This is a genomic window from Pseudomonas sp. RA_15y_Pfl2_54 (assembly GCF_963971015.1).
In the GTDB taxonomy this organism is placed as follows: domain Bacteria; phylum Pseudomonadota; class Gammaproteobacteria; order Pseudomonadales; family Pseudomonadaceae; genus Aquipseudomonas; species Aquipseudomonas baetica_A.
The window spans coordinates 1-56,970 of the sequence record NZ_CAXAPN010000009.1; the positions used below are offsets into that span (position 1 = coordinate 1).

The 56,970-nt window shown below is 59.9% G+C and carries 51 protein-coding genes and 2 pseudogenes (1 of these 53 only partly in view); 15 read left to right on the forward strand and 38 right to left on the reverse strand.

Annotation, left to right across the window (positions count from 1 at the left end; genetic code table 11):
* The 21 genes from AACY50_RS28725 to tssA all read right to left on the reverse strand — a co-directional run.
* Positions 1–142, reverse strand: a 142-nt coding sequence (locus tag AACY50_RS28725; protein ID WP_445261476.1) for a hypothetical protein, incomplete at its 3' end; no start/stop codon positions are given.
* A gap of 28 nt (positions 143–170) precedes the next feature.
* Positions 171–1,172: a serine/threonine-protein kinase gene (locus tag AACY50_RS08665; RefSeq protein WP_339431530.1), complete on the reverse strand. Its 1,002-nt coding sequence runs from the start codon at positions 1,170–1,172 to the stop codon at positions 171–173.
* Complete coding sequence (locus tag AACY50_RS08670; protein WP_339431529.1) at positions 1,169–1,897, reverse strand: PP2C family protein-serine/threonine phosphatase; 729 nt, start codon at positions 1,895–1,897, stop codon at positions 1,169–1,171. The genes AACY50_RS08665 and AACY50_RS08670 overlap by 4 nt, the downstream gene beginning before the upstream one ends.
* Positions 1,897–5,436, reverse strand: a complete 3,540-nt coding sequence (gene tssM / locus AACY50_RS08675; protein WP_339507802.1) for a type VI secretion system membrane subunit TssM — start codon at positions 5,434–5,436, stop codon at positions 1,897–1,899. The genes AACY50_RS08670 and tssM overlap by 1 nt, the downstream gene beginning before the upstream one ends.
* Positions 5,437–5,449: 13 nt before the next feature.
* Positions 5,450–6,325, reverse strand: coding sequence for a type IVB secretion system protein IcmH/DotU (gene icmH, locus AACY50_RS08680; RefSeq protein ID WP_221734220.1), 876 nt, complete (start codon positions 6,323–6,325; stop codon positions 5,450–5,452).
* Between the two features lie 5 nt (positions 6,326–6,330).
* On the reverse strand, positions 6,331–7,662 hold the full coding sequence (gene tssK, locus AACY50_RS08685; protein ID WP_221734221.1) for a type VI secretion system baseplate subunit TssK: 1,332 nt from the start codon (positions 7,660–7,662) through the stop codon (positions 6,331–6,333).
* Between the two features lie 2 nt (positions 7,663–7,664).
* Complete coding sequence (gene tssJ, locus AACY50_RS08690; RefSeq protein WP_221734222.1) at positions 7,665–8,165, reverse strand: type VI secretion system lipoprotein TssJ; 501 nt, start codon at positions 8,163–8,165, stop codon at positions 7,665–7,667.
* Positions 8,166–8,170: 5 nt separating this feature from the next.
* Positions 8,171–9,367 carry a type VI secretion system-associated FHA domain protein TagH gene (gene tagH / locus AACY50_RS08695; protein WP_221734223.1) on the reverse strand — a complete coding sequence of 399 codons (1,197 nt, stop codon included), beginning with the start codon at positions 9,365–9,367 and terminating at the stop codon, positions 8,171–8,173.
* An 18-nt stretch (positions 9,368–9,385) separates the two neighbouring features.
* On the reverse strand, positions 9,386–9,526 hold the full coding sequence (locus AACY50_RS08700) for a hypothetical protein (RefSeq protein WP_003229566.1): 141 nt from the start codon (positions 9,524–9,526) through the stop codon (positions 9,386–9,388).
* 93 nt (positions 9,527–9,619) lie between these two features.
* Positions 9,620–11,140: a sigma-54 interaction domain-containing protein gene (locus AACY50_RS08705; protein ID WP_339465179.1), complete on the reverse strand. Its 1,521-nt coding sequence runs from the start codon at positions 11,138–11,140 to the stop codon at positions 9,620–9,622.
* Between the two features lie 10 nt (positions 11,141–11,150).
* Positions 11,151–13,808, reverse strand: coding sequence for a type VI secretion system ATPase TssH (gene tssH, locus AACY50_RS08710; protein WP_339507800.1), 2,658 nt, complete (start codon positions 13,806–13,808; stop codon positions 11,151–11,153).
* Between the two features lie 11 nt (positions 13,809–13,819).
* Positions 13,820–14,827, reverse strand: coding sequence for a type VI secretion system baseplate subunit TssG (gene tssG, locus AACY50_RS08715; protein ID WP_221734226.1), 1,008 nt, complete (start codon positions 14,825–14,827; stop codon positions 13,820–13,822).
* On the reverse strand, positions 14,791–16,578 hold the full coding sequence (tssF, locus tag AACY50_RS08720) for a type VI secretion system baseplate subunit TssF (protein WP_339465177.1): 1,788 nt from the start codon (positions 16,576–16,578) through the stop codon (positions 14,791–14,793). Before tssF ends, tssG begins: the two co-directional genes overlap by 37 nt.
* 144 nt (positions 16,579–16,722) lie before the next feature.
* Complete coding sequence (locus tag AACY50_RS08725) at positions 16,723–17,100, reverse strand: hypothetical protein (protein ID WP_336347569.1); 378 nt, start codon at positions 17,098–17,100, stop codon at positions 16,723–16,725.
* Between the two features lie 100 nt (positions 17,101–17,200).
* Positions 17,201–17,578: a hypothetical protein gene (locus AACY50_RS08730; protein ID WP_336347657.1), complete on the reverse strand. Its 378-nt coding sequence runs from the start codon at positions 17,576–17,578 to the stop codon at positions 17,201–17,203.
* On the reverse strand, positions 17,575–18,426 hold the full coding sequence (locus AACY50_RS08735) for a hypothetical protein (protein WP_339465176.1): 852 nt from the start codon (positions 18,424–18,426) through the stop codon (positions 17,575–17,577). The genes AACY50_RS08730 and AACY50_RS08735 overlap by 4 nt, the downstream gene beginning before the upstream one ends.
* Before the next feature lie 4 nt (positions 18,427–18,430).
* The gene (locus tag AACY50_RS08740; protein WP_095137725.1) at positions 18,431–18,937 is read right to left on the reverse strand and encodes a PAAR domain-containing protein; all 507 of its coding nucleotides are present in this window, start codon (positions 18,935–18,937) and stop codon (positions 18,431–18,433) included.
* 11 nt (positions 18,938–18,948) lie between these two features.
* Complete coding sequence (gene tssE / locus AACY50_RS08745; protein ID WP_339431523.1) at positions 18,949–19,356, reverse strand: type VI secretion system baseplate subunit TssE; 408 nt, start codon at positions 19,354–19,356, stop codon at positions 18,949–18,951.
* Between the two features lie 9 nt (positions 19,357–19,365).
* The gene (gene tssC / locus AACY50_RS08750; RefSeq protein ID WP_025112673.1) at positions 19,366–20,841 is read right to left on the reverse strand and encodes a type VI secretion system contractile sheath large subunit; all 1,476 of its coding nucleotides are present in this window, start codon (positions 20,839–20,841) and stop codon (positions 19,366–19,368) included.
* 25 nt (positions 20,842–20,866) lie between these two features.
* Positions 20,867–21,370: a type VI secretion system contractile sheath small subunit gene (gene tssB / locus AACY50_RS08755; protein ID WP_003229587.1), complete on the reverse strand. Its 504-nt coding sequence runs from the start codon at positions 21,368–21,370 to the stop codon at positions 20,867–20,869.
* A 32-nt stretch (positions 21,371–21,402) separates the two neighbouring features.
* Positions 21,403–22,965, reverse strand: coding sequence for a type VI secretion system protein TssA (gene tssA / locus AACY50_RS08760; protein WP_339538450.1), 1,563 nt, complete (start codon positions 22,963–22,965; stop codon positions 21,403–21,405).
* Positions 22,966–23,678: 713 nt separating this feature from the next.
* Between tssA and tssI the strand changes: the two are divergent.
* From tssI to AACY50_RS08775, 3 genes and pseudogenes are all read left to right on the forward strand, one after another.
* Positions 23,679–24,421: pseudogene (gene tssI / locus AACY50_RS08765) on the forward strand (type VI secretion system tip protein TssI/VgrG); the annotation flags it as partial.
* Positions 24,412–24,777 (forward strand): annotated as a pseudogene (locus tag AACY50_RS08770) (DUF2931 family protein); the annotation flags it as partial. The pseudogenes tssI and AACY50_RS08770, both read left to right, overlap by 10 nt.
* 13 nt (positions 24,778–24,790) lie before the next feature.
* On the forward strand, positions 24,791–25,870 hold the full coding sequence (locus AACY50_RS08775) for a hypothetical protein (protein ID WP_339431521.1): 1,080 nt from the start codon (positions 24,791–24,793) through the stop codon (positions 25,868–25,870).
* A 94-nt stretch (positions 25,871–25,964) separates the two neighbouring features.
* Here AACY50_RS08775 and AACY50_RS08780 read toward each other — a convergent pair whose 3' ends face one another.
* The 3 genes from AACY50_RS08780 to AACY50_RS08790 form a co-directional block, all read right to left on the reverse strand.
* Positions 25,965–26,240 carry an HU family DNA-binding protein gene (locus AACY50_RS08780; protein WP_003213368.1) on the reverse strand — a complete coding sequence of 92 codons (276 nt, stop codon included), beginning with the start codon at positions 26,238–26,240 and terminating at the stop codon, positions 25,965–25,967.
* 189 nt (positions 26,241–26,429) lie between these two features.
* Entirely contained in the window at positions 26,430–27,578 is a 1,149-nt protein-coding gene (locus AACY50_RS08785) for an NAD(P)/FAD-dependent oxidoreductase (protein WP_339431520.1), read from the reverse strand.
* A gap of 21 nt (positions 27,579–27,599) precedes the next feature.
* A complete protein-coding gene (locus tag AACY50_RS08790; RefSeq protein WP_339431519.1) occupies positions 27,600–27,767 on the reverse strand; it encodes a rubredoxin in 168 nt (55 codons plus the stop codon).
* Positions 27,768–27,968: 201 nt separating this feature from the next.
* On the opposite strand from AACY50_RS08790, the gene AACY50_RS08795 reads away from it, so the two are divergent.
* Both AACY50_RS08795 and ubiA read left to right on the forward strand, forming a co-directional pair.
* Complete coding sequence (locus AACY50_RS08795) at positions 27,969–28,529, forward strand: chorismate--pyruvate lyase family protein (RefSeq protein ID WP_339431518.1); 561 nt, start codon at positions 27,969–27,971, stop codon at positions 28,527–28,529.
* Positions 28,529–29,419, forward strand: coding sequence for a 4-hydroxybenzoate octaprenyltransferase (gene ubiA / locus AACY50_RS08800; RefSeq protein ID WP_339431517.1), 891 nt, complete (start codon positions 28,529–28,531; stop codon positions 29,417–29,419). Before AACY50_RS08795 ends, ubiA begins: the two co-directional genes overlap by 1 nt.
* A gap of 49 nt (positions 29,420–29,468) precedes the next feature.
* Here the strand turns inward: ubiA and AACY50_RS08805 are convergent, their stop codons facing one another.
* Positions 29,469–29,855 carry a COG4315 family predicted lipoprotein gene (locus AACY50_RS08805; protein ID WP_339431516.1) on the reverse strand — a complete coding sequence of 129 codons (387 nt, stop codon included), beginning with the start codon at positions 29,853–29,855 and terminating at the stop codon, positions 29,469–29,471.
* A gap of 151 nt (positions 29,856–30,006) precedes the next feature.
* On the opposite strand from AACY50_RS08805, the gene phoB reads away from it, so the two are divergent.
* From phoB to AACY50_RS08820, 3 genes are all read left to right on the forward strand, one after another.
* On the forward strand, positions 30,007–30,696 hold the full coding sequence (gene phoB, locus AACY50_RS08810; RefSeq protein WP_007896474.1) for a phosphate regulon transcriptional regulator PhoB: 690 nt from the start codon (positions 30,007–30,009) through the stop codon (positions 30,694–30,696).
* A 74-nt stretch (positions 30,697–30,770) separates the two neighbouring features.
* Positions 30,771–32,057 (forward strand): phosphate regulon sensor histidine kinase PhoR, encoded by a 1,287-nt coding sequence (phoR, locus tag AACY50_RS08815; RefSeq protein ID WP_260455826.1) that lies wholly within the window; start codon positions 30,771–30,773, stop codon positions 32,055–32,057.
* Positions 32,058–32,168: 111 nt separating this feature from the next.
* Complete coding sequence (locus tag AACY50_RS08820) at positions 32,169–33,509, forward strand: hemolysin family protein (protein WP_339431515.1); 1,341 nt, start codon at positions 32,169–32,171, stop codon at positions 33,507–33,509.
* Between the two features lie 36 nt (positions 33,510–33,545).
* Here AACY50_RS08820 and AACY50_RS08825 read toward each other — a convergent pair whose 3' ends face one another.
* From AACY50_RS08825 to AACY50_RS08860, 8 genes are all read right to left on the reverse strand, one after another.
* Positions 33,546–34,442 (reverse strand): M23 family metallopeptidase, encoded by an 897-nt coding sequence (locus tag AACY50_RS08825; RefSeq protein ID WP_339431514.1) that lies wholly within the window; start codon positions 34,440–34,442, stop codon positions 33,546–33,548.
* 203 nt (positions 34,443–34,645) lie between these two features.
* On the reverse strand, positions 34,646–35,602 hold the full coding sequence (locus AACY50_RS08830; protein WP_339431513.1) for a response regulator: 957 nt from the start codon (positions 35,600–35,602) through the stop codon (positions 34,646–34,648).
* Positions 35,603–35,766: 164 nt separating this feature from the next.
* Positions 35,767–36,528: a phosphate signaling complex protein PhoU gene (phoU, locus tag AACY50_RS08835; RefSeq protein ID WP_221731907.1), complete on the reverse strand. Its 762-nt coding sequence runs from the start codon at positions 36,526–36,528 to the stop codon at positions 35,767–35,769.
* 120 nt (positions 36,529–36,648) lie between these two features.
* Positions 36,649–37,482 (reverse strand): phosphate ABC transporter ATP-binding protein PstB, encoded by an 834-nt coding sequence (gene pstB / locus AACY50_RS08840; protein ID WP_221731906.1) that lies wholly within the window; start codon positions 37,480–37,482, stop codon positions 36,649–36,651.
* A gap of 161 nt (positions 37,483–37,643) precedes the next feature.
* Positions 37,644–39,314, reverse strand: a complete 1,671-nt coding sequence (gene pstA / locus AACY50_RS08845) for a phosphate ABC transporter permease PstA (RefSeq protein ID WP_339431512.1) — start codon at positions 39,312–39,314, stop codon at positions 37,644–37,646.
* Positions 39,315–39,330: 16 nt separating this feature from the next.
* On the reverse strand, positions 39,331–41,616 hold the full coding sequence (locus AACY50_RS08850) for an ABC transporter permease subunit (protein ID WP_221731904.1): 2,286 nt from the start codon (positions 41,614–41,616) through the stop codon (positions 39,331–39,333).
* 174 nt (positions 41,617–41,790) lie between these two features.
* Positions 41,791–42,792: a phosphate ABC transporter substrate-binding protein PstS gene (locus tag AACY50_RS08855; RefSeq protein ID WP_221731903.1), complete on the reverse strand. Its 1,002-nt coding sequence runs from the start codon at positions 42,790–42,792 to the stop codon at positions 41,791–41,793.
* Between the two features lie 240 nt (positions 42,793–43,032).
* Complete coding sequence (locus AACY50_RS08860) at positions 43,033–44,331, reverse strand: MFS transporter (protein WP_339431511.1); 1,299 nt, start codon at positions 44,329–44,331, stop codon at positions 43,033–43,035.
* 378 nt (positions 44,332–44,709) lie between these two features.
* Between AACY50_RS08860 and AACY50_RS08865 the strand changes: the two genes are divergently transcribed.
* Positions 44,710–45,114 (forward strand): acyl-CoA thioesterase, encoded by a 405-nt coding sequence (locus AACY50_RS08865; RefSeq protein ID WP_003229628.1) that lies wholly within the window; start codon positions 44,710–44,712, stop codon positions 45,112–45,114.
* Positions 45,115–45,171: 57 nt separating this feature from the next.
* Positions 45,172–46,071 (forward strand): D-hexose-6-phosphate mutarotase, encoded by a 900-nt coding sequence (locus tag AACY50_RS08870; RefSeq protein WP_339431510.1) that lies wholly within the window; start codon positions 45,172–45,174, stop codon positions 46,069–46,071.
* 111 nt (positions 46,072–46,182) lie between these two features.
* Here the strand turns inward: AACY50_RS08870 and AACY50_RS08875 are convergent, their stop codons facing one another.
* The 5 genes from AACY50_RS08875 to AACY50_RS08895 all read right to left on the reverse strand — a co-directional run bounded on the left by AACY50_RS08875 (position 46,183) and on the right by AACY50_RS08895 (position 49,902).
* Positions 46,183–46,719, reverse strand: a complete 537-nt coding sequence (locus AACY50_RS08875; protein ID WP_221731900.1) for a DUF3299 domain-containing protein — start codon at positions 46,717–46,719, stop codon at positions 46,183–46,185.
* Positions 46,720–46,805: 86 nt separating this feature from the next.
* The gene (locus AACY50_RS08880) at positions 46,806–47,051 is read right to left on the reverse strand and encodes a GlsB/YeaQ/YmgE family stress response membrane protein (RefSeq protein ID WP_217829170.1); all 246 of its coding nucleotides are present in this window, start codon (positions 47,049–47,051) and stop codon (positions 46,806–46,808) included.
* A 109-nt stretch (positions 47,052–47,160) separates the two neighbouring features.
* Positions 47,161–48,243, reverse strand: a complete 1,083-nt coding sequence (locus AACY50_RS08885) for a 5-(carboxyamino)imidazole ribonucleotide synthase (protein WP_221731899.1) — start codon at positions 48,241–48,243, stop codon at positions 47,161–47,163.
* 10 nt (positions 48,244–48,253) lie between these two features.
* Positions 48,254–48,745, reverse strand: coding sequence for a 5-(carboxyamino)imidazole ribonucleotide mutase (gene purE, locus AACY50_RS08890; protein ID WP_007920220.1), 492 nt, complete (start codon positions 48,743–48,745; stop codon positions 48,254–48,256).
* Between the two features lie 248 nt (positions 48,746–48,993).
* Positions 48,994–49,902 (reverse strand): LysR substrate-binding domain-containing protein, encoded by a 909-nt coding sequence (locus AACY50_RS08895; RefSeq protein WP_305440537.1) that lies wholly within the window; start codon positions 49,900–49,902, stop codon positions 48,994–48,996.
* A 180-nt stretch (positions 49,903–50,082) separates the two neighbouring features.
* On the opposite strand from AACY50_RS08895, the gene aspA reads away from it, so the two are divergent.
* The 5 genes from aspA to AACY50_RS08920 all read left to right on the forward strand — a co-directional run.
* Positions 50,083–51,507 (forward strand): aspartate ammonia-lyase, encoded by a 1,425-nt coding sequence (gene aspA, locus AACY50_RS08900; RefSeq protein ID WP_221731897.1) that lies wholly within the window; start codon positions 50,083–50,085, stop codon positions 51,505–51,507.
* Positions 51,508–52,038: 531 nt separating this feature from the next.
* Positions 52,039–53,490, forward strand: coding sequence for an alanine/glycine:cation symporter family protein (locus tag AACY50_RS08905; RefSeq protein WP_339431509.1), 1,452 nt, complete (start codon positions 52,039–52,041; stop codon positions 53,488–53,490).
* A 90-nt stretch (positions 53,491–53,580) separates the two neighbouring features.
* Positions 53,581–54,585: an asparaginase gene (locus tag AACY50_RS08910; RefSeq protein WP_339431508.1), complete on the forward strand. Its 1,005-nt coding sequence runs from the start codon at positions 53,581–53,583 to the stop codon at positions 54,583–54,585.
* A 122-nt stretch (positions 54,586–54,707) separates the two neighbouring features.
* Positions 54,708–55,703, forward strand: coding sequence for an AraC family transcriptional regulator (locus tag AACY50_RS08915; RefSeq protein WP_339431507.1), 996 nt, complete (start codon positions 54,708–54,710; stop codon positions 55,701–55,703).
* A 328-nt stretch (positions 55,704–56,031) separates the two neighbouring features.
* Positions 56,032–56,970: the 5' portion of a histone deacetylase family protein gene (locus tag AACY50_RS08920; RefSeq protein WP_339431506.1), read on the forward strand. 87 nt of this gene lie beyond the right edge of the window; 939 of the gene's 1,026 nt are visible here — the first part of the coding sequence; it begins with the start codon at positions 56,032–56,034; its stop codon lies off the right edge, out of view.

Here is a 56,970-nt window from a genome sequence, read left to right on the forward strand (position 1 = left end):
CGGGGTTTTCGCTGACCAGTTCGAGGTCGAAACGATACGGCTGGCTGATGCCTTCGGTGCCGACAAACGACAGCACTTGCAGGTCGCCCACGTAGTCTTCGACCTTGAGACTGAAGTGGGTTTCGTTAGCTGAATTGAACATCGTGTGCTCCCTGTTCGAATGTCATCCGTTACGCCCGAAACCGCAGACGTTGTAGCCAGGACGAAGTGGCGCCCAAGGCGTCACGCAATTGGTCGGCAGTGATGGTGCGTGCTGCCGGGTCGAAGCTCAGCGCGGTTCGCAGCGCTGGCCAGCCGTGTTTGGGTAAATTCGCCGGCGCTTGCAGTTCGCGCTCCAGGTGCTCGTCGCGGGCCTGGGTCGAGGGCAAGCGGCGGAACGGGTGTTTGCCGCTCGCCAGTTCATAAATCACACAGGCCACGCCGTACACGTCTGCGCTGGCCGACAAGGGTTGGCCCTCAAGCAGTTCGGGGGCGGCGTAGCCCGGGGTCCAGGCGTTGAAGCGTTCGCGGCTCAGGTGCGGCAGGCCGGGCAAGGTGCCCTCTTCTGCCTGGCCCAAACCGAAGTCGAAGAGGCGCAAGCCGTCTTCGCTGAGCATGACGTTGCTCGGTTTCATGTCACCGTGCAGCACACCGCGACGGTGGGCGTAGGCCAGCGTGTCGAGCAGCGGCAGGACGATGTCGCGCAGTTCTTTCCACGGCAGGCCGAGGGGCCGCTCGCAGAGCAATTTGTCCAGGGTCAGGCCACGCATGTATTCCATGGTGATGAAGGCCCGCTGGCAATCGGTGTCGACTTCAAAGGTGTGTGCGCGCACAACGTTGTCGTGGCGCAGGCGTCGGGTCAGGGCGAACTCGCCGTAAAGCAAGGCACTGGCGTCCGGCGATTCGGCAAATTCTTCGCTGAGGATTTTCAGCGCGATGTAAGGGTCGGGATCGCCGAACTGTTCGTGCAGCAGATCTCGGGCCCGGTAAACAGCGCCCATGCCGCCCGCCCCGAGCAGACGCTCGAGGTGGTAGCGACCGGCGAGTATGTCTGGCAGTGCACCGATGCTGGCCTTGGTTGGCGCTGGCAAAGGTTCTGCTTTGTGTTCCTTGGCGAAGGCAAAGTAGGTCAGGTTGTTGGCCTGTTCTTCGCTCATCAGCACGTCATCGATGGGTGATTCGATGTTGGTCATTGGCGGATCACCACGGCTGTCAGGTTGTCGCGAGCGGAGCCCCGCAGGGCGCCGTCGAACAATCGTTCCAGCGCCACATGTGGCGCGCTGAGGCTGAGGGCGTTGCCGAGGGCATCGCTGCTCAGGCCTTGGTACAAACCATCGCTGCACAGCAAAAACGCATCGCCCGGATACACCTCAAGTTCCAGTACATCCAGGGTCAGTGTTTCGGCGGCGCCGACGGCTCGGGTCAATGCCTGAGCCGCCGGGTGCGCTGCCGCCTGTTCGACGCTCATTTGCTGTTCGTCGATCAGTTGCTGTTGCAGCGAATGGTCTTTGGACAGTTGATACAAACGCTGCCCGCGCCACAGATAACAACGGCTGTCGCCAGCCCAAATGCAGGCCGCGCGATTGCCGTCCATCAGCAGCGCCACGACGGTGCTGCCCATGATGCTGTCGTGACGTCCGGCGGTGACGGTCAACTCCTGCCCCAAACGCCGATTCAACCAGTGCAGGCACTGGCGAATGGCTTTGAGGCGCTCGTCGAAGTCATCGTGTTGCGGCAAATCAGCCAGGCTGGCGACGATCAACTGGCTGGCGATGTCGCCACCCTGATGACCGCCCATGCCGTCCGCGACCACCCACAGCCCCTGCTGCGGATTGTCGAGGAAGGCATCTTCGTTGCGCGCCCGCACCTTGCCCGGGTCGGTACGCGCCGCGCTGCGCCAGGGACTGGCCACCAGCATCAGAGCTGCACCGGCATACGGAAGGTGCGCAGTACGCCCATGTCGAACGGGTTCGGCGTGCGTTGGCTGGACAGCAGGTAGTTGGCACGCAGGCCACCCACATTGGCTTTGAGCACCAACACGTCACGACCGCTCAGGTACTCGGTCTGCATCAGGTCGAACAGACGGAACAGCGACCATGGGCCGGAGTTCTTCTCGATACCGATCGGGCGCCCCGCCATCTTGTCCATCACCAGGCTGGTGCGACCGTCTTCAGCATCGGTTGGCCATTTGAACGACATGGGCAGGATCGGGCCGTGACGGTATTCCATGGTCTGGTCGCCGAACTTGAATTCGGAACGGCTGACGGCAGGGTCTAGGGTGTACGGCTCCAGTTTGAACTGCACTTGCGGTTCGGCCGGGTTGATCGAGAAGAAGCTCTTGCGAATCGTCTGCGCAGCGGCCATCTGATCGAGGTAGACCTTGGACACCGGCAGGCTGTGGCCGTCGACGCTGCGCATCCGGTAGTTGCCCGGATCACCGCTGACAAACGGACGCATGTAGTTGTCGAAGAAGCGGTCAACAACGCCTTGCGCCTTGAAGAAATCGCGGAAGTCGCTGATCGCCACGTCGCTGGTGCTGCTGGCGCTGAACGGATAGCGCTTGCTGATGGTTTTGCCATACACGCTGTACAACTCGTTCTGATAACGGCCGTTCAGGTATTGGTAGGCATCGCTGAGCACCAGGCGCCAGGAGTCTTCGGCCAGCACGTTGAACCACACGCTGAGCGGACGCGGCAGACGACCGGAGGCATTGCGCAGGTTGGTCAGCGCATCACGCTGGCCGCCCATGCGGGTTTTCGCCAGTTCGAACGCGGCTTGTTCCGGCGTGCTGGAACGGGCCAGGCTGGCCAGTTGCAGTTGCAGGTCGTTGAGCGCGCTCAGTGCCGGGGTCAGATCAGCGGCCGGGCCGTTGTTGTCATCGAGCAAGCGATGCAGCGGTTCAAAGCGACGTTGCAGCGACTTCTTGGCAGTGTCCGGCAGGTTTTTCGCGACGTTCAGGGCCGAAGCCTTGTCGGCCACCGCCGACGCCAGTTTGCCGACTTTGCCCAGTTTGCCTTTCTGCCCAGCCAAGGCATCGGCAGCATCGCCCGCCTCGTCCACCGGATCAGCGGCCGCCGGGAAGCGGGTGTTTTCACGCACTTCGGTCAGCAATGCCAGCACCGGCGAGTTGGCCGAGGTCAGGCCCGCCAGTTGCTCGGCGCCTTCACCGGCGTCGTTGATTGGCGGCAATGCCACCTGGCCAACGGCTTCGCTCCAGTAGTTGGCGTAGTCGCGGAAGTACAGTTGCTCCAGTTCGACCATCAGGCGACGCAAGTCCATGTCGCTGATGCCCGCGCCTTCGCCCAGCACCCAGTTGTCACGCAGGATGTCGGTGACCAGTGCCGAGCCCTGCACCGAGAAGTACTGCTGATAACCCTGTTGGGTGTAGAACCCCGGGATCACGTAGTCGGTGCCGATGAACAGCGAGCCCTGCGGGCCGAGGTGTTGGCTGAAACGGTATTCCGGCAGGTTGCGCGCCTGCTCGCGGAGCATGCGGTAGACCACGGTGGCCAACGATTCGCTGCGCAAGACCTGACGCGCCTGAGCCACCAACTGATCGTTCAGCGGGTAGATGAAAGGCTGTTTCAGCAGGCGTTCGAGGTGGTGGTTCAGGCCGTTCTGCACCGCGGTGTTGCCGGTGTAGCGCTGCGACCAGTCGGTGGCCACCCAGTCCTTGAGCCACGCCGCGTCGCGACGATCCTTCATGTTCAACATCAGGTACGCACGCAGGCTGTTGATCAGGCGTTCGCGGTCCTTCATGTTGGCGCGGATCTGGCCTTCGAGCAGGGTTGCGACGCGGGGCAGCAGTTGCGTTTCAAGCTCGCGCTCGTAAGCCTCCTTGACCACCGGATTAACGTCTTCGCCCTGATACAGGCCGCCACGCTCGTGGTACGACACGTCGCCCTTTTTCGGGAACGCCTGCGTTGCCGCGTAGCTGGTGTCGAGGGTTTTCAGCGCGCCCATCGCGTCATCACGCGGGGACAGCACCGAACGCTGCTGATTCCAGTTCTGCGCCAGATTGCGCAGGTTTTCCAGACGCTCGTAGTTGGCCGAGAAACCGCCCGCCCAGAGCATGCCGAACAACGCCAATGCCGCCAGTGCGCCGACGTACAGCGCACGTTGGCCCCAGTGGATGCGGCTGCGTTCGCGCTTGTCCAGACCGGCCAGATCGGCCTCGGGGAAAATCACCTGGCTGAACAAATGGTGGATGAATCGCGAGCGACCGCTGCGCAAGGTCGGCAATACACCGGCATTGATGCCCAGGTTGGCACCGATAGCGGCAGTGGTCGCATCCATCTCTTGGGTCAGGTGCGGTGCGCTGGTCAGGTAGAAACCGCGCAGTTGCGTGGCACGCTGGTAACGGTTGCCGGTGAACGCCATGTCGACGAACAGGCACAGGCGCTCGCCGATCTGCCCCAATTGATGCGGGAAGTCGAGGATGCGGCCACGGCGCTGAGTGTCGCGCTCGGAGTGCATGCGCATGATCACTTGGCTGTTGAGGCGACGCAGCAGTTCTTCGAACTCGTTGCGCAACACCGCCACGTCGGTGCCCTGTTGATCCTTGCGGAAACTGGTACCGAGCACTTGATCGCTTTCTTCGCGGGTCAATTGATCGAAGAACTCGTCAAAACCCAGCAGCTTGTCGGCCTTGCTCAGTACCAGATACACCGGCACGTCGACGTGCAGTTTCTGATAGATCTCTTGCAGGCGACCACGCACCTGGCGCGCCAGGGTGTCGATGTCTTGCTCGCTACCACCGGTGAGGGTTTCCACCGGGATGGTCACCAGCACGCCGTTCAACGGACGACCGCGACGACGTTTGCGCAGCAGTTCCAGCAAGGTGGTCCAGGCACTGCCGTCGACGTCTGCTTCGCCCTGGGTCATGTAACGCCCGGCGGTGTCGATCAGCACGCCGTGGTCGGCGAAGTACCAGTCGCAATGACGGGTGCCTTGGGTGTCGCGGGTCAGCTTGCGGTCGATCTTGTTGATCGGGAATTCCAGACCGGAGAAGTCCAGCAGGCTGGTCTTGCCGCTGGACTGCGGGCCGATCAACAGATACCACGGCAGTTCGTTGCGCCAGCGCTCGCTGCGGCCGCGATACAGGCTCGAGGTTTTCAGGGTTTTCAGCGCGTCTTTGAAACGCGCCTTCAACTCTTTCTGTTCGTCGTCGATCAGCTCTTCGCGGCGGATGCGATCCTGGCCGTCTTCGGTGGCTTCGACTTCTTTCTTGCGTACACCGGCGCGCCAGCTGACGAAGACCATGGTCAGGCCCCAGATCAGGAACAGCACGGCGATGGTCAACAGGCGAGAGGTCGGGCTCTCCCAGAACTTGTAGTCATCAACCGCCAACAACGGGCCAACGAACCACACCAGCAGTGCCACGAACAGCACCAGCAGCAGGGTCCAGACCCAGGTCTGGCGCAGGAAGGCGCCGACTTTCTTGAAAAACTTTTTCATCACACGTCCCTGTTTACGGCTGCGACTGCGGTTGAACCGCGGCTGGATCAAGCGGCTGGTAAGGTTGCAGCACGGTGTCGCGCTGCTCACCCAAGACCCAGGCGAAGCCCGAATACATCACCACCAGACAGACGAAAGTGAACAACACCACCATCCATGCCGGCACGATGCGCACCAGGTTGCGGCGCTGATCGTTCAAGCCTTCCCAATGCGGCGACAACTCACGCGGCACGTCGCCACGCAACTGACGGATCTGCCGGTACAAGGCGTCGCGGATGCCTTCAAGCTCGAGCATGCCGCGTGCCTGTACGCGGTACTTGCCCTCGAAACCGAGGGACAGGCACAGGTACATCAGCTCCAGCATTGGCAGGTGTTTGACCGGGTTCTTCGAGAGCCGATCGAGCAGTTGGAAGAACTTCTCGCCCCCGAAGGTTTCGTTGTGGAAGCTGCTGAGCAGGCTCATCTGCGACCATTCGCTTTCGTTGCCCCACGGCGTGGTCACGACAGCTTCGTCGACCACGGTGCAGAGCACGTAGCGCGCCGCCATCACCTGGCTGCTTTCGGCGCCGTTGTGCAGGGCGCTCACTTCAAACAGCTTGAGCCCGGCGGTCAGGCGCGCGTTGAGCGCATAAAGGTCTTCGCGGGTTTCGCTGTGCTTGAGGCGCACCACTTCCGAGAGCAACTCGGACGACGCGGCGACCAGCGAATTGAGGCTGATGTTGAACGCTTCCGCCGGGCGCACGCGTGCGGCGTAGATCATGCGTTCTTCCAGTTGCTCGAAACGCGGCGGCGCGGCGAAGTCGGTCAGTGGACTCGACGCCGGTCCGTGGCCCTGACGGTCGAGCAAGACTGTTTTGTCGTCCTGGCTGTATTCCGTTTCCGTGTTCATGTCGGTCAGTTCCTGATGGCCCAGAATTTCAGTTCAAGCTCGGCGAATTCGCCGGACACATGGAACGCGAAGCCGCCGGAGCGCTCGAGTTGTGCCAGATCTTCGGAACTGAGTTCGAGGATGAAATAGGTTTTGTTCGAGTGGAACGCGATCTGCCGTGGAGCGACGGGCAAAGGTTTGACCTTGATCCCCGGCAGGTGCAGGTTGACCAGTTGGCGAATACGCTCCACCGGGCCCACCTTGAGGTGCGCCGGCAAGCGGTGGCGCAGTTCTTCGGAGTCGCAGTTGGCACTGGCCGCCAGCACGAACGACGCCGAGCCCAGCAGTTTGTGGTCGTGCAACGGCGACACGATGATCCCGTACTGCCGCGCTTGCAGGATCAGTTCGATGGCGTGCTGCTCAAGCACCATCGACAGCACCTGACGGATCGCGTCCATCAGTTTGCGAAAGCTCGCGCCCTGGTCGGCGTGGGAGTAGCGGCTGTCCAGGCGCGGGCGTTTGCTCTCGCCGGAGAAGGTCGCCAGATCGCCGAGCATGGTCAGCAACGTGCGGTACAACTCTTCCGGGTGCACTTGCTCCAGGCCGAGGTAGTGGCGCAGCAGCAGTTCGGTGCGGTTGATCAGTTGCAGCATCATGAAGTCACCGACTTCGGCACCGCCGACCTTGCCGTTGGAGCGAATCCGCTCGGCAATGGTGTCGCCACGGTGGCTGAGCATGCTGATGACTTCTTTCAGGCACGACAGCAAGTAGCTGGAGGCATGAGCCTGAATGTAGGTCGGCACGAAGTCCGGATCGAGGCTGATCACGCCGTCGGGCGTGGTATCGAGTACGTCGCAGATCTTCAGCTTCACGTAGGCCTGATCGCTCTGCTGCTCGCCGAGCAACAGTTTGAAATCGGGGCGACCACAGCTGACCTGGCTGGCCGAGTCGTCGCCGGCGTTGGAGTCAGCGACTTCGGCGTCGTACGCGGTGTAACGCGCCAGCACATCGGATTGCTCCGGACGGCGCGACTCGATGTGGTTGCCGGTGACCAGTGGCAGCGCCAGGTAGATTGGCGTGTTGCCCGTGTTCGGCGGTACGTCCAGCGCCAGCGGTTCGGTGTTGCCACCGAGTTCGAACAGGCTGCCGTCCGGCAGAATCCCCGAGGCTTCACTGATCACCAGTTTGCCCATGTTGAGGAACTGCAAGTCGATCTCCAGATTGAGGAAACCCCAGGTGTAACCGCCCAGCAACTGGGTACGGGTTTTCATCTGGTGATCGTAATAGCGATCGTTGTGCTGGAAGTGCTGCGGACGCAGCAACATGCCTTCCTGCCAAATGACTTTATGGGTATTCATGTTCAGTCATCCGCCTTGGCGAGCACTTGATGGGTGTTGCGAATACCGGCCTGGTCGAGGGTCAGGTCCGCCTCGGTGATTTCCAGCGGGGTGATCTGCACCGTGTAGCGCCACTGGGTTTCCGGCAGGTCACGGTAGGCGGCGAGAACGCCAACATAGCGGCTGCCCTCCTCCACGCTGAGTTTCATTTCCACGGTTTCACCCGGGCGCAGTTCGAGTTCTTCGCTGGCCACCAGATCCGGGTTGAGGGATTCCTTGGCTCGCTCGTAGAGGCTGAAGAAGTCAGCGTTCTCGAAGGTCACCGGGTGCTTGAGTTCGAACAGGCGCACCACGATCGGCGACGGGCGGCCGTTGAGGTCAGGGTTCAACTGATCGCTGCCGGTCAGTTTCAGGTTGATCTTGGTCACTTTCGAGTACGGCGACAGCGACGAGCAACCGGCGAGCAGCACCAGCACGGTGAGCGCAGTCAGCGTCTTGAAAAAAGCGGTCGAGCGGCGAGACATGCGCATCATCCTTGGTGGTCGGTGTGGAGGGTGGAGATCAGGCGGATCTGTTCTTCGTAGGCCTGGGCGAAGTCGCGGGCCAGCAGACGCTCGCTCCAGTCATCGTCCTGACGCAGGGCCTGGTGGTAACGGCCGAACGCTCTCCAGCGCCCGCCCGACGTGGCGATCAACGGCTTGTTGTCGCGCTCGAAACGCAGGGTCAGTTGCTCGGGCGAGAAGTGTTCCAGCGTGCCGCGCACGGCGGCACGGCTGGCGGTCAGCAAAGCCACCTGATGCGCCTGCAAATCTCGGAACGCACGGGAAATCGCCTGTTCGGCCGGCAAATGCCCGGGTTTGCTTGGCTGCAACAGAATCTGCAGCGCTTCGCTCGGGTCGACGGCGAATTTCAGCGGGTTCTTGTTGGTGCCTTGCACGGTGGTCTGGGCCAGACGCAGCTCGTTTTTCAACTCCGAACGGGTGCGCAGGCTCTGCTGCAAACCACCGACACTTTGACGCAACAGACGCGCGGCGTTCAGCGCCAGGGCTTCGCGTTCGTCGTGGCTGACGCCTTTGAGATCCACACCCAGCGCGGCGCCGAAATGCTCCCAGAAACCTTCGCTTTGGCGCTCAACGGCTTTGGGTGCCGGAGCAGGCTCAGGTTCGGCGGGCGCGGCGATCAGCTCCGGCACCATCAGGCTTTCCATGTCGATGCGGGCGTAGTCGGCACGCTGACGGGAGTCTTCAGGTTTGGTGTTGGGCGCCAGCAGTTCGTCGATTTCCGAATAGACGCGCTCTTGCTGTTCGAGGGCGTTGAGCGGGTCGAGGTCGAGGAACGCGTCGTCCGGGATGATACTGCCAGCGGCGCGTGGACGGCCGACTTCGCCGTCGAAGGTCGCCGGGTCACGCACCAGTCGCGCACGGATCTCGAAGTCGCCCAGCACGTAGGTGCTGCCGTGTTCGATGCGGACCGGTTCGCCCTTGTGCAGGCGTGCGCCGCTTGCGCCATCCTGGACACCATTGCTGCTGGTGTCGGTCAGGAAAAACGTGCCCTCACGGTAACTGACAATCACATGATGATTGGACAGATGACGCTTGCGGTCAGGGATGATCCAGTCGCAGTCCTCGCCCCGCCCGATGACGCCGCCAGCCTGTTTGAAGGTCTTCTGGCACAACTCGGTGGGCACGAACTGCTTGGTGTTCAGCATTTCGAAAACCAATTCCATGTTTGATGCTCCTTGCGGTCACTTGCCGCGATTGACCGCTTGCGGATCACCCAACGGGCGATAGTCGTTGTCGTTGAATTTGTAATTGCCGCTACAGCCGCCAAGGCCGCATAGAACGACGAGGGTCAGCAGGACAGCGTGCCAGTGACGAACAGACATCAGAGGGTCTCCAGGGGTAGACAAAGCACAAAGCGCCGACCCTTGCGGGCGGCGCTGAAATAGTTTTTTTGCGGCGAAATCGATGATCGTGGCCTATCCATCGAAATCTCCAAGATTGATATTCAGGCGCCCGAGGCGGTACAGCAGCGTGCGCCGAGGCAGGCCCAACTCACGGGCGGCGAGGGTCTGGTTGCCGTCGTTCTTGCGCAGGCAATCGAGCAACAACGAGCGCTCGACCTGCTCCATACGCTCGCGCAGATTCAGGCCGCTGTTGTCTTCGAACATGGGTTCCATGCGCAGGGAGAAATGCTCGGCCAGCAACTCGCCGCCCTCGCACAGCAGTACCGCACGCTCGACCAGGGCCTTGAGTTCACGGACGTTGCCGGGGAAGGTGTAACCGCACAGGTGTTCAAGTGCTTCTTCGGACCAGCACACCGGGTCACGCTGCAAGAAAGAGCAGGTCTTCTCGGCGAAATGGCGGGCCAGATCAAGAATGTCGCCTTCGCGCTGACGCAGGGCCGGCAGCACAATCGGAAATTGCGCGAGGCGGTAGTACAAGTCTTCGCGGAATTTGCCTTCGCTGACCAGCACCGCCAGATCACGGTGAGTCGCGGCAATGATGCGCACGTCGATCTTGTGCGTATCGTTGGAGCCTAGCGGACGAATCTCGCCTTCTTGCAACACGCGCAGGATTTTCGCCTGCAACGACAGCGGCATGTCGCCGATTTCGTCGAGCAACAGCGTGCCGCCATTGGCCGCGTCGAACAGCCCGGCGCGGTCGCGATCGGCACCGGTGAATGCACCTTTGCGATAGCCGAACAGCTCGCTTTCCAGCAGGCTCTCCGGGAATGCCGCGCAGTTCTGCACAATGAACGCTTGCGAACGGCGCGGGCCGCAATCGTGAATCGCTCGCGCAACCACTTCCTTGCCGGTGCCGGTTTCGCCGCGCAGCAGCACCGTGTAAGGGCTGTGCAGGACTTTGCTGATCAACGAGTAGGTCTGGCGCATCGCCGCGCTTTTGCCGATCAGCCCATAACCACTGATGCTCGGCACACTGCGCAACACCGGTGCCGAGACGTCCTGAGGTTGACGCAGGCGTTGCAGCAAGTGCAATTGGCCGAGTACGAACGAGCCGAGTTGGCCGAGCGAGTCGGCAAAGCCTTGCAGGTCGGTGCGATGGCGGCTGGCACACAACAGCAAGCCTTCGACAGCCTTGTGCTGGTTGACCAGCGGCACGCACAGCAGCGACTGCCACGGTACTGCCACGGCCGGCAGAAAACTGGTTTCGTGCAGGCTGGCGCTCAAATCGTCGAGGCACACCACGCGGTTCTGGCACAGCGCAAATTGCAGCAGTTGCTCACCGTTGTAGTCCGCCGGCAGGCTCGCCGCTTGACGCGGTTGCAGCGCGCCGTCGAGGTATTCGGCGTTCATGCCCAGGCAGGTGTGGGTGGCGTCGAGCAGATACAGTTGCGTCAGTTCGCAACCACTCAGCCCGGCCAGCCCACGCACAAAGTCACTCAATAGCGCAGCACCGTCCGCCGCCCGCGAAAGGCTGGCGAACTGCGCCAGCAACGCTTCGGCATAGACCAGCGGCTGCGGCACTTGAGTGAACATCACGCCCACCTCAGGCAAACTCGCACGTCACGCTGGCGTCGCCGTCGAGCGTGGCATGCACACGCTTGAGGCTTTCACCGGTGGCCATCGCATCGAGCAGACGATCCGCCACCAACGGCAGGACGTGCTGATCAAGCAAGTGGTCGATCAGACGCGCGCCGCTGTCGCTTTGGGTGCAGCGCTCGGACAAATGATCGACGAGATTCTGGCACCAGCTGAAATCCAGTTGACGACGGTTGAGTCGCTCGCCGAGACGACCGAGTTTGATCTCGATCAGCTCGCGCAGCACAGGGCCGCCGACCGGGTAGTACGGCACCACTTTCATCCGTGCCAGCAGCGCCGGTTTGAAGTGCTTGCTGAGTACCGGGCGAATGGTTTCTTCGAGCTGTTCGGCGGTTGGCCGCGCGCCGTCTTCGCAGAGGTCGCTGATACGGTCGCTGCCCAGGTTCGACGTCATCAGGATCAGCGTGTTACGGAAGTCGATCTCGCGTCCTTCGCCGTCATTGGCCACGCCTTTGTCGAAGATTTGGTAGAACAGGTTGAGCACGTCCGGGTCAGCCTTTTCGACTTCATCGAGCAGCACCACCGAGTACGGCTTCTGGCGCACGGCCTCGGTGAGCATGCCGCCTTCGCCGTAACCGACGTAGCCCGGTGGCGCACCGATCAGGCGCGAAACGGTGTGTTTCTCCTGGAACTCGGACATGTTGATGGTGGTGATAAAACGATCACCGCCGTACAACAGGTCGGCGAGGGCCAGCGCGGTTTCGGTTTTGCCGACGCCGCTCGGGCCGACCAGCAGGAACACGCCGACCGGTGCATCAGGTTTGTTCAGGCCAGCCGCGGTGGCACGCATCGAGCGATCCAGTGCGTGGACGGCTTGTTCCTGACCCCGGATGCGCGTGCGCAGGTCGGTGGCGAAACTGGCGACTTTGGCGTTGTGCTCACGGGCCAGTTGCGCCAAAGGTACGCCGGTCCAGGCGCTGATCACTTCAGCCACCAGACGCGGGCAGACTTCGAAGCTGACCAGACGCTCTTTGACCTGAGCGGCGGTCAATGCGCTGTGGGTTTCGTTGAGCTGGGCTTCCAGCGCTTCGACGCTTTGACCTTCCTCGACTTCAGCGACGAGGGTTTCAATCACGGTGCCTTCGGCGTCTTCTTCGATGTTGACGGTCGGCTCGACGGCTGCGGCTTCACGGGCCTTGGCCAGTTGCTGACGCAGTTCCAGCAGGCGTTCGGCCAGTTGCTTCTGTTCAGTCCACAGGGCTTCCAGTGCAACCATTTCGTTTTCGGCTTCGTCCAGCCGCGCTTCCAGTGCCTCCAGCGCTTCGTGGTCGATCAGCAGACCGGCCTCGGCGTCGCGACGCAGGGCCTGGCGCTGACGGCCACCTTCAGCCAGTTCGCCACGCAGGCGCTCAAGGCTTTCCGGGGCGGCGGCGAGGCTGATGCGCACGCGGGCGCAAGCGGTGTCGAGAACATCGACGGCTTTGTCCGGCAGTTGCCGACCGGCCAGATAACGCGCGGACAACTCAGCAGCAGACACCACCGCGTCATCACGCAGGTAAATGCCGTGGCTCTTCTCGTAGACCTGAGCCAGACCACGAAGGATGGTCACCGCTTCGCTGACGGTCGGTTCGTGCAGTTGCACCGGCTGGAAACGACGGGCCAGCGCCGGGTCTTTCTCGAAGTATTTCTTGTACTCGGCCCAAGTGGTCGCGGCGATGGTGCGCAACTCGCCACGCGCCAGCGCCGGTTTCAACAGGTTGGCCGCGTCGGAACCGCCGGCATTGCCGCCCGCGCCGATCAGCGTGTGAGCTTCATCGATGAACAGAATGATCGGCTTGGGCGAGGCTTTGACTTCGTCGATCACGCCTTTGAGGCGACGCTCGAATTCACCTTTGACGCTGGCGCCGGCCTGCAACAGGCCCATGTCCAGCGACAGTAGCTCAACGCCTTTGAGCACTTGCGGCACTTCACCGGCAGCGATGCGCGAGGCCAGGCCTTCGACGATGGCGGTTTTACCGACACCGGCCTCACCCACCACGATCGGGTTGTTCTTGCGGCGACGGGCGAGGATGTCGACCATCTGACGGATCGCGCCGTCACGGCACAGCACCGGGTCGAGTTTGCCGTCGCGGGCCTGTTGGGTCAGGTTGTGGGTGAAGCGCTGCAACAGCGATTCGCCCTGAGCGGCCGGTTTGCCGTTGGCCGCCGGTTGCTCCTGTTGCGACAGGGCAAATTCTTTCAGGCGATCGATGTTCAATTTGGCGAGCAGCGGCTGATAACGGCTGCCGGCATAACGCATCGGGTTGCGCAGCAGCGCGAGGATCAGCGCGGCGTCTTCGACCTGGGTCTGGCCCAGTTCGAGGTTGGCCACAAGCAAGGCGTCTTGCAGCCATTGCACCAGTTCCGGAGCAAACACCGGGTTGCGCGAAGCGCTGTGTTCAACACGCGATTGCAGCGCGGCGCTGAGCTCACCGGCATCGACATCCGCGTCTTGCAACGCGCGGGCAAGCAACCCGTTCGGACGTTCCAGCAGGCCGAGCATCAAGTCTTCGACGAGGATCTTGCTGCCGCCACGGGCGACGCAACGCTCGGCCGAACGCTCCAGATCACGACGGGTTTCGGCGTCCAGCGCCTGGATGAGTTGTTGCAGGTCTACGTTGATCATGGCTCACGTCCTTAATGAATTTTGCTGCCCAGGGTCACCACGCCGTCCGCTTTCTCGCGGCCCAGCCAACTGGTCCAACCGAGGCGACAGGCGTTCTGCTCACCGATGCGCAGTTCGCGGATTTCTTCCTGGCGCAAAACCAGGCGAATGTCGTAATCGAGCGGGTCACGCAGGGTGAACCGCACCAGCGCGCAGAGCGGCTGGTAACCGAAACCGATCGGCAGGAATTCATGGAATCGCTGCCAATCGAGTTGGGTGATGTGAATGCGGAATTTGCCGCTGCGGTCGCGCACGTGTTCGCCGAGCACCAGGTCTTCGCCGAGCATGCTGTTGGCGCGCCCCAGACGGTTGCGCTGCTCTTCGAGAATTTCCACGCGGCGTTCGATGCACTGCTCGATGACCAGGTCTTCGTGCTTGAAGTAGTAACGCAGCACGGCTTCGATCAGTGCCGCCGAGTGCGCCCGCAAGCTGAGCAGGCCGAGGTACGGCAGCAAGCGTTTCCAGTTGAGTTCCTTGGCTTTGCGGATTTCTTCGCCGCCCAGACCGATCAACGCAAACAACTGCGACGAGAACGGGTCGATCGCGCCGCTCTGGAAACTCGCGCGGTAGCGGTACTTGCGCCAGATCGGCAGCATCAGCCGTTGCAGGCGATGGTGGAACAGATCGAGGAAGTTGCGCGTCGGGTTGCCGTCTTCGCTGTCGCCCAACGCCTGCTCACCGTAGAACGCCGGCAGCGGCGAACCGGAGCCGACCAGGCCGATCAGGTTGAAACGTACGCGCGCGCGCATCTGCCCGTGCTCTTCGAAAAACTCCACGCGATCGACATCGCTGCGCGGGAATCCGAGGCTCGGGTTGGCCTGGAATTCCACCTGATCGTACAAATCGTCTTCGCTCAGGTGCGGGTGTGCATCGCGCAGTCGGTCGATCACCAGCAGCACGGCCTGAAACAGCGAGTATTCGCGTATTACCCGGGTCAACCCGCTTAAAGCAGGGGTTGCAGACCCATACGTGGTGTCCATTGGTACACCTCTCCCTGTGTGCTTTTTACCCGCAGTTCATGGAATGAATTGAGACTGGCGTAAAGCGCGAAAAACTCGTTAAGAACGGAGGCGAAAACGAACAGGTCGCCTTCACCGATATACCCTTCCGGGTCGATGGTCAGTTCGGTGCGCAAACCGCGCACCGGCAGGCCACGGTGCAGCCGATCGACGTGGTGGTGCTTGATGTGCTTGAGACCACCGAGCAGGCGTTTGCTGACCTTCTCCGCGTGCTGGTCGTAGTAGCGCGGCAGGTCGTAGGTTTCCAGAATCACCTTCAACGCATTGACGTCGGCCAGCGACAGATAGTTAAGCGACATGTTGCTGATCAGCTTCCACAGGAAGTCACGGTTCAGCGGCGGCGCGAAACTCGAGGTGGCCGGGGTGATGTTGCGGAAACTCAAGAACTCCGGCGTCTCCTCGCAAGCCATGCAGATGTCGCCGAGCTTGAGCTTCTTCGGCAGGTTCTGGTTGGTGCACATCAGCTCGATCGACAGCGTTTCGTGGGCCTCGGTGTGGCGGATGCCGAAGCTCAGGTAAGTGTCGAGGCCGTCGTGCAGCAAGGATGAACGCTGGCGGATGCTGTAGTGCGGACGGCTGTTGGGCACGTCGAAACTCGGGTCGTGCTCAAACGATTCGAACGGCACGTACTCCTGATAACCGAGGCCGCCGGGCTTCCAGCCGGTCACGGTTTCCACCGAGAACACGCCGCAGTTTTCCAGATCGTATTCCGCCGGCAGCAGCAGGTACTCGTCCTGCTTGCCATCGAGGCGGATCGGCAGCGCGTCGTGTTCGAACAGGTTGACGATCGGCGTGCAGAACAGCTTCACGTTATCCAGCGTCGGGCGCATGCGCATGATCCCGCTCTTGCGGATATCAAAGCGCAGCTCCAGGCCGCGCATTTGCTTGAGGGTGTCTTCCGGCAGCGCCTTGAGGATGTCCAGACCGTTGACGTCGACGAACAGGAACTTGTCCTGGAAGGCGAAATATTCCTGCAGGTAGCGATAGCCACGGAAGGTGTTCAGCGGATACGGGATCAACGCTTCTTCTTCGGCAAAGCCCACCGGTTTGACCCGGTCACCCGGAATCTTGAACGCCATCGGCTTGCCGCTGACACCATCGATCGGCTTGCCTGCACCGTCGAGCGGGATCAGCTCGATGCCTTCCAGGTTGCGCAGCAGACTCAGGTAGAGCATCTGGCTGATGTAGCGCTCACCGGCAAAGTGCAGGCGCAGCTTGCTCAGTTCCAGCTCACCGAGGTGGCCGTCGGCGCTCATCTCCAGACGCAGGCTGAGCAGCGAACCGTCGCCCTTTACCGAGTAGTTCAGCGCAGCCAGATCCAGCGGCAACACTTCGGTCGGGTAGCAAGTGCGGAAGCGGCAGCGCACGTCTTCGATCGGCTTGCTTTCCACCGGCGTATCGCGCTCGACCACCAGCGCCGGGCCCGAACGTTGAAGCGGATCAAACTGCAAAATGCTGAATGCCGGTAGCGGGCGCATGTAGTTCGGCCACAGCAGTTGCATCAGCGAATGGCTGAGCTCCGGCAGTTCGTCATCGAGCTTCTGCCGCAGACGCCCAGTCAGAAACGCAAAGCCTTCGAGCAACCGCTCCACGTCCGGATCCCGCCCAGCCTGCCCCAGATACGGAGCCAGCGCCGGACTACGCTCGGCGAAACGGCGACCGAGTTGGCGCAGTGCGGTGAGTTCGCTTTGGTAGTAGTGGTTAAAGGACACGGGTTACCTGCCTGGTAGTGGATCGCATGAAAAACATCCTTTGGAGCACGATTGTCGTTGCGGACATACAGCGTCTCCTGGCGATGCGCTTCCGGGTGTTGATGGCCGAATGAAGGATCGTTTGCGCGACGCGCACGTAGATATTCATCGCTGTGCGGCTCCTTGTTTTTGCGGAGTGATCTCGACGCCCGTATACACATAGAGCTCTTCGCCGCCGTAGCCACCAATTGCTGCAGCGCTGAGTGGATGGCTATCCCGGGTGCCATATCGAACCCAGCCTTCTGTCCACATCTGACCATTTTCGTGACGAATCTCCACGTAATAGTCGGGCGCTTCGTGCTTGGTGACCTCGACAAAAACCCCGCCATCCTCGGCGCCAATCCACAACGCATGGGGATGAGCGAAGAGCTTTGGTTCGGTCGAGCTTTCCATTCGCAACAGCAACGCGAAGCCGACCAGAATCGTCAGCAAACCGACCGAGCAGAGGAAAGCGGCAAGGCATTGCCACGCTCTTGATTTCATTGAGCCGTTCCCGCACAAAAACTTCATGGGCAGAAAGAACCATCAGTAATGACCCAAGCAATATTAGGGACCGCCCCCTTTTTCCAGAAAGCAAAAAACTTCATGTCATGACCCGAGCCAACAAAAACTTTTCAAACTTGCCAGCCAGCCATATCGCCAAAATAGTTAGCCCACCCGTTAAAACGCTGTAAGCGGCCGCGCGAACAGGATAAAGCGGCAACAGATAAACCAATATCAATGCAACCATTAGAAAAACAATGCTAACTTTCACCATTCGCTTTGGAATTACAGCAACAACTAAATTTACAAAAATAAACAGATAAAACACCATATACATGGCAATCCCGATGGAAGCACCACGCGAGGTAAGCCCACCAAATAAAACCTTGTACAGCGAAACACCATAGTAATTAACCACGACATAAATGACGCAGGCAAAAAAATGTACCAATAAACCCGCCGCTAGCCTCACCATCATCTTTTCCACTCTCCATACTTATCTACAGAGCCTTGCGTGATGGAGCTTCTTAACTTCTGATCGTATGTGCCAAGATAAACAGTACTGGTCACCACTTTCTCGCGATAGCCCATTCGCCCAGCAAATACTCTTACCGTTTCAGTGCGTAGTTCAAAATTTTCCGAAGCCCATAAAGCCCCACGTAGCACCATATAATTATCGTACTCATTGGTCTTGTCCTCCTTTGGGAATATAGGAATACCATCACCATATTTCATACCGGTTTCAACGGTTTTCTTAATGGCAGCTTCCAAAGACTTGGTTTCTTCCAGATATAAACGATATGTATCGGTCGCGAACGGTATTTGCCCAACCCCGTCAGCCCAATAGGGCTCACCATCAATCATGACCATTAAAAATTCGGCACCACCCTCAGAACTATTTTTCCAATCACCGGGCATTGTCGGGGCAAAGCTAATTGACATCCGGTCAATAATTGCAAATTTAATAATTTGCGACCAACTAAACTGCTTATAGGCATTATAGGCATCTGTACCGGCAGTTTTAGACTCGGGGTTCACCCAAATTTTCTTCCGATAATTATCAGCCAACGGCTCAAACCACTGAATTGCTTCCGCATACAGTTTCTCAGCTTTCATGATCCTGAACTGAACATCTGGTGCATTCGGTTTTAGAGCAAAAAGAGGCACCCCATTTCCTCTGGTTATTAACCAGACGTGAGGCAATGGAAGCTGTTTCGGTTTTTTATCTTCACTCGGCGTAGTTTCGGCTTTGATTTTCAGTTCCGTTTTTCCATCGGAAGTCTCGAAAATGTGTGCAACGCCGTCGATGACAATAGAGGTTTCCACGCGATTACTCCGACGACACGTAGATGGTAACCATCTCGGCTTGTTTTCCAGTGGAGAAACACCCTGTGCCTCCAGCCGCCGATGAACATCCTGCTTTCTCTAAGCCACTGTCAGAAACCATTCTGTAATTGAGGTTTGCTACTGGTTGTCCGTCCGCTGTATGGAATGAAAAAACACGGTTGAAGACTCCAGGAATGACTAACGGCTCCGGCGGCACAAACGGCGCCGGCGAATGCGAATTGCCGATAATCACCGTGCCAGAACCGGCGGTGACCTTATTGCCATGAGAACCAACCGAACCTACCGTGGCCGCCGGTTTGCCATTGATCAGAACCGTGGTCGCCAGATCGCCAACCATCGCACCACCACACGCCGAGGCATCGCCTTGGCGGGCGGCCGCGAGGCCGTCGAAGAACACGTCGCCGGAACCGGCGGCGATCGGGTTGGTGCCGTGGCCGGGGAGCGGGCAAGCGGTGGGGTCGGATACGCGTGCTGCGGGTTTGCCAGACATCGGGGATCTCCTTAGGTGACCTTCACTTGACCGCTGCCATCCAGGCGCGCGGAAAAACTGACCTGTCGCTTGAACCCTTCAACTTCCAGCAGGCCTTCGATGCTGAAGGCCAGGCGCAGTTGATCGTGGTCACGCGGCAGGGAAATGACACGCACGTTGCTCAGGCGTGGCTCGTAGGCTTCGATGAAGCTTTCGATGGCCAGACGGGCCTGACTCAGGGAGTCGTGCAGGCTCAGACGCATGTCATTGAGATCGGGCAACCCGTAGTCGGACAGCGTTTGCACGCTGCCGGCCCGGGTGCTGAGCATTTTGGCCAGATGGGCAGCCACTGACGCCATGGCACAAGCCTCAAGGCTGTTGCCCTTGCGTAGTTGCGCATCGCCGTTGAGGCGTTCGAAAAGGCTGCCGTATCCGTCCATGAGTCGCTCTTACTCTTTGTCCAGCTTGCCAACCAGCGACAGGGTGAAATCGGCCCCCATGTACTTGAAGTGCGGACGCACGTTCAAGCTCACGCGGTACCAGCCCGGCTCGCCTTCAACGTCGCTGACGATCACTTGCGCAGCGCGCAGCGGACGACGGCCACGCACTTCGGCGCTCGGGTTTTCCTGGTCGGCCACGTACTGACGGATCCACTTGTTGAGTTCCAGCTCGAGGTCGGTACGTTCTTTCCACGAACCGAGTTGCTCGCGCTGCAGCACTTTCAAGTAGTGAGCCAGGCGGTTGACGATCATCATGTACGGCAGTTGGGTGCCGAGCTTGTAGTTCAGCTCTGCAGCCTTGCCTTCTGCGCTGATGCCGAAGAACTTCGGCTTCTGCACCGAGCTTGCGGAGAAGAACGCCGCGTTGTCGGAGCCCTTGCGCATGGTCAGGGAGATGAAGCCTTCCTCGGCCAGTTCGTATTCACGACGGTCGGAAACCAGAACTTCGGTAGGAATCTTGGTTTCGATTTCGCCCATGCTTTCGAAATGGTGCAGAGGCAGGTCTTCAACAGCACCACCGCTCTGTGGGCCGATGATGTTCGGGCACCAGCGGAATTTGGCGAAGCTGTCGGTCAGCTTGGTGCCAAACGCGTAGGCCGTGTTGCCCCACAGGTAGTGCTCGTGGCTGTTGGCAACGGTTTCCTTGTACACGAACGATTTGACCGGGTTTTCTTCCGGGTCGTACGGGTTACGCAGCAGGAAACGCGGCACGGTCAGGCCAACGTAGCGGGAGTCTTCCGAAGTACGGAAGCTCTGCCATTTGGCGAATTGCGGGCCTTCGAAGTGGTCTTTCAGATCTTTCAGATCCGGCAGGCCGGTGAAGCTTTCCAGGCCGAAGAATTTCGGGCCGGCCGCAGCGATGAACGGCGCGTGGGACATGCACGAAACGCTGGCCACGTACTGCATCAGCTTCACGTCTGGCGAGCTTGGGGACATGTAGTAGTTGGCGATGATCGCGCCCACAGGCTGACCACCGAACTGGCCGTATTCTGCGGTGTAGATGTGCTTGTACAGGCCCGACTGCATGACTTCCGGCGAATCTTCGAAATCGTCCAGCAGGTCTTCTTTGGAGACGTTGAGGATTTCGATCTTGATGTTTTCGCGGAAGTTGGTGCGGTCGACCAGCAGTTGCAGACCACGCCACGACGATTCCAGAGCCTGGAAGTCCGGGTGGTGCAGGATTTCGTCCATCTGACGGCTGAGCTTGGCATCGATCTCGGCGATCATGCGGTCAACCATGGCCTTCTTGACTGGCTCACCGTTGTTCTGCGGCTTGAGCAGTTCTTCGATGAACGCCGACACGCCGCGTTTGGCGATGTCGTAGGCTTCGTCGTCCGGCGTCAGACGGGTTTCGGCGATGATGCTGTCGAGAATGCTGTATTCGCCGTTCTCGGCGCTCTTCTCTTGTGCTGCGCTAGTGCTCATTGTGTTGGCTTCCTTGGCTTGAGTCTCAGGCGTCCGGGGCTGCGGCGTTCAAGCCCAGCTCACCGAGTACGCGACCGCGGGATTCGTCGTCGGCGAGCACGCCTTCGATGGCTTTACGGAACGCAGGTGCGTTACCCAGCGGGCCCTTGAGGGCCACCAGCGCATCGCGCAGTTCCATCAGTTTTTTCAGCTCAGGCACTTGCTCGACCAGGCTGGCCGGGTTGAAGTCCTTCATCGAATTGACGCGCAGTTGCACAGCCAGCTCGTCGGCCTCGCCATCTTCCTGCAGACGGTTCGGCACGCTCAGCGTCAGACCCAGTTCTTGCTTGGCCAACACTTCGTCGAAGGTCATCTTGTCGATGCTGATCGGCTTGCGATCTTCGATTTTGCGATCGTCCTTGCGGTGGGTGTAGTCACCGATTGCCAGCAGTTTCAGCGGCAGTTCAATCTCTTCCTGAGCACCGCCGGTGGCGGGTTTGAAGGTGACGTTGATGCGTTCCTTGGGGGCTACCGAGCCTTCTTTGGCCATGGCTTTTCTCCTTGCGGTTGTGGCCCTGGGGCCTATTCGAGTACCACTTCGAGATCGAGGTGGCACAGCCTGCGATAAATCTCTTCCTTGCGTTCACGCACTGCATGGTTCTGCGGTAACAACTCGCAGCAACTGTGCAGCAGGTGCAGCACTTCCAATGCAAGATCGGGCTCCCAGGCGTGCAGGCCTGAGTCCTGTAATGTCTGATCGAGGGTTTCGAGCTGGTTCTTGGCCAGTTCGTATTTCTTGGCCATGAAGCACAGGCGGGCGAGCGCGAACTGCCAGAAGAAGCGCTCGCGTCCGCCGTGGGCCGATTGCAGTCCTTGCTTGAGGATCTGCACGGCAGGCTTCAAGCCTTCCTTGCGCAGCAGTGGCAGCACCTCTTCGAGGGCTTTTTCCCAGGCTGGCTGGGTTTCGACGTTCTCGCTTTCGACCTTGCGCGGCGCACTGGCGCTTTGCAGATGCGGCATGACGTTGGCGGCGATCCACGCCCGGGTGGACGGATCGGCAAACGGCGCACCGTCATGGAAACGCAACTCGACAATGCCAGGCAGACGCTGAACCAAAAGCGCGAAGTGGATTTCCACTTCGCGCATGGCCAACTCGGCGTTGAGGTTCTGGAGACATTCCCAGACCATTCGCTGGCCATCGAACCAGAACGGTGCCTTCCCTAGGCTCGCCTCCAGTTCCACCAGCAAGTCGGCGTATTTGCCCTGATCGAAACGGTCCTGGTAGAGCTTGAGCTTTTCCAGTGGCAGACCACGCAACACGGTGATCTGTTCGGCGTTGCGCTCAGGCACCGCGTCGATGGTCATCCACAGCAGCGTGCGATTCAGGCGCAAGGCGCGCAGGTCAGTGGCCTTCTGTTTGAGCCACCAGGCGCACAGTGGCCGCGCGCTGTCCTGCTGGGCGCGCAAGGCTTTGTGAGCGTCTCTTTCGTTGTCAATCGGCGCGCCGGGCGTGAGCAACTGGCTCGCAGCCTGTTTGACCTGTGCCACCGCAGCGCCCACCACACCGGGGGCTGGCTGGTTGTCGGCGGCACGCTGGATCATGGTTTTCAGGCGGCGGGAGAGCGGCAGCAGCAGCGGCGCATCATCACCCAGATGTTCGGTGCAGGCAGCGTCGAGGCCAGCCAGATGCTCGGAGAGCTGCCGGAACATCGGCAATTGCTCTTTGATCGCGATGTTTTCGGTGATGACCTGCTCAAGACGCGGCACCAGCCAGCCAATGGCGGCGGCACGGGTGCGGGGTTTGAGCGGGTGAACGTCGGCCCAGTTGTTTTCCGACAGATGGTGCAGAAGACCGAGGCCGGCCAGCAGCCCGGGGAAGGATTCGCGCTGATACAGCGACCAGGTGAGCCAGGCGCCGACACGCAAATCCTTGGATTGGGTACGCAGAAGGTTTTCGCTGTTTTCGCGAATTTTCAGCCAGTCGATCTGCCCGCTTTCGTGCATCGACGAGGCTTTGGCCAGCTCGCTTTCCAGTGCCTCGAATTCGCTCGAAAAACGAACGTCTTCGCCCGCGAAATTCTCTTTGGAAACAGAGACTTTAGCGAGTTCGAGGTAATGGGCGGAAAGTTTGCTTGAGTAGGACATCCATGGCCTTTAATTGGGATTACAGTCGTGCGCCTATTGGAGTTTCAGGAGCGCTGGACAGTATCGAAGAGCAGTGACATGACTCATCCTATTGAGTGTGTGCTCTTTCAAGTGGGCGCATCGTACTCACGATGATGGCCACTAGCAAGCATCTGATTAAACAACAAGACGAAGTGTTCATTGGTGCTTGTAAGAGATCGCCCTATATGGGACAGGGGATTCCCTGATACCGCTTTAAATTCTCCGCGTTTGCCCAACACCCTCCAAACCATTGATCCAGAGCATCCGGTGAAGTCAGGCCGTTTCATTTCGAACGAGCGTCCCAATAAGCGGCGTAAAGCATGACAAAATTTTTAAAAAATAAAAGTAGGATTCTTCCGAAATCCAATCGACCTCTATAAACAATTTACCGCCGACAACATCCATCAATAAAAGTGCCATCAATTTGATGGCATTTCACTTTCTGAAAGTTTCACAGGGGCGGCAATACTGTACATCAGTGCCAACTCAATAATTATCGAAGCTCCCTCCTAAGTCTTCTCCTTCAATTTACCCCGCACTTTCACACCCGGAATGCTCTGACAAATGTCAGAGATACTTCTTACATCAATTTATTTCCCGCGTTGCTAGCGTGCCTTGGCAAATTCTCTTCGCGTGGCGATGAAGGATGATCGGACACCGCGCCAAGACTCCCATTGCTTAAGGACAAGCGTATGTTCAGTACGGGCAACTGCGCGCCTTTTACCCTGCAAATCCCAGCCGTTCGTCACGATTTCAAGGTGCTTGCCTTTAACGGCACCGAGGCCATCAGCCAGCTTTACTCCGTCCGAATCGAACTGGTCAGCGAGTATCCGGACTTCGATCTGGAGAGCCTGCTCAGCCAACCCGCGTTTCTACAATTCGGCCTCAACGGCGAAGGTATTCACGGGCGCATCGAAGATGTAATGGTCGCAGAGTCCGGTAAACGCCTGACCCGCTATGAGCTGACGCTGGTGCCAGCGTTGCACTATCTGCAGTTCAGCCAGGATCAGCGAATTTTTCAGCAGCGTACGGTGCCGCAGATCATCGCGCAGGTGCTCGAAAGGCACGGCTTTCAAAGCGATGCATTCACCTTTCACATCAACCCGAATCCGTCGCGTGAGTACTGCACGCAGTACGGCGAAAGCGACTTCACGTTCCTCCAGCGTTTGTGCGCCGAAGATGGAATTGCCTGGCATCACCAGCATTCGGTCGACGGGCATTTACTGGTGTTCACTGACAGCCCAGTGTTCGCCCCCAGTCTGGGTACAGCGCACTTTCAGGCCGACAGCGGCATGGTCGCAATCAGCTGACCATGGGCTTCAACACGCGCACCAGCACGGTGACCCGTCGTGACTACGATCTTCAACGCCCAAGTCTGCTACTGGAGAGCCGCTTCACCACCGAATTCAGTCCCGATCTCAAGGACTACCGATACTGATCTATATACGATGGCAATCCCTGGCTGAACCCCAAACCTATGAGGCTTACATCACCATTTGCGAATCGGCTCGGGAAATCATGCGTAAGCCGGAAAAAGCTTTCTGCAGGGCTGATGGCAAATGGATCACGGACTACCGCGATGACATGGGTATTGGCTTGGCTCCCGGCGGTATTGCAAAGGTCTGGCTAAGGGGCGCTTGCCTCAAGTCTGTCGAGATTACTCGGTTCAAAGGGAGTGTAATGAAGGAAGGCCCGTATCAAGGAAAAAACGAGGGGCGGTACGCACTGTCTCTATCACCTGAATCTAAAGCCTACATCGAAAAATTCGGCATTCCCTTCGGGAGCTGGTAAGGAGCATTACCTCATGGAATTGAAACCGCTGTTGTTCGCAGCGCTGATGTGGCTTCCCGTTACCCAGGCGTTTGCAGACACCTCGCCACTGGACGGCCATTACTACCTGACGGGCGCAATGGAAATGGGCGCCGAGTTGCTGTTGCGTAAGGACGGCACCTTTTCTGCTGGTATCGCCTACGGATCGGCTGGCGGTGTCGCCAAGGGAAACTGGTATGTCGAGGAAAACACTCTCATGCTGGAGCAAGAGCCTGCTGCCCAACCAGCAAAGAAGCTTTCCTACAATCTTTCACACGAGAGAACGCTGATCGAACTAAAGGAATATGCCGACAAAGAAAAAAATGAGTTGGCTAAAGAGAGCTACGTTTTAGAGCTACGGTACGATCACCAACCTGCGCCGCCGCCCCTGAAACCCGTGATGGTCAGTCTCGAGTTCGATTCAGGTCCACCGGGTCAATTGCTCTTGAACTCGAATCAACAAACAGACCTCTGGTTTCCTTACGATCACCAGAGAACTCTGAAAAAAATTGGCTTTGACACAGATCATAATCGTGGAACTTATCAATGGTTCGATGTCGCGGGGGATAGCCGAGCCTTCAATATTGGCTGGAAGAAACGAAAAAACCAGCCCTTAACATTCGAACAACCAATCGGATTTGATCTGGCGACCACCCGCCAATATCTGGCTCCAGATGAGCGAGAACGAGTTGACCATAACTATTGGTTGACGTTTTATCACTTCGATCCGGTCTCACCACCCGCGATCCATCCAGTGGACGTTCATTGGCAATTCGAAGACGGTTCGACATTGAAGGAGGTTTGGACAGACTCGCAGCGAAACACGCTGACACTGCCGTTCTCCCCAAATAAAGCATTGGCGAAAATCGGTTTGCATACACAAAATTCTCCTGATGAAATCGAGTGGTTCACCGTCATGCCGGAAACTCGATGGGCGACGCTGGACTGGCAAGCCTATCCTGACCCTGCCAACGGCGATCTTTCTGTGTTGTTCAAAGATCTGCAATTAGCCATCGAACCCAACTGCTTGGCCGTCAATTTTGGCAACGGCAAGGCCTGCTTCCGGCGTCAATAAGCCGATTTACAGCCACAAAAAATGGGCACCCGACCGCAATCGGTGTGCCCATTTTTTATTGCGGTTCTCCCCGTGTTCAGGGACTTCGCCGCAATTATGGATTAACGCTGTCTTTCAACGATTTGCCTGGCTTGAAGGCAACGGTGTTGCTGGCCTTGATTTTCACCGGCTCGCCGGTTTGCGGGTTTTTACCGGTGCGGGCGCCGCGGTGGCGTTGCAGGAAGGTGCCGAAGCCCACCAGCGTGACGCTGTCCTTGCGGTGCAGAGCGCCAGTGATTTCTTCGAGAACGGCGTTGAGCACGCGGTTGGCCTGTTCTTTGGTCAGATCTGCTTTTTCAGCGATTGCAGCGGCGAGTTCTGGTTTACGCATTAGTGAAGCCCCTTTGACGGTTTTTTGTTGTTATGTCCGTGCTGTTCTCGTTGGAACAGCGCCCAAGGCGCCGCAGGCTCTACTCTGCGGCAGACGGAGTGAGGATGGCACGCGGATACCGGCGGCGCCAGCCTCCACGCGACCTTTGTAGGGGCAAAAGCGGGGTGATTCCGACAGAACGACCGGTATTTACGCCAGCAAGGGCGGAAGTTGTTTGTTCAGTGCGAGTTTTTCCATCACCGCCGCGCCGGTCAGGGCATAACCGAGCAACTGGCCGTCAGCGCTGTGACACAGGGCCTTGATGTCGGCGCCCTGCCCTTCGACCGCCCACACGCCTTCGCTGCCCCGTGGCGGGGGCGAAACCACCAGTGGGCACACCGGGGTTTTCACGGTGATCGGCATGGGACCATAGCTCACTGCCGTCGGGTTTCCAGCCAGGGTTTGTGCCAGCGCTCGCGCACAACTCATCAGGGGCATGACGTACAGCAGATTCAGCCCGTCGACCTCGGCGCAGTCGCCCAAGGCGTAGATATTGGCGTGAGACGTTTGCAAATGGCGGTTGACCACGACGCCGCGATTGACCTGTACACCGGCAGCCGCGGCCAGATCAATGCGTGGACGCAGACCGATGGCCGAGACCACCACATCGCACGCAATGACCTGACCGTCGGACAGGTGCGCCTCCAGACCGTCAGCCACTTTTTGCAGACGGGTCAGCACCGGCCCCAGGTGGAAGCGTGCACCGAGGCTTTCCAGCCCCGCCTGCACGGCTGCCGCAGCGGCCCGGTGCAGCAGCGTCGGCATGACCTGTTCGCACGGGGCGACCAGTTGCACTTCGTAGCCGCCGAGGATCAGGTCATTGGCGAACTCGCAGCCGATCAGGCCGGCCCCGAGTAGCAATACCCGACGCTTACCGGCCGCTGCGGCACGGAAGCGTGCGTAGTCTTCGAGATCGTTGATCGGGAAGACCCGATCCGCACCATCGCCTTCAATCGGCACGCGCACGGTCTCTGCCCCCCAGGCGAGGATCAGATCGCGGTAGGCCACGGCCTCTTCGCCGATCCACAAGCGCTTGTGGCCGGCGTCGATACCGCTGATGCGCGTATGGGTGCGCACTTCGGCCTTCAACTGCTCGGCCATGGCGCCCGGCTCGGCCATACTCAGGCCGTCGGCGTCCTTGTTCTTGCCAAAACCGGTGGAGAGCATCGGTTTGGAGTAGGAACGACCGTCATCGGCGGTAATCAGCAGCAACGGGGTTTCGCTGTCGAGCTTGCGAAACTCACGGGCCAGGTTGTAGCCCGCAAGCCCGGTGCCAACGATGACGACTGGTGCGCTCATGCCTTACTCCTTGGGTTGTGCTTAGTTGATTTCGATCATTTCGAAGTCCATCTTGCCGACGCCGCAGTCAGGGCACAGCCAGTCTTCCGGTACGTCCTGCCAAAGGGTGCCCGGCGCGATGCCGTCATCCGGCCAGCCGTCGGCTTCGTTATAGACCAGGCCGCAAACCACACATTGCCACTTTTTCATTCAGGTACTTCCTCAGGATTCAGGCGTTTTGCCGGCGCGGACGGTCGATGGGTGCTGCGCTGCCATCCGGCTCAGGGCGTTTTGTACTGAGGGTGCCGGGCAGATGCAAGCCTGTTCGGCGCAACGGCGACCCGGTTCCATCAATCTCGCGGCCTGCCATGGTAAGCTCGCCGCCTCATTTGCGGCCAATAATGACTCATTGTGCAACATTCAAATTCCTCTCCGGCCCCGCTCTGGCTGACTCAGAGCCAACTGACGCCCCTCCCCGATTCGTTGACCCTGAACTGGTTGTTCGACGAAGGTTCGCTGACTCGCCGCCTGACCCGTCTGTCGAACGACGGCTTCAGCGTAACGCCGCTGTTTGAAGGCTGGGACACTTTGCGAACCGACGAATGCACCGCGCTGGATCTGGCCGAAGGCAGTGAAGGCTGGGTGCGTGAGGTGTATCTGCGCGGCCATGGCGAAGCCTGGGTGTTTGCCCGCAGCGTGGCTTCGCGCCGCGCGTTGCAGGGCGATGGTTTGCACATGGACGAACTGGGCAGCCGCTCGCTGGGCGAGTTGCTGTTTTGCGATCATGCCTTCCAGCGCCGCGCCATCGAAGTCTGTGAGTACCCGGAACATTGGCTGCCACAAGCGTCCCGCTCGCCCGACCTGTGGGGCCGTCGCTCGCGTTTCGACCGTGGCGCACTGAGCGTGCTGGTAGCGGAAATTTTCCTGCCGAGCCTGTGGAACGCTGCCCGCGCCCATCCGGAGACCTGCTGATGTATCAGAGCCTGCTCAAGTCCCTGAACCGTTTGAATCCGCGCGCCTGGGATTTCATTCAGTTGACCCGCATGGATAAGCCGATCGGCATTTACTTGCTGCTGTGGCCAACGCTGTGGGCGCTGTGGATTGCCGGCAAGGGCTCGCCATCGCTGGCCAACGTGGTGATTTTTGTCCTCGGCGTGGTGCTGACCCGCGCCGGTGGCTGCGTGATCAACGACTGGGCCGACCGCAAGGTCGACGGCCATGTCAAACGCACGGCGCAACGACCGTTGGCCAGCGGCAAGATCAGCTCGAAAGAGGCGCTGGTGTTCTTCGCGCTGCTGATGGGCGTGAGTTTCCTGCTCGTACTGTGCACCAATGCGCCGACGATCTGGCTGTCGCTGGGTGGTTTGGCACTGGCGTTCACGTATCCGTTCATGAAGCGCTACACCTATTACCCGCAGGTGGTGCTGGGTGCGGCGTTTTCCTGGGGCATGCCGATGGCGTTCACCGCCGAAACCGGCGAAGTGCCCGCTGCGGCGTGGTTGCTGTGGATCGCCAACCTGCTGTGGACGGTGGGTTACGACACCTATTACGCGATGACCGATCGGGATGACGACCTGAAGATCGGGGTGAAATCCACGGCGATCCTGTTTGGCGAGGCGGACCGGGTGATCATCCTGACGTTGCAGGCGCTGTCGCTGGGCTGCCTGTTGCTGGCCGGGTCGAGATTCGAGCTGGGGGGCTGGTTCCATCTCGGTCTGCTGGCGGCTGCCGGCTGTTATGCGTGGCAATTCTGGTACACCCGCAGCAAGGACCGGTTGCGCTGCTTCCAGGCGTTTTTACACAACCACTGGGCCGGGCTGGCGATTTTTGTCGGGATCGTGCTGGATTACGCGTTGCGTTGAGACAATACGGCCCCGCAGACCGGGGCCGATGTTCAAGCACTCAAGCCCGTTATTTCTGTGACATGTGGACGACATGCCACATGTTATTCATCATGTCGCCTTTCATTTCTCCAGGTTTTTCGTCCTTCATGAACGTGTACAGCGGTTTGCCGTCGTAGGCGTATTGCATCATGCCGTCATCGCGCTTGATGACACTCCATTTGCCCTCAGCCTTGGCGTCCGCTGGCGCCATCATCGGTGGCCAGTTCTTGGCGCAATCGGCGTTGCACATCGACTTGCCGTCGGCGTCCTTGTCGAACGTGTAAACGGTCATGCCTTTGTGATCGACCATCATGCCGTCCTTCATCATGGCCGGCTCGGCCGCCATCGCTAATCCAGGCAGAGTCAGAGCAGCAGCCATCAGCAGGGCTTTAAAGGAAAAATTCATTTGAGTCATGGAAACCTTCTTTTGTGGTTGTCAGGATTCGGACTTAGAGCGTAGTTCAGGATCCGCACAACCGCTGGCGGACTAAAATACTGTCACACGACTGCAATAATTCCGTTATCTAATGCGGCGCAAGACAGTTAAATGACAAGAGGATTAAGGCATGGTTGGCAGGAGCATTCTGATCGTTGACGACGAAGCGCCCATTCGCGAAATGATCGCCGTTGCGTTGGAAATGGCCGGCTATGACTGCCTCGAGGCGGAGAACTCGCAGCAGGCGCACGCCATCATCGTCGACCGCAAGCCGGACCTGATCCTGCTCGACTGGATGCTGCCCGGCACCTCCGGCATCGAACTGGCCCGCCGCCTCAAGCGTGACGAACTGACCGGGGACATCCCGATCATCATGCTCACCGCCAAGGGCGAAGAAGACAACAAGATCCAGGGTCTGGAAGTCGGCGCTGACGACTACATCACCAAACCGTTTTCCCCACGCGAGCTGGTGGCGCGCCTCAAGGCTGTGCTGCGTCGCGCCGGTCCGACGGACGGCGAAGCACCGATCGAAGTCGGTGGGCTGCTGCTCGACCCGATCAGCCACCGCGTGACCATCGATGGCAAGCCGGCCGAGATGGGCCCGACCGAATATCGCCTGCTGCAATTCTTCATGACCCACCAGGAACGCGCCTACACCCGTGGCCAATTGTTGGATCAGGTCTGGGGCGGCAACGTCTATGTTGAAGAGCGCACCGTCGACGTGCACATACGTCGTCTGCGCAAGGCCCTCGGCGACGCCTACGAAAATCTGGTACAAACCGTGCGCGGCACTGGCTACCGGTTTTCCACCAAGGCCTGACCCGACCGCCAGACTCGCTGACAAGGACCGTACTTCCCGTGAATCAAAACTGGCATGGCACCCTGATTCGCCACATGCTGCTGCTGGTCACCGCTTGTCTGGTGATCGGCCTGATCACCGGCTATTACGGCTGGAGCCTTGCCGCGGGCCTGGGTATTTATCTGGCCTGGACGCTCAAGCAATTGCTGCGTCTGCACGAATGGCTACGCCTGCACCAACCCGATGAAGCACCGCCCGACGGCTACGGCCTGTGGGGCGAGGTGTTCGACAGCATCTATCACCTGCAACGCCGCGACCAACGGGTGCGCGGGCGCCTGCAAGCGGTGATCGACCGGGTGCAGGAATCCACCGCCGCGCTGAAAGACGCGGTGATCATGCTCGACAGCGATGGCAACCTGGAATGGTGGAACCGCGCCGCCGAAACCCTGCTCGGCCTCAAGACCCCGCAAGACAGCGGCCAACCGGTGACCAACCTGGTCCGCCATCCGCGCTTCAAGGAATACTTCGAGCAGGAAAGCTATGCCGAGCCGCTGGAAATCCCCTCGCCGACCAATGATCGCGTGCGCATTCAGCTGTACCTGACCCGCTACGGCAACAACGAACACTTGATGCTGGTGCGCGACGTCACGCGCATCCATCAGTTGGAGCAGATGCGCAAAGATTTCGTCGCCAACGTTTCCCACGAGTTGCGCACGCCGCTGACGGTGATCTGCGGCTATCTGGAAACCCTGCTCGACAACGTCGAGGAAGTGAACCCGCGCTGGAGCCGTGCCCTGCAGCAGATGCAGCAACAGGGCGGGCGCATGCAGACGTTGCTCAACGACCTGCTGTTGCTGGCCAAACTGGAAGCCACCGATTATCCGTCCGACAACCATCCGGTGCCCGTCGACACGCTGCTGCAATCGATCAAGAGCGACGCGCAGCAACTGTCCGGATCAAAAAACCAGCACATCACGCTGGAAGCCGACACCAGCCTCATGCTCAAGGGCAGCGAGGCAGAACTGCGCAGCGCGTTCTCCAATCTGGTGTTCAACGCGGTGAAATACACGCCGGCCGAGGGCAACATTCGCATTCGCTGGTGGAGTGATGAGCAAGGCGCACACCTGAGCGTGCAGGACTCGGGCATGGGGATCGACAGCAAACACCTGCCGCGCCTGACCGAACGCTTCTACCGCGTCGACTCCAGCCGCAATTCCAACACGGGCGGCACCGGACTGGGGCTGGCGATCGTCAAACATGTGTTGCTGCGCCACCGCGCGCGCATGGAAATCAGCAGCGTGCCCGGTCATGGCAGCACGTTCACCTGCCATTTCGCCCCGGCTCAAGTGGCTCAAGTACGGGCAATTAGCGCCGCTGAGTAATGCCGGACTAGGCAATCGCCAGGTCAGCCGCTACATTGGCTGACTTGCGCCTGCCTTTCAGGCGCGACTTATTCTCTCTTACGAATTACACGGAACCCGCAAAACTCCATCATGGACCCTTCCCCTGGCTTGTCCCTCGCTACAATATTTGCCGATTTCGGCATGATTCTTTTTGCTTTGATCCTGGTGTTGCTCAACGGCTTTTTCGTTGCAGCGGAATTCGCCATGGTCAAACTGCGCTCGACCCGGGTCGAGGCCATCGCTGACAAGAACGGCTGGCGCGGGCACATCCTGCGCACCGTACACAGTCAGCTCGATGCGTATCTCTCGGCGTGCCAGCTAGGTATCACCCTCGCCTCCCTCGGCCTGGGCTGGGTGGGTGAGCCGGCGTTTGCGCACATTCTCGAGCCCTTGCTGGAAAGCGTTGGCGTGCAGTCGCCGGAAGTGATCAAGGGCGTGTCGTTCTTCGCTGCGTTCTTCGTTATTTCGTACCTGCACATCGTCGTTGGCGAACTGGCACCCAAGTCGTGGGCAATCCGCAAACCCGAACTGCTGTCACTGTGGACTGCGGTGCCGCTGTACCTGTTCTACTGGGCGATGTACCCGGCGATCTACCTGCTCAATGCCAGCGCCAACGCAATTCTGCGGATCGCCGGACAGGGCGAACCCGGCCCGCACCACGAACACCACTACAGCCGCGAAGAACTGAAACTGATCCTGCACTCCAGCCGTGGGCAGGATCCGAGCGACCAAGGCATGCGCGTATTGGCGTCTGCGGTGGAAATGGGCGAACTGGAAGTGGTCGACTGGGCCAACTCGCGGGAAGACCTGGTCACGCTGGAATTCAACGCGCCGCTGAAGGAAATCCTGGCGATGTTCCGTCGCCACAAGTTCAGCCGTTATCCGGTGTACGACAGTGAGCGCCAGGAGTTCGTCGGCCTGCTGCACATCAAGGATCTGCTGCTGGAACTGGCGGCGCTGGATCACATTCCCGAATCGTTCAACCTGGCTGAACTGACCCGTCCGCTGGAGCGCGTGTCGCGGCACATGCCGCTGTCGCAACTGCTGGAGCAGTTCCGCAAGGGTGGCTCGCACTTCGCTGTGGTCGAGGAGGCAGACGGCAACATCATCGGTTACCTGACCATGGAAGACGTGCTGGAAGTGCTGGTCGGCGACATTCAGGACGAACACCGCAAGGCCGAGCGCGGGATTCTCGCGTATCAGCCGGGCAAGTTGCTGGTGCGCGGCGATACGCCGTTGTTCAAGGTCGAGCGCCTGCTGGGCATCGATCTGGACCACATCGAAGCCGAAACCCTCGCCGGCCTGGTCTACGAAACGCTCAAACGCGTGCCGGAAGAGGAAGAGGCGCTGGAAGTCGAAGGTCTGCGGATCATCATCAAGAAGATGAAAGGGCCGAAGATTGTGCTGGCCAAGGTGTTGATGCTGGATTGATGGACTGATCCCGAAGGTGTCAGATCAGACACCTCATCACTGCTTGCCCAACGCAAAGTTGGGCAATGCCCCCAGCGGCTGGTTGAACTGATACGGAATCGACACCAGCCCCGCCCCGCTATTGCGTTGCACCACAAAGTGCAGGTGCGGGCCGCTGCTGTTACCGGTGTTGCCCGACAGCGCCAACGGACTGCCCACCGTCACTCGTTGCCCTTCGCGTACCCTCACCGAGCCTTGCTTGAGATGCAGGTACACGCCCATCGTGCCGTCATCGTGCAGCACACGCACGAAATTACCGGAAGGATCAGTGCCACGTCCACTCTGTGAGTTCTCGGTTTTCACCACCACGCCAGCCCGCGCGGCGATGATCGGTGTACCCACCGGCATGGCGATGTCCATCGCGTACTTGTTCTTCGGCCCATAGTGGCTGTATTGACCATTGGCGCCCTGACTCAAGCGAAACGGCCCGCCACGCCACGGCAGCGGATAGCGATAGCCCTGCGCCGTCCCGGCAGGGTCGCCAAGGGCGTAATGGAACTGCGGCGTATACACCAGAGGCCTGGCGCCGGAAACCGCCGTCAGCAACGCCAAGCGCGTATTGCTGCGTGCCGGCAGCACCCGGCGGATCGTTTGAGCGGGCGCGCCACGCACATTGCTCATCCCGGTAAACGCCAGTGCAACCTCGACCGGCGCATACAAATCATTGCGCACGAATACCACGTCGACACCCTTGTGCTTCTTGATGTCGAGGTACACCTGCCGCTCAAGGCGTTCGACCATGCGATCCTGAAACACGAACACCTGCGAGCCTTTGCTCGGCCGGTCGCTGTAGGAGACCACGCCGTTGGCATCGGTGGATTTGTAAATAGTCATGGCCACAGCCGAGGTGGAGGCCATGAAGAGACCACAGAAAAACAGCAGGCGCGCGAGCATGGGCAAAGGTTCTGTCGAGTAAGGCCTGGAAATGAGCCTAGCAGGTCAAGCAGACCAGGCTAGTCGACAGATGTTTCAAATTGGGCAGTCTGGAAAATCGCTGTCGTGCGTGATGCCCCCTCCGCGAGCAAGCTCGCTCCACATTTGAAATACATTCCAATGTGCGGGCTTGCTCGCGAAGTCGGACGGTCAGGCGATGAAGATCAGGCGCCGGGTACGAAGTGCTTCTGCGCCGTGCCGCGGGCGATCAGGCGGGAGATGTAGTCGAGTTTCTGCGCGTCCTGGTCGACGAAGCGAAAGGTCAGTTGCAGCCAGTCGCTGTCGGCTTTCTGCTCAAAGGCAACGATGGCATGCAGGTAGCCATTGAGGCGGGCGATTTCGGCGTTGTCGCCCTGTTCCAGGTCGAGCACGGCGCTGTCGAGGATCTGCGGCAGGGTGTCGGTGCGCTTCACCACCAACAGCGCTTCCTTGATGCTCAGGGCCTTGATCACGCATTGCTGGTTGCCGCTCGGCAGGCGCAACTGGCCCTGACCCCGACCGCCAGCCGGCGCTGCCGAGGCGGCGGGCGCTTTGACCGGCGGGCTGTTGAGCAAACCACGGGATGGCGCGGCGGCTGGCGCGGGTGCAGCAGCGGCGGGTTTGGCAAACGGGTTGACCGCAGCGGCCGTCGGAGCACCACCGACCACGGCAGGTTTGCCGCCGGTCAGTGCGCTCAGGGAGTCGTTGCCGAACGCCGAGTTCATCTTGGTCGGTGCGCTGTTCATCAGGGTATCGAGCTTGCCGACCTTGTTCAGCGCCTGCTTGACCTTGGTCAGCAGTTGCTCGTTGGTGAACGGCTTGCTGACATAGCCCGAAACGCCAGCCTGAATCGCCTGCACCACGTTCTCTTTGTCGCCACGGCTGGTCACCATGACAAACGGCATGGTCTTGAGATTGTCCTGTTGACGGCACCAGGTCAGCAGTTCGAGACCGGACATTTCCGGCATTTCCCAGTCGCACAGAACCAGGTCGAAGGCTTCCTTGGCCAGCATGGCCTGAGCCTTTTTACCGTTGACGGCATCCTCGGTGCGGATCCCGGGGAAGTAATTACGCAGGCACTTTTTCACCAGGTCACGAATGAACGACGCATCGTCCACGACCAACACACTGATTTTGCTCATCCAACACCCCTATAAAAATCCCGGCAAGCATAACGCTGGCTGATGGCACATTGCCAAAACTCTTCAGTCACGCCGGGACTTTTCGTTCGCGGGTGCTGCTTTTTTATCCGAACCCCTAAATAAAAACGCCCGGCCAAAGGGCCGGGCGCTTTTCTCAGGCAATCTTACTTATCGTCAGCAACGCCCGGAACATTAGCGGTTTCGCCGCTTGTGCCCTGAACTTCTTCCTTCATGCGCTTGAGGCCCATGTGGCGAACGTCGGTGCCGCGCACCAGATAGATCACCAGTTCCGAGATGTTGCGCGCGTGGTCACCGATGCGCTCCAGCGAACGCAACACCCAGATGATGCTCAAGACCCGCGAGATAGAGCGTGGGTCTTCCATCATGTAGGTTGCCAGTTCGCGCAGTGCCGTTTTGTATTCGCGGTCGATGACTTTGTCGTACTGCGCCACCGACAACGCCAGATCGGCGTCGAAACGAGCAAACGCATCCAGGGCATCACGTACCATGTTGCGCACCTGGTCACCGATGTGGCGTACCTCGACGTAACCGCGCGGCGCCTCGCCCTCTTCGCACAGCTGGATGGCGCGGCGGGCAATCTTGGTGGCCTCGTCGCCGATGCGCTCCAGGTCGATCACCGACTTGGAGATGCTGATGATCAGACGCAGGTCGGAGGCCGCTGGCTGACGACGGGCCAGAATGCGCAGGCATTCTTCGTCGATGTTGCGCTCCATCTGGTTGATCTGATCGTCGATTTCACGCACCTGCTGGGCCAGGCCGGAGTCGGCTTCGATCAGCGCCGTGACGGCGTCGTTGACCTGTTTCTCGACCAGTCCGCCCATGGCCAGGAGGTGGCTGCGCACTTCCTCCAGTTCAGCGTTGAACTGCGCGGAAATGTGATGAGTGAGGCCTTCCTTAGAAATCATTGTGTTCGCTCCGCAAAAGCTGTTACCAAGAGCTGCAAGCTACACGCTGCAAGCTGATTTGTGTCGTACTCGAACCGCTCTCGCTTGCCGCTTGAAGCTCGCGGCTCGCAGCTGCATCAATCAACCATAACGACCGGTAATGTAGTCTTCGGTCTGCTTCTTCGCCGGGTTGGTGAACAGCGTATCGGTGTCGCCGAATTCCACCAGTTTGCCCATGTACATGAAGGCCGTGTAGTCGGACACCCGCGCCGCCTGCTGCATGTTGTGGGTCACGATGACGATGGTGAATTTGGATTTCAATTCGTAGATCAGCTCTTCGACTTTGAGGGTCGAGATCGGATCCAGAGCCGAGCACGGTTCGTCGAGCAGCAGTACTTCGGGCTCAACCGCGATGGTGCGGGCAATCACCAGACGCTGCTGCTGACCACCGGACAGGCCCAGTGCCGATTCGTGCAGACGGTCTTTGACTTCGTCCCACAGCGCCGCGCCTTTCAACGCCCACTCAACGGCTTCGTCGAGGATGCGCTTCTTGTTGATCCCTTGAATGCGCAGGCCGTAAACCACGTTTTCATAGATGGTTTTCGGGAACGGGTTCGGCTTCTGGAACACCATGCCGACGCGACGACGCAGTTCGGCAACGTCTTCGCCCTTGCGATAGATGTTGTTGCCGTACAGGTTGATCGCGCCTTCTACGCGGCAACCGTCAACCAGGTCGTTCATGCGATTGAAGGTACGCAGCAACGTCGACTTGCCACAGCCGGACGGGCCGATGAAGGCCGTCACGCGCTGTTTCGGGATGTTCATGCTGACGTCGAACAATGCTTGTTTGTCGCCGTAGTACAGGCTCAGGCCCGGCACTTCGATGGCAACGGTTTCCTGCTCGAGGCTCAGGCTCTGCTTGTCGCGGCCCAGGGCAGACATGTTGATGCCGTGGGTATGTGTTTCGTGCTGCATGGGAGGCTCCCTGTGCTAACAAATTCGGTTCGGTTAGCCGCTGGGTGCGGCTGTACTCAATCTTGGGTGGCAGCGTGCTTGCTCGCGAAGAGGTCGGCACATTCAACATCAATGTCGCCTGACCCACCGCTTTCGCGAGCAAGCCCGCTCCCACAGGAATATCAACTGTCCAACGCTTTGTACTTTTCGCGCAGGTGGTTACGAATCCACACCGCCGACAGGTTCAACGTGGCGATCACCAACACCAGCAACAGCGCCGTGGCGTACACCAGCGGGCGGGCCGCTTCGACGTTCGGGCTCTGGAAGCCGACGTCATAAATGTGGAAGCCCAAGTGCATGATCTTCTGATCCAGGTGCAGGTACGGGTAGTTGCCGTCAACCGGCAGCGACGGCGCCAGTTTCACCACACCCACCAGCATCAGCGGCGCCACTTCACCAGCGGCGCGAGCCACGGCGAGGATCATGCCGGTCATCATGGCCGGGCTGGCCATGGGCAGAACGATCTTCCACAAGGTTTCAGCCTTGGTCGCGCCAAGCGCCAGCGAGCCTTCGCGCACCGTGCGTGGAATCCGCGCCAGCCCTTCTTCGGTCGCCACGATCACCACCGGCACTGCCAGCAGCGCCAGGGTCAACGAAGCCCAGAGCAGGCCCGGCGTACCGAAGGTCGGTGCCGGCAGCGCTTCGGGGAAGAACAAGCGGTCAACCGAGCCACCCAGTACATAAACAAAGAAGCCCAGACCAAACACGCCGTAAACGATCGCCGGTACGCCGGCGAGGTTGTTCACCGCGATACGGATGATCCGCGTCAGGGCGTTCTGCTTGGCGTATTCACGCAGGTACACCGCCGCCAACACGCCGAACGGGGTCACGATCATCGCCATGATGAGGGTCATCATCACGGTGCCGAAAATCGCCGGGAAAATCCCGCCTTCGGTGTTCGCTTCACGCGGGTCTTCCGACAGGAATTCCCAGACCTTGGCGAAGTAGAAGCGGATTTTGGTGAACGTACCCATCGCGTTCGGCTGGTAGGCATGAACCACTTTGCCCAGACCGATTTCAATCTCTTTGCCGTTGGCATCGCGAGCGGTCAAGGCATCACGGTTGAACTGGGCATGCAGATCGGACAGGCGTGCTTCAACGTCCTGATAACGAGCGTTAAGTTCGGCGCGCTCGGATTCCATGTCCGCTTGTGCGGTGGCGTCGAGTTTGCCTTCCAGTTCCAGTTTGCGGCCGTGCAGACGGATGCGCTCCAACCCTGCGTTGATCGCGCCGATGTCAGTCTTTTCCAGCGACTTCAGTTGCTTGGCAAGCCCGCTCACGCGGTCGATCCGCGCCTGCAGCTCAGGCCATGCAGCCTCGCCCTCGGCGATCACCTTGCCGTCCTGTTTGACGTTGACCAGGTAGCCGTAGAAATTGCCCCACTCACGACGCTCGATCGCCATCAGCTCCGGCGGCGACGTCTGGTTGGTCAGCCACTCGCCGACGATCCAGGTGAAGTCGTTGCCGTTCAGATCACGGTTACCGACCTTGATCAGCTCACGGGTCATGAACTCCGGGCCCTGGTCAGGCACCGGCAAACCAGCGCTCTTGAGGCGGGCTCGCGGCACTTCTTCTTTCTGCACCACTTCGCCGATGACCAGGTGATTGGCCTGGCCCGGCACGTCGTAGTTGGCACGGATCAGATCCGCCGGCCAGAAGTGACCCAGACCGCGCACGGCAATCACCGCCAGCAGGCCAATGGTCATGATGACCGCGATGGACACCGCGCCACCGCTGATCCAGACGCCAGGGGCGCCGCTCTTGAACCATCCATTCAGGGAGTTCTGTTTCACAGACTTCTACCTTTGCTTAAAGCGACGAGTATTTCTTGCGCAGACGCTGACGAATCAGTTCTGCCAGGGTGTTCATGATGAAGGTGAACAACAGCAGCACCAGCGCCGAGAGGAACAGCACGCGGTAGTGGCTGCCGCCGACTTCCGACTCCGGCATTTCCACTGCCACGTTGGCCGCCAGCGTACGCAGACCTTCGAACAGGTTCAGTTCCATGACCGGGGTGTTACCGGTGGCCATCAGCACGATCATGGTTTCCCCGACCGCACGACCCATGCCGATCATCAATGCCGAGAAAATGCCCGGGCTTGCGGTGAGGATGACCACGCGGGTCATGGTCTGCCACGGTGTGGCACCCAGCGCCAGCGAGCCAAGGGTCAAGCCGCGCGGCACGCTGAACACGGCGTCTTCAGCAATCGAGTAAATGTTCGGGATCACCGCGAACCCCATGGCCAGACCGACCACCAGTGCGTTGCGCTGGTCGTAGGTGATGCCCAGGTCGTGGGAGATCCACATGCGCATGTCACCGCCAAAGAACCAGTTCTCCATGAACGGGCTCATGTACAGCGACAGCCAGCCCACAAACAGGATCACCGGAATCAGCAGCGCACTTTCCCAGCCGTCCGGCACTTTCAGGCGGATGGCTTCAGGCAGACGGCTGAAGGTGAACCCGGCCACCAGAATGCCGATCGGTAGCAGCATCAGCAGGCTGAAGATGCCCGGTAAATGCCCTTCCACATAAGGTGCGAGAAACAGACCGGCGAAGAAACCGAGGATCACCGTCGGCATCGCTTCCATCAGCTCAATCACCGGCTTGACCTTGCGGCGCAAGCTCGGGGCCATGAAGTACGCGGTGTAGATCGCAGCGGCAACGGCCAGCGGTGCCGCCAGCAACATGGCGTAGAACGCTGCCTTGAGCGTACCGAAGGTCAGTGGCGCCAGGCTCATCTTGGGTTCGAAATCAGTGTTGGCGGCGGTCGATTGCCAGACGTATTTAGGCTCGTCGTAGTTTTCGTACCAAACCTTGCTCCACAACGCGCTCCAGGACACCTCCGGGTGCGGGTTGTCGAGCAGCAGCGGTTGCAGCTTGCCGCCCGCTTCGACAATCACACGGTTGGCGCGAGGCGACAGACCGAACAGGCCTTGGCCGTCGACCACCTGATCGACCAGCAAAGTGCGGTGTGCGGTGCTGTGGAACACGCCGAGCTTGCCGCTGGCATCCAGGGCGAGAAAGCCCTTGCGACGCTCTTCAGCGGTGATTTCAACGATCGGTGCAGTGCCCATCTGGAAGGTGCGAATCTGCTTAAGGCGCAGTTCACCGTCGGTGTCGCGAGCCATGAACCACTGGGCCAGACCACCATTGGAATCACCGACGATCAGCGAAATACCGCCCACCAACTGGGCCGTCGCAGTCACTTGCGCATCGCCGTTTTCCAGCAGTTTGTAACGACCATTGAGACTCTTGTCGCGCAGGCTGAACACGTCGGCCTGGGCACGCCCGTTGACCACGTACAGCCACTGCTGGCGCGGGTCGACGAAAATGTTTTTCACCGGCTCAGTCATCTGCGGCAGATCGATACGCTTCTGCTCGTTGGTGACTTCGCCGGTCATCATGTTTTCTTCGCTGGTCAGCGACAGCACATTGAGTTGCGAACCGGTGGAGCCGACCAGCATCAAGGTCGAATCGGAGGCATTGAGGCTGACGTGCTCCAGCGCACCGCCGCTTTCGTTCAGCGCGATCGGCGTGTCGCCATAGGGATATTCGATGGCTGGGGTGATGGTTTTCTTGCCATCGGGGTAGCTGACTTTATAGGTGTGGCGGAACACCAGCACCTGGCCGTTGGACAGGCCCACGGCGACCAGCGGATGACCTGGCTGGTCTTTGGCGATGGACGTCACCGTTGCACCTGCCGGCACCGGCAGATCGACACGCTTCAACTCAGCGCCACTGTCGATATCGAAGAACAGCGCCTGACCTTTGTCGGAAACGCGCATGGCCACCTTATTCTGCTCTTCGAGCGAAATCATCAGTGGCTTGCCAGCGTCCTGCATCCAGGCTGGGGTGATTGCATCTTTCGCGGTCAGGTCGGCACCCTTGAACAGCGGGGCAACCACATAGGCGAGGAAGAAGAAAATCAGCGTGATGGCCGCCAGCACTGCCAGGCCGCCAATCAGGACGTACCAGCGAGTGAGGCGATCCTTGAGCGCGCGAATACGGCGCTTGCGTTGCAGCTCAGGCGTATTGAAATCAATGCGCTTGGGAGGGGAAGTCGTAGTCATTGTGGAGTTGGCCAGATCATTCATGCGCTCACCCTAGCGATCCTGTATGACAGAAAGATGACAATGCAGTGACGCACCAAATCCACCCCCAGCGGGTACTGGAGGCGGATCGAAAATTTGAGGTGTGTAAAAGGCCGGTCTGCGGGCAGATCCGGCCTTTCACTTGAGCCCGGTGGGGTTCACCCCGGGCTCAATTTGTTACTTCTTGGCGACAGCGCCGCCTTCTTGCAGACCCAGGTCAGCCAGTGCTTTTGCAGCAACCTTGGCCGGCAGCGGGATGTAACCGTCTTTCACAACCACTTCCTGGCCTTGTTTGGACAGCACCAGTTTCACGAACTCAGCTTCCAGCGGGGCCAAAGGCTTGTTCGGGGCTTTGTTGACGTAAACGTAGAGGAAACGCGACAGCGGATACTTGCCGTTCAGGGCGTTTTCTTCACTGTCTTCGATGAAGTCAGTGCTGCCTTTCTTGGCCAGGGCTACGGTTTTCACGCTAGCGGTTTTGTAGCCGATGCCCGAGTAACCGATGCCGTTCAGCGAGGAGCTGATCGACTGCACGACCGAAGCCGAGCCTGGTTGTTCGTTGACGTTTGGCTTGTAGTCGCCTTTGCACAGGGCTTCTTCTTTGAAGTAGCCGTAGGTGCCGGATACCGAGTTACGACCGAACAGTTGCACTGGCTTGTTGGCCAGGTCGCCGGTCACGCCCAGGTCGCCCCAGGTTTTGACGTCGGCTTTGGCGCCGCACAGACGGGTAGACGAGAAGATCGCGTCAACCTGTTCCATGGTCAGGTGCTGGATCGGGTTGTCCTTGTGAACGAAGACCGCCAGGGCATCCACAGCAACCGGGATAGCGGTTGGCTTGTAGCCGTACTTCTGCTCGAAGGCAGCCAGTTCGGTGTCCTTCATCTTGCGGCTCATAGGGCCCAGGTTCGAAGTCCCTTCAGTCAGCGCAGGTGGCGCTGTAGCGGAACCGGCAGCCTGAATCTGGATGTTGACGTTCGGGTATTCTTTTTTGTAGTTCTCAGCCCAGAGGGTCATGAGGTTAGCCAGGGTATCGGAGCCAACGCTGGACAGGTTGCCCGAGACACCGGTGACTTTGCTGTACGCCGGAATTGCCGGGTCAACGCCAGCGGCTACCGCGTGGGCAGTCGCTACGCCAGCAGCGACAAAAGTCATTGCCGCCATCAAACGCTTCAGTTTCATGCCTTACTCCTAGCAGATAGGGGGTGTTAAGTCGGGGCCAAGTATCAGCAGGCCGTGTGAACACTCTATGGCTGAAATATGACAATTGGATGAAAGGCCAGCATTGGTTTTTTAGTGAGTGATTCGCGGCGCCCCCTTGGCGAGCAAGCCCGCCCCCACACGTTGAAATGCATTCCAAATGTGGGAGCGGCGGTGCGACTTGCTCGCGAAGGCGTCAGAACAATCGATGAGGTGTCGGGATCAGCGGCCCTTCTTCCAGAGCCACGCGCCCACCACAATCCCCACCGCGCAGAGCACCACCACATAATAAGCCGGGCCCATCGCGCTTTCTTTCAGCAGCAGGCTGACCACCATCGGCGTCAGACCACCGAAGATCGCGTACGCCACGTTGTACGAGAACGACAGGCCACTGAAGCGCACCGCCGGCGGGAACGCTTTGACCATCACATAGGGCACCGCACCGATGGTGCCGACCAGCAATCCGGTCAACGCGTACAGCGGGAACAACCAGTCAGGGTGATCCGCGAGGCTGTGATAGAAGGTCCAGGAGCTGACCAACAAGCCCAGGCAACCGAAGACAAACACACGGCCGGCGCCAAAACGATCCGCCAGGGCGCCGGAAATGATGCAACCGATGCTCAGGAACACGATGGCCAGGCTGTTCGATTGCAACGCTGTGGTCGGCGAGAAGTGATAGACCGTTTGCAGTACGGTCGGGGTCATCAGGATCACCACGACGACCCCGGCGGACAACAGCCAGGTCAGCAGCATCGAGATTGCAATCGCCCCGCGATGATCACGCAGCACCGCACGCAACGGCACTTCTTCGGCCAGCGCCTTGCGCAGTTGCAGCTCGGCGAACACCGGGGTCTCGTGCAGCCAGCGGCGCAGGTAAACCGAGAACAGGCCGAACACGCCACCGAGCAGGAACGGAATCCGCCAGGCGTAATCCGCGACTTCCACGGGCGTATAAAGGCTGTTGATCGCGGTGGCGACCAGCGAACCGAGCAGGATGCCGGCGGTCAAGCCGCTGGTCAGGGTGCCGCAGGCATAGCCGATGTGCTTTTGCGGCACGTGTTCGGAAACGAAGACCCACGCCCCAGGCACCTCACCGCCAATCGCCGCGCCTTGAATCACGCGCATCAGCAGCAACAGGATCGGCGCCCACAAGCCGATTTGCGCGTAGGTTGGCAGGAGGCCCATGATCAGGGTCGGCACAGCCATCATGAATATGCTCAGGGTGAACATCTTCTTGCGACCCAACAGATCGCCGAAATGCGCCATGACGATGCCGCCCAACGGCCGCGCCAGGTAGCCGGCGGCGAAGATGCCGAAGGTCTGCATCAGGCGCAGCCACTCTGGCATGTCGGCGGGGAAGAACAGTTTGCCGACCACGGTGGCAAAGAAAACGAAGATGATGAAATCGTAGAACTCCAGCGCGCCCCCCAGGGCAGACAGCGACAGAGTCTTGTAATCATTGCGGGTCAACGGTCGTGCGGGTTGCTCGGACTGCGCGAGGCTCGAAGGCGCTGTGGTCATGGCAAGGGCTTCTCTTATTAGGCGGATCTACCGCCACAACAACGCTGGCTGTGGCTTGAGCAGGTTCGGCACCATAGCAAATTGTTCGAAAAAGCACATAGAGGTGCGTATTTGGCGGTCAAAATCAGAACCGGATGGTCGTCGCGGAGTCTACCGACCGATATACTCGCAACCTTGCTCCGGTTTGTAGGGGGTTGCTGTGCGAAAACGTCGTTGGTCCGCCCTTTGCCTGGGAGCAGCCGATTTCGCAGAGTTTCCCTTTTAGTTGCCTGATGGAAAACGTGACGAACGCAATATGTTCGGTGCTGAATCGTTTTTCCTGAAGACGGCTACCACCCGCAATACCCACAAAGAGTCACGGGTCAGAGGCCCCTCGGCATGATAGAGCTCGAACAAGAAGATCCGATCCCGCAGGGCGATCTGGCCCTGCAAATCACCGCGCTACCGCGTGAAACCAATGGCTTTGGCGATATTTTCGGCGGCTGGCTGGTCGCGCAAATGGACCTGGCCGGCACCGCAATGGCCAGCCGTGTGGCCGGTGGCCGCGTCGCGACCGTCGCCATTGATCGCATGGCGTTCCTGGTGCCAGTGGCCGTTGGCGCGCAATTGTCCTTTTATACACAGACCCTGGAAATCGGCCGCAGCTCGATCCAGATGATGGTCGAAGTGTGGAGCGACGATCCGCTGTCCAGCGAATGGCGTAAAGTCACCGAAGCGGTGTTCGTCTTCGTCGCTATCGACGGCAGCGGTCGCACCCGTTCGGTACCTCCACGCGCACGCTAAACCTCACGACCGTTCTACGGTCGATAGTTGTCCCTGTTTCTGATCGAGAGCTGTCCCATGAACCCGCCCAACGTTGAAGCCGTGAAACTGGATGAACTGAACTGCTGGCGCATTCGCCACGGTCAGGCCGAAGTGCTGGTGGCCCAGCAAGGCGCACACATCCTCAGTTATCAGATCGACGGCCAGCCGCCGATCATCTGGCTCAACGACAAGGCTGACTTCAAGACGGGCAAGAGCATCCGCGCAGGTGTGCCGGTGTGCTGGCCGTGGTTCGGAAAATTCGAACGCAATCCGCAGAGCGTAAAAGCCATGCGCATCAGTGACGAACCGGCGCCGGCGCATGGTTTGGTAAGGGCGATGGATTGGGCGCTGGGCGGTATCGAAGCCGAGGCCAACGGCCTCAAGGTCGAGTTCAAGCTGCCCTGCCCCGAAGGCGGATTGCCGGGCTGGCCCCATGAAGTGGATCTGACCCTGACCCTGCGCCTGGATGATCAATTGCACTTCAGCCTGACCAGCCACAACCGGGGTGCCGAGACCGTCAGCCTCAGCCAGGCCCTGCACACGTACTTCGCCGTCAGCGATGTGCGCAATGTGCACGTCGACGGTGTCGATGGCCTGAATTACATCGAGACGCTGGATGACTGGAAGACCGTCACCCAGCAAGGTGATCTGCACTTTGCCGGCGAAACCGACCGCATCTACCTCGACGCCCCGCCACAGCTAAGCATCATCGACCCGACGTGGGAGCGGCGTATCGTGCTGACCGCGACGGGTTCGCGCACCGCGGTAATCTGGAACCCGTGGATCGACCGCGCGGCAGCGCTCAGCGATATGGATAACGATGGCTGGCAGCGCATGCTGTGCATCGAGACCGCGAATGTGATGGATGACGTGGTGACTTTAGCGTCGGGTGCGAGCCACACCATGGGCGTCAGCGTCGGCAGCAAACCGCTCTAGACCCTGGCGCAAAGGCTTGCTCGCGAAAGCGTCGTATCAGGCAACATCAATGTGACTGAGAGACCACATTCGCGAGCAAGCCCGCCCCTACCTTGGGTTCTGCGCCAACTCTTAGAGATCGGACTCCTGCACCACCCGCACCTTGTCCGCTTCCAGCGCATACGCGGCGTCAGCCAGATCATTGCTGACCTTCTCGATCTTCAGCGTGCCGGTCACCCACAGCGGCGTATAGATGTCATCGAGCTTCAGACCTTTGGGGTAGCGCACCAGCAACAGTTGATTCGGCGGCGGTGGCGGCACATGGATGCAGGCGCCCGGATATGGCACAAGGAAGAACAGCGTACTGCGACCCTTGGCGTCGGACTCAAGCGGCACCGGGTATCCGCCAATGCGGATGTGTTTGCCATTCATCGCCGCCACAGTCTTGGTCGAATACATCACCGCCGGCAGACCCTTGGCCTGTTTCATGCCGCCCTTCTCGGTGAAGGTGCCAGTGGCTTCGGGGGAGTTATGGTCGATTTCGGGCATGGCCTCAAGGGCCTTTTGATCCGACTTGGGCATCAGTTCCAGCCAGTCGGTTTCCGGCAGTTCGCCGGCGTGGGCCAAACCACTGCCCAGGAAAAGGAGAGTCAACAGAAGACGGCGCATGAAGGTGCTCGGAAAAAGAAAGGAATGAATCGCCGAGCATTCTAGCCCTCCCTGCCGGTTTGGCAGAGAGGGCTTTGTCGCCTGGATCAGTTCTTTTTGATCAGGCCGTAGATCACCAGCAACACGATCGCGCCGACCAGCGCGCCGAAGAACCCTGCGCCCTGACCTGCCTGATAGATGCCCAAAGCCTGGCCGCCGTAGGTGGCTGCCAGCGAACCGCCGATACCGAGCAGGATGGTCATGATCCAGCCCATGCTGTCATCGCCCGGTTTCAGGAACCGCGCCAGCAGGCCGACGATCAAGCCGATAAAGATGGTTCCGATAATTCCCATGGCACTTCCCTCTTGATGGTCAATATGCGAAGCCTAGTCAGACTTGCGCATCCTGCCATGAGAGAACGGCGGCCCCTGAATGGTTCCGCCGCTGCCACATGAAACTGTTTTACTCGGCGATCAGCGCTTGGACCTTGACGATCTGTGCCTGGAGCGTGGCCATGTCGGCGCAACGCAGGTTGGCGTGACCGACCTTGCGCCCAGCCTTGAACGCCTTGCCGTAGTGATGCAGGTGGCAATCTTCGATGGCGATGACTTTCTCCACCGGCGGTACGACACCGATGAAGTTGAGCATCGCGCTCTCGCCGACTTTAGCGGTCGACCCCAGCGGCAGGCCGGCAACGGCACGCAGATGGTTTTCGAACTGGCTGCACTCGGCGCCTTCGGTGGTCCAGTGCCCGGAGTTGTGCACGCGCGGGGCGATTTCGTTGGCCTTCAGGCCACCGTCGACTTCAAAGAACTCGAACGCCATCACGCCGACGTAATCCAGTTGCTTGAGCACGCGGCTGGAATAGTCTTCGGCCAGCGCTTGCAACGGGTGATCGGTGCTGGCAACGGACAGCTTGAGGATGCCGCTGTCGTGGGTGTTGTGAACCAACGGGTAGAACCTGGTTTCGCCATCGCGAGCGCGCACGGCGATCAGCGAGACTTCACCGGTGAACGGCACGAAGCCTTCCAGCAAACAGGCGACGCTACCGAGTTCGGCGAAAGTGCCGACCACATCTTCAGGCTTGCGCAGGACTTTCTGGCCCTTGCCGTCGTAACCCAGCGTGCGGGTTTTCAGCACGGCCGGCAGACCGATGGACGCGACGGCGGCGTCCAGATCGGCTTGCGATTGGATGTCGGCGAAGGCTGGGGTTGGAATCCCCAGATCCTTGAACATGCTCTTCTCGAACCAGCGGTCGCGAGCAATGCGCAGGGCTTCAGCGCTCGGGTAGACCGGCACGAATTGCGAGAGGAACGCTACGGTTTCAGCCGGGACGCTTTCGAACTCGAAGGTCACCAGATCGACTTCATCGGCCAACTGGCGCAGATGATCCTGATCGCCGTAATCGGCCCGCAGGTGTTCACCCAACGCCGCGGCGCAAGCGTCCGGCGCAGGGTCGAGAAAAGCGAAGTTCATGCCCAGCGGAGTCCCCGCCAGGGCCAACATGCGACCCAACTGGCCGCCACCGATTACACCGATCTTCATCTCAACAACCTCAGGCAATACGTGGGTCTGGATTGTCCAGGACGCTGTCTGTCTGCTCGGCACGGAAGGTTTTCAGTACCGCGTGGAACTGTGGATGCTTGGCGCCAAGGATGCTCGCCGAGAGCAGGGCCGCGTTGATCGCGCCTGCTTTGCCGATGGCCAGAGTGGCGACCGGAATACCGGCGGGCATCTGCACGATCGACAGCAGCGAATCGACGCCCGAGAGCATGGCCGACTGCACCGGAACGCCCAGTACCGGCAGGTGGGTCTTGGCCGCACACATGCCTGGCAAGTGAGCTGCGCCACCGGCACCGGCGATAATCACCTCGATGCCGCGGCTTTCAGCCTCTTCGGCGTACTGGAACAGCAAATCCGGGGTGCGGTGGGCAGAGACCACTTTGACCTCGTACGGGATGCCGAGCTTTTCCAGCATATCGGCGGTGTGGCTAAGGGTGGACCAATCGGACTTGGAGCCCATGATCACGCCAACCAGTGCACTCATCGTCGCGCCTCTTCTCTCTGGGCGCCCGCAGGCGCGTCAAAAACAACAAGCCACGCAGAATGCGTGGCTTGTTGTAGGAAAAATGACCGGACGTACCGGCCGAAGGCCGCGCAGTATACCGCAAAGAAGCCAATAAACAGCCCCCTGGGCGACCATCTGTCAAATGACGCAAAGGCCCGTTTTTATTGACTTGAAGGTCAGCGCCGCAACACCACAAATCCCCCTCCCACCATTGGATCGGCGGTGAGTCAGGACGCTTGTGCAGCGCCGCCTTCGAGCTTGCGCCAGAGCAACCGCACATTGGCCTTGCGCACCAGTGCGCAGCGATACAGGCGAATCTCCAGCGGTACATGCCACTGCGCACCGCCGCAAACGACGAGTTCCCCCCGGGCCAATTCGGCCCGCACGCTCAGTTGCGGCACCCAGGCGATTCCCAGACCTTCCAGGGCCATGCTTTTCAGGCTGTCGGCCATGGCCGTTTCGTAAATAGTGGTGAAACGTAGTTGGCGCTGGCGCAACAAGCCGTTTACCGAACGCCCGAGAAACGCCCCGGCGCTATAAGCGAGCAACGGTACGCTGGCATCGCCTTCCAGATCGAACAACGGCTTGCCATCGGCATCCGCCGCGCACACCGGGAGCATCTCCGTCTGGCCCAGATGCAGCGACGGGAAGATTTCCGGGTCCATCTGCATCGCCGCGTCCGGGTCGTAGAACGCCAGCATCAAATCGCAGCCCCCTTCACGCAACGCATGCACAGCGTCGCCGACGTTGGTCGCCACCAACCGCGTGGCAATGTTCAGCCCTTCGTTGCGTAACTGCGCGATCCAGCGCGGAAAGAAGCCCAACGCCAGCGAGTGAGCGGCAGCAACCTGCATCACCTCGCCCTGCCCGCCTTCCAGGTGATGCAAATGGCGCAGCACTTCGCCGAGTTGTTCAACCACGGTACGCGCGGTCACCAGAAACAACTGCCCCGCCGCTGTCAGCTCGACCGGCGTGCGCGAGCGATTGACCAACGTCAGCCCCAGCGCCGCCTCGAGGCTGCGGATCCGTCGACTGAAGGCCGGCTGGGTCACGAAGCGCCGCTCGGCGGCCTGCGAGAAGCTGCGGGTGGCGGCCAGAGCACTGAAGTCCTCAAGCCATTTGCTTTCCAGATTCATCACGTCCTCCCGGACACGCACCAAAACAGGTCACACGTCTGCCGCGCACGCGGCGTCACACCGGCATTATGCCGAATGTGCATAGGCCAGTGCTGAACAGCATTGGCCCAAAATTTCCCACAAGCCTAGCATTCGCAGCGTTCCGGCACAGACCGGGTCCATATTGAGATGATTTCTATCATGTCCTCCGCTGCATCTTTCCGCACAGAAAACGACCTGCTTGGCGCCCTCGAAGTACCGGCTCAAGCGTATTACGGCATCCAGACCCTGCGAGCGGTGAACAACTTCCGCCTCTCGGGCGTTCCGATTTCGCATTACCCGAAACTGGTTGTCGGTCTGGCGATGGTCAAACAGGCCGCCGCTGACGCCAACCGTGAACTGGGTCATCTGAGCGAAGCCAAGCACGCTGCCATCAGCGAAGCCTGTGCCCGATTGATCCGCGGTGATTTCCACGAAGAGTTCGTGGTCGACATGATTCAAGGTGGCGCCGGCACTTCCACCAACATGAACGCCAACGAAGTGATCGCCAACATTGCGCTCGAAGCAATGGGTCACCAGAAAGGCGAGTACCAGTACCTGCACCCCAACGATGACGTGAACATGGCGCAGTCGACCAACGACGCCTACCCGACCGCGATCCGTCTGGGTCTGCTGCTGGGCCACGACTCGCTGCTGGCCAGCCTCGACAGCCTGATCAAGGCATTCGCAGCCAAGGGTGAAGAATTCAACCACGTCCTGAAAATGGGCCGCACCCAACTGCAAGACGCCGTGCCGATGACCCTCGGCCAGGAATTCCGTGCCTTCGCCACCACCATGGGCGAAGACCTGGCCCGTCTGAAGACGCTGGCCCCGGAACTGCTGACTGAAGTGAACCTGGGCGGTACCGCCATTGGTACCGGCATCAACGCCGACCCACGCTATCAGGCCCTGGCTGTCCAGCGTCTGGCGCTGATCAGCGGTCAACCGCTGGTGCCCGCCGCCGACCTGATCGAAGCCACCTCCGACATGGGCGCCTTCGTGCTGTTCTCCGGCATGCTCAAGCGCACCGCGGTCAAGCTGTCGAAGATCTGCAACGACCTGCGCCTGCTGTCCAGCGGCCCGCGTACCGGCATCAATGAAATCAACCTGCCGGCGCGTCAGCCAGGCAGTTCGATCATGCCCGGCAAGGTCAACCCGGTGATTCCGGAAGCCGTTAACCAGGTTGCTTTCCAGGTCATCGGTAACGACTTGGCGCTGACCATGGCAGCCGAAGGCGGCCAACTGCAACTGAACGTGATGGAGCCGCTGATCGCTTTCAAGATCCTCGACTCGATCCGCCTGCTGCAGCGCGCCATGGACATGCTCCGCGAGCACTGCATCGTCGGCATCACCGCCAACGAAGCGCGCTGCCGCGAACTGGTCGAACACTCGATCGGTCTGGTCACCGCACTGAACCCGTACATCGGCTACAAAAACGCCACCCGCATTGCCCGTATCGCCCTTGAAAGCGGCCGCGGCGTGCTGGAACTGGTGCGCGAGGAAGGTCTGCTCGACGAAGCCATGCTCGCCGACATCCTGCGCCCGGAAAACATGATTGCTCCACGTCTGGTTCCGCTGAAGGGCTGAACCAACAGGTTGTTTGTAGCACCGCTCACCAGGTCGAGGGACTAGACACCTCTCACCTTTTGAGGGCCTGGGGATCAGTCCCCAGGCCCTTTTTTTTAACGCTCTGACCCTGAGACCCGTATGTCTGGGGGTTGCTTCATGGGGGAGCGGGCTTGCTCGCGCAGGCGTCGTGTCAGTCGACCAAAATGAACCTGACACACCGCATTCGCGAGCAAGCCCGCCCCCACAGACAGCAGTCCCTGCACAAGCCCGGCGCCGGTAACGTCGGGTGTTTCAAAGCTTCGTTTCGTCGCTTGCACCACAACCGTGCAGACGGGCGCCGCACTGATAGGTATAGTGCCGCCCCTCTTCGCGTGAGCGGTCGTCGGTAACGAGGCCATAACCCATGCGAAACCCGAACTAATAACAAACCCGCGAAATGGATCCGGGACGAAATCATCGCCTCACCCGTCGTGCCGTATGTACGCCGGTGTAACACGATGTTTCTACCATCCAGTATTTGCTTACACAAAAAACAGCGAGGATAAATCCATGCTCGAAGTCATCAACGACTTCCTCTCAGGGAAAGTACTGATCGTGCTCATTGTCGGGCTCGGTAGCTACTTCACGATTCGCTCGCGTTTCGTTCAATTTCGTCACTTCTTCCACATGTTCGCGGTGTTCCGCGACAGCCTGAAAAGCAGCGCCGGGCAACTCAGCTCGTTCCAGGCCCTGATGCTCAGCCTCGCCGGCCGCGTCGGTGCAGGCAACATCGCGGGTGTCGGCATCGCCGTGACCCTGGGTGGGCCGGGTGCGGTGTTCTGGATGTGGGTCACCGCCCTGGTCGGCATGTCCAGCAGCTTCTTTGAATGCTCGCTCGGTCAGCTCTACAAACGTACCGACTCCGATGGCACCTACCGTGGCGGCCCGTCCTACTACATCCAGCACGGTCTGCAGAAGCGCTGGCTGGGTATGGTCATGGCGTTCCTGTTGCTGGTGACCTTCGGTTTCGCCTTCAACGGCCTGCAAGCCCACGCCGTGACCCACTCGCTGAACAATGCCTTCGGCTTCGACACCACCTACACAGGCATCGGCCTGGCGGTGTTGCTGGGCCTGGTGTTCATCGGTGGGATCAAACGCATCGCCAAGGTCGCTGACCTGCTGGTGCCGGTGAAAACCCTGATCTACATCGGCGTGACCATCTACGTGATCGTGCTGCAAATCGACCAAGTACCCGCCATGCTGATGACCATCGTCAAGAGCGCCTTCGGTCTCGACCAGGCCTTCGGCGGCCTGATCGGCACCGCGATCGTGATGGGCGTGAAGCGTGGTGTGTTCGCCAACGAAGCCGGTCTGGGCAGTGCACCGAACGTGGCGGCTGTGGCGTCGGTCGAGCACCCGGTGGCACAAGGTGTGGTGCAAGCGTTCAGCGTGTTCCTCGATACCTTCGTGATCTGCACCTGCACCGCGCTGCTGATCCTGCTCTCGGGTTTCTACACCCCGGGCTTCGAAGGCGACGGCATTGCCCTGACCCAGAACTCGCTGGCCGCCGTGGTCGGTGACTGGGGCCGGATGTTCATCTCGGTGGCCCTGGCGCTGTTCGTGTTCACCTCGATTCTCTACAACTACTACCTGGGCGAAAGCAATCTGCGCTTCCTGATCGGTGAAAACCGCAAGGCGCTGATCGGCTACCGCGCGCTGGTACTGGTGTTGATCTTCTGGGGTGCCATCGAGAACCTCAGCACCGTGTTCGCCTTCGCCGACATCACCATGACCCTGCTGGCGTTCGTGAACCTGATCGCGCTGTTCCTGCTGTTCAAGGTCGGCATGCGCATCCTGCGGGACTACGATGACCAGCGTTCGGCCGGCATCAAGACCCCGGTATTCGATTCGAGCAAGTTCCCGGATCTGGACCTGGACCGCAAAGCCTGGCCGGCCAACCCGTCTGCCGCTACCGGCAAGACGCAAGCCGAGCCGCAAGGCGTCCCTGCAGCGCAACGCTGATAGGTGAATGACGGGCGCATCCTCTGCGCCCGTCAGTTATTGTGATGCAATGCCTGCTCCCACAAGGAACTCATCGTTTCGGAGAATCCTATGAACCCTTCGACTTATCCTGCCGCCCAGCACGTCATGGTGTTGTACACCGGTGGCACCATCGGCATGCAGGCCAGCGCCAATGGCCTGGCCCCGGCGTCCGGTTTCGAAGCGCGGATGCGCGAGTACCTGCACAGCCAGCCTGAACTGGTCGTGCCGCAGTGGCGCTTTCGCGAGATGTCGCCGCTGATCGACAGCGCCAACATGACCCCGGCCTATTGGCAGCAACTGCGTGAAGCGGTGGTCGACGCCGTTGATGGGCAAGGCTGCGACAGCGTGCTGATCCTGCACGGCACCGACACTCTGGCTTACAGCGCGGCGGCGATGAGCTTCCAGTTGCTCGGCCTGCACGCTCGCGTGTGCTTCACCGGCTCGATGCTGCCGGCCGGCGTTACTGACAGCGATGCCTGGGAAAACCTCAGCGGCGCACTGGTTGCCCTCGGCCAAGGCCTGGCGCCGGGTGTGCACTTGTACTTCCACGGCGAACGGCTGGCACCGACCCGTTGCGCAAAAGTGCGCAGCTTCGGCCGTCATCCATTCAAGCGTCTGGAGCGTCAGGGCGGCGGCGTGAAAGCCACCTCGATTCCAGCGGCGTTGAATTACAACCAGCCAAAACAACTGGCGAATGTTGCCGTGTTGCCACTGTTCCCAGGCATCGGTGCGCAAATCCTCGATGGCCTGCTCGACAGCGGCATTCAGGGCTTGGTGCTGGAGTGCTACGGCAGCGGTACCGGGCCGAGCGACAATCCGGCGTTCCTCGCCAGCCTCGCCCGCGCGCGGGACAACGGCGTGGTCGTGGTGGCGGTCACGCAGTGCCATGAAGGCGGCGTCGAACTGGACGTTTACGAGGCGGGCAGTCGCTTGCGGGGCGTTGGTGTGTTGTCCGGTGGCGGCATGACCCGTGAGGCCGCGTTCGGCAAGTTGAACGGATTGCTCGGTGCAGGCCTGGAAACCGCTGAAGTCCGCCGACTGGTCGAACTCGACCTGTGTGGTGAGCTGGTCTGAGCATGGCGTTGGACCGCCCCTCACCCTCTCCCAGAGGGTGAGGGCTGGATCGGACTGACACCACAAGCGTCGCGGCACACAACTTGCTCTCTTTTCCAGCATCCCCTGGCTGGAAGACACTGATGCTCCACTCCCACCTCACCACCCTCAACGCCGTCTCCCTGATACTCAACACCTTCAACGCCGAAGGCTTGTCGAGCCAGGCGCTGCTGGCCGGCAGCGGCATCAGTGCGGCGGATCTGAGCCGAGCCGATACGCGCATCACCACCAATCAGGAGATGCAGGTCTGCGCCAACGCGGTCGCACTCAAGCACGACATCGGCCTGGAACTGGGCCGGCGCATGCACGTTTCCTGCTACGGCATGCTTGGTTACGCACTCCTGACCTGTGCCACCTTCGGTGACGCTTTGCATTTGGCGATCCGTTATCCGGCGTTGCTGGGAACACTTTTCGAGCTGAACCTTGAGGACGACGGCGAGCGCGTCTGGTTCGTTGCGGCCGATTATCGCGAGAGTCCGGCGATGGCCGCGTTCAATGCCGAATTCTGTCTGGTGTCACTGAAAGTCATCTGTGACGACTTGCTCGGTCATCCGCTACCGCTGCTCGCCACACGCTTTGAACACGCGGCGCCGGATTACCGTGACAGCTACGCCGAGCATTTCGCCAGCCCGTTGCACTTCGCCGCCAAGGACAACGCCTTTGCGTTCGAAAAGCACTGGCTCGATCAACCGTTACCCCTGGCCGACAGCATTACTCATCAGGCCATGGCCGAACGCTGCCGCAAACAGAATCTCGAGTTCACAGGGCGTCAGGCATGGCTGGGAAGAATTCGCCAATTGCTCAGCGCCCAGTTGAACGCCGCGCCTGGGCTTGAGGGGCTGGCGCAGCAAATGAAGTGCTCACCGCGCACCTTGCGTCGGCACCTCAAAGACATGGGCAGCAGCTACCAGGAGCTGCTCGACGAATTGCGTTTCGAACGAGCCAAACAAATGCTCTGTGAAGATCAACTGCCGATCTACCGCATCGCTGAACACCTGGGTTTCAGCGAGACCGCGAGTTTCCGCCATGCGTTCGTCCGCTGGAGCGGCGTGGCGCCGAGTCAGTTCAGGCCGCACTGAGATTCCAGTGTGCAGGCTTGCTCGCGAAGAGGCCGTGTCAGTCACCTGATGCATAAACTGACACCCCGCCTTCGCGAGCAAGCCCGCTCCCACAGGTTTTTCGCCATGCTCAGTGAACCGGCGAGCAACCGTGTGCTGGACAACCTCGTCCCTACCGCTTGAACACAAATCTCTGTGGGATCGCATTTTTCTGATGCAGGCTTGAGGGGCCAATTGCGGTCATGATTTTTGGCCATATCAATCCCCTTTTGGCCTTTCCTGCCGTTCTCCGAATCGTTGTACGCCGCAACACTTGAGGCCACCGAACCAGCCCTGCGGAGAACAACAAATGCTGACGATCTACTCGGACGATCACCACCTGCACCATGGCCGCTGCGAACTGATCGATGGCCAGCTCAAGCCTTGCTTCGAGATGCCCTCGCGCGCCGACCACGTGCTGCAACGCGTGCAGAACCAACACCTGGGCCCGGTCCGAGCCCCCCAGGATTTCGGCCTTGAACCCATCGCACGCATCCACAGCCGCGATTACCTCGAGTTTTTCAAGGGTGCGTGGGCGCGCTGGACCGAGTTCAACACCGACGGCGATCTGCTGCCCTACACCTGGCCTGCCCGCACATTGCGCGCAATCAAACCGACCAGCCTGCACGGCCAACTCGGCTATTACAGCTTCGACGGCGGCGCGCCGATCACCGCCGGCACCTGGCAGGCCGCCTATAGCGCAGCGCAAGTGGCACTGACCGCGCAAGCGGCGATTCAGGGGGGTGCGCGCGGTGCCTTTGCCCTGTGCCGCCCACCGGGACACCACGCCGCCAGCGACTTGATGGGCGGTTATTGCTACCTCAACAACGCCGCCATCGCCGCGCAGGCGTTCCTCGATCAGGGCCACGAAAAAGTCGCGATCCTCGACGTCGACTATCACCACGGCAACGGCACCCAGTCGATTTTCTACGAGCGCAGCGACGTACTGTTCACCTCGATCCACGGCCACCCGGAAGCGGAGTTTCCGTTTTTCCTCGGCTACGATGATGAACGCGGCGAAGGCCCCGGTGAGGGTTTCAACTTCAACTACCCGCTGCCCGCCGGTTCAGGCTGGGACATGTGGAGCGCTGCGCTGGAACAGGCCTGCAACGAGATCGACCGCTACGGCGCCGACATCATCGTGGTGTCGCTCGGTGTCGACACATTCAAGGACGATCCGATCTCGCAATTCAAACTCGATAGCCCCGACTACGTGGCGATGGGCAAGCGTATTGCCGCCCTCGGCAAA

Excerpts from the sequence above, each read along its gene's own strand:
- AACY50_RS08870 (WP_339431510.1), top strand. The coding sequence starts at position 45,172 with ATGAACCCGCCCAACGTTGAAGCCGTGAAACTGGATGAACTGAACTGC.
- AACY50_RS08880 (WP_217829170.1), bottom strand. The coding sequence starts at position 47,051 with ATGGGAATTATCGGAACCATCTTTATCGGCTTGATCGTCGGCCTGCTG.
- AACY50_RS08850 (WP_221731904.1), bottom strand. The coding sequence starts at position 41,616 with ATGAATGATCTGGCCAACTCCACAATGACTACGACTTCCCCTCCCAAG.
- AACY50_RS08915 (WP_339431507.1), top strand. The coding sequence starts at position 54,708 with ATGCTCCACTCCCACCTCACCACCCTCAACGCCGTCTCCCTGATACTC.
- purE (WP_007920220.1), bottom strand. The coding sequence starts at position 48,745 with ATGAGTGCACTGGTTGGCGTGATCATGGGCTCCAAGTCCGATTGGTCC.
- AACY50_RS08785 (WP_339431520.1), bottom strand. The coding sequence starts at position 27,578 with ATGAGCGCACCAGTCGTCATCGTTGGCACCGGGCTTGCGGGCTACAAC.
- AACY50_RS08820 (WP_339431515.1), top strand. The coding sequence starts at position 32,169 with ATGGACCCTTCCCCTGGCTTGTCCCTCGCTACAATATTTGCCGATTTC.
- AACY50_RS08905 (WP_339431509.1), top strand. The coding sequence starts at position 52,039 with ATGCTCGAAGTCATCAACGACTTCCTCTCAGGGAAAGTACTGATCGTG.
- phoR (WP_260455826.1), top strand. The coding sequence starts at position 30,771 with ATGCTGCTGCTGGTCACCGCTTGTCTGGTGATCGGCCTGATCACCGGC.
- tssG (WP_221734226.1), bottom strand. The coding sequence starts at position 14,827 with ATGGACACCACGTATGGGTCTGCAACCCCTGCTTTAAGCGGGTTGACC.
- AACY50_RS08875 (WP_221731900.1), bottom strand. The coding sequence starts at position 46,719 with ATGCGCCGTCTTCTGTTGACTCTCCTTTTCCTGGGCAGTGGTTTGGCC.
- ubiA (WP_339431517.1), top strand. The coding sequence starts at position 28,529 with ATGTATCAGAGCCTGCTCAAGTCCCTGAACCGTTTGAATCCGCGCGCC.
- phoB (WP_007896474.1), top strand. The coding sequence starts at position 30,007 with ATGGTTGGCAGGAGCATTCTGATCGTTGACGACGAAGCGCCCATTCGC.
- AACY50_RS08705 (WP_339465179.1), bottom strand. The coding sequence starts at position 11,140 with ATGTTCACTCAAGTGCCGCAGCCGCTGGTCTATGCCGAAGCGTTGCTG.
- AACY50_RS08805 (WP_339431516.1), bottom strand. The coding sequence starts at position 29,855 with ATGACTCAAATGAATTTTTCCTTTAAAGCCCTGCTGATGGCTGCTGCT.
- AACY50_RS08825 (WP_339431514.1), bottom strand. The coding sequence starts at position 34,442 with ATGCTCGCGCGCCTGCTGTTTTTCTGTGGTCTCTTCATGGCCTCCACC.
- icmH (WP_221734220.1), bottom strand. The coding sequence starts at position 6,325 with ATGAACACGGAAACGGAATACAGCCAGGACGACAAAACAGTCTTGCTC.
- AACY50_RS08830 (WP_339431513.1), bottom strand. The coding sequence starts at position 35,602 with ATGAGCAAAATCAGTGTGTTGGTCGTGGACGATGCGTCGTTCATTCGT.
- AACY50_RS08725 (WP_336347569.1), bottom strand. The coding sequence starts at position 17,100 with ATGAAATCAAGAGCGTGGCAATGCCTTGCCGCTTTCCTCTGCTCGGTC.
- AACY50_RS08775 (WP_339431521.1), top strand. The coding sequence starts at position 24,791 with ATGGAATTGAAACCGCTGTTGTTCGCAGCGCTGATGTGGCTTCCCGTT.
- tssC (WP_025112673.1), bottom strand. The coding sequence starts at position 20,841 with ATGAGCACTAGCGCAGCACAAGAGAAGAGCGCCGAGAACGGCGAATAC.
- tssJ (WP_221734222.1), bottom strand. The coding sequence starts at position 8,165 with ATGTCTCGCCGCTCGACCGCTTTTTTCAAGACGCTGACTGCGCTCACC.
- AACY50_RS08730 (WP_336347657.1), bottom strand. The coding sequence starts at position 17,578 with ATGATGGTGAGGCTAGCGGCGGGTTTATTGGTACATTTTTTTGCCTGC.
- AACY50_RS08740 (WP_095137725.1), bottom strand. The coding sequence starts at position 18,937 with ATGTCTGGCAAACCCGCAGCACGCGTATCCGACCCCACCGCTTGCCCG.
- AACY50_RS08790 (WP_339431519.1), bottom strand. The coding sequence starts at position 27,767 with ATGAAAAAGTGGCAATGTGTGGTTTGCGGCCTGGTCTATAACGAAGCC.
- AACY50_RS08860 (WP_339431511.1), bottom strand. The coding sequence starts at position 44,331 with ATGACCACAGCGCCTTCGAGCCTCGCGCAGTCCGAGCAACCCGCACGA.
- tssB (WP_003229587.1), bottom strand. The coding sequence starts at position 21,370 with ATGGCCAAAGAAGGCTCGGTAGCCCCCAAGGAACGCATCAACGTCACC.
- tagH (WP_221734223.1), bottom strand. The coding sequence starts at position 9,367 with ATGGAATTGGTTTTCGAAATGCTGAACACCAAGCAGTTCGTGCCCACC.
- tssH (WP_339507800.1), bottom strand. The coding sequence starts at position 13,808 with ATGATCAACGTAGACCTGCAACAACTCATCCAGGCGCTGGACGCCGAA.
- tssA (WP_339538450.1), bottom strand. The coding sequence starts at position 22,965 with ATGTCCTACTCAAGCAAACTTTCCGCCCATTACCTCGAACTCGCTAAA.
- AACY50_RS08910 (WP_339431508.1), top strand. The coding sequence starts at position 53,581 with ATGAACCCTTCGACTTATCCTGCCGCCCAGCACGTCATGGTGTTGTAC.
- AACY50_RS08670 (WP_339431529.1), bottom strand. The coding sequence starts at position 1,897 with ATGCTGGTGGCCAGTCCCTGGCGCAGCGCGGCGCGTACCGACCCGGGC.
- pstB (WP_221731906.1), bottom strand. The coding sequence starts at position 37,482 with ATGCAGCACGAAACACATACCCACGGCATCAACATGTCTGCCCTGGGC.
- AACY50_RS08895 (WP_305440537.1), bottom strand. The coding sequence starts at position 49,902 with ATGAATCTGGAAAGCAAATGGCTTGAGGACTTCAGTGCTCTGGCCGCC.
- tssE (WP_339431523.1), bottom strand. The coding sequence starts at position 19,356 with ATGGACGGATACGGCAGCCTTTTCGAACGCCTCAACGGCGATGCGCAA.
- AACY50_RS08865 (WP_003229628.1), top strand. The coding sequence starts at position 44,710 with ATGATAGAGCTCGAACAAGAAGATCCGATCCCGCAGGGCGATCTGGCC.
- tssM (WP_339507802.1), bottom strand. The coding sequence starts at position 5,436 with ATGAAAAAGTTTTTCAAGAAAGTCGGCGCCTTCCTGCGCCAGACCTGG.
- phoU (WP_221731907.1), bottom strand. The coding sequence starts at position 36,528 with ATGATTTCTAAGGAAGGCCTCACTCATCACATTTCCGCGCAGTTCAAC.
- AACY50_RS08855 (WP_221731903.1), bottom strand. The coding sequence starts at position 42,792 with ATGAAACTGAAGCGTTTGATGGCGGCAATGACTTTTGTCGCTGCTGGC.
- tssK (WP_221734221.1), bottom strand. The coding sequence starts at position 7,662 with ATGAATACCCATAAAGTCATTTGGCAGGAAGGCATGTTGCTGCGTCCG.
- AACY50_RS08700 (WP_003229566.1), bottom strand. The coding sequence starts at position 9,526 with ATGTCTGTTCGTCACTGGCACGCTGTCCTGCTGACCCTCGTCGTTCTA.
- AACY50_RS08665 (WP_339431530.1), bottom strand. The coding sequence starts at position 1,172 with ATGACCAACATCGAATCACCCATCGATGACGTGCTGATGAGCGAAGAA.
- AACY50_RS08780 (WP_003213368.1), bottom strand. The coding sequence starts at position 26,240 with ATGCGTAAACCAGAACTCGCCGCTGCAATCGCTGAAAAAGCAGATCTG.
- aspA (WP_221731897.1), top strand. The coding sequence starts at position 50,083 with ATGTCCTCCGCTGCATCTTTCCGCACAGAAAACGACCTGCTTGGCGCC.
- AACY50_RS08885 (WP_221731899.1), bottom strand. The coding sequence starts at position 48,243 with ATGAAGATCGGTGTAATCGGTGGCGGCCAGTTGGGTCGCATGTTGGCC.